General features: G+C 71.7%; 51 protein-coding genes, 2 tRNA genes and 1 riboswitch (2 of these 54 only partly in view). Of the genes, 30 read left to right on the top strand and 23 right to left on the bottom strand.

Annotation, left to right across the window (positions count from 1 at the left end):
* The 3 genes from ACH47X_RS13575 to ACH47X_RS13565 form a co-directional block, all read left to right on the top strand.
* Positions 1–232: the final stretch of a CAP domain-containing protein gene (locus tag ACH47X_RS13575; RefSeq protein ID WP_397405053.1), read on the top strand. 299 nt of this gene lie to the left of the window's left edge; the window shows 232 of its 531 coding nt (coding positions 300–531); the start codon falls outside the window, past its left edge; it ends in the stop codon at positions 230–232.
* A gap of 127 nt (positions 233–359) precedes the next feature.
* A complete protein-coding gene (locus ACH47X_RS13570) occupies positions 360–2,444 on the top strand; it encodes an acyltransferase family protein (RefSeq protein ID WP_397405051.1) in 2,085 nt (694 codons plus the stop codon).
* Between the two features lie 19 nt (positions 2,445–2,463).
* The gene (locus ACH47X_RS13565; protein ID WP_397405049.1) at positions 2,464–3,927 is read left to right on the top strand and encodes an NCS2 family permease; all 1,464 of its coding nucleotides are present in this window, start codon (positions 2,464–2,466) and stop codon (positions 3,925–3,927) included.
* A gap of 108 nt (positions 3,928–4,035) precedes the next feature.
* Here the strand turns inward: ACH47X_RS13565 and ACH47X_RS13560 are convergent, their stop codons facing one another.
* From ACH47X_RS13560 to serC, 5 genes are all read right to left on the bottom strand, one after another.
* Positions 4,036–5,064, bottom strand: a complete 1,029-nt coding sequence (locus ACH47X_RS13560) for a hypothetical protein (protein WP_397405047.1) — start codon at positions 5,062–5,064, stop codon at positions 4,036–4,038.
* Positions 5,065–5,318: 254 nt separating this feature from the next.
* Entirely contained in the window at positions 5,319–6,626 is a 1,308-nt protein-coding gene (locus ACH47X_RS13555) for an MFS transporter (RefSeq protein WP_397405045.1), read from the bottom strand.
* A complete protein-coding gene (locus ACH47X_RS13550) occupies positions 6,623–7,078 on the bottom strand; it encodes a MarR family winged helix-turn-helix transcriptional regulator (RefSeq protein WP_142040358.1) in 456 nt (151 codons plus the stop codon). The genes ACH47X_RS13555 and ACH47X_RS13550 overlap by 4 nt, the downstream gene beginning before the upstream one ends.
* A gap of 145 nt (positions 7,079–7,223) precedes the next feature.
* Complete coding sequence (locus ACH47X_RS13545) at positions 7,224–8,042, bottom strand: MHYT domain-containing protein (protein WP_397405043.1); 819 nt, start codon at positions 8,040–8,042, stop codon at positions 7,224–7,226.
* Positions 8,043–8,194: 152 nt separating this feature from the next.
* On the bottom strand, positions 8,195–9,304 hold the full coding sequence (gene serC, locus ACH47X_RS13540) for a phosphoserine transaminase (RefSeq protein WP_397405041.1): 1,110 nt from the start codon (positions 9,302–9,304) through the stop codon (positions 8,195–8,197).
* An 83-nt stretch (positions 9,305–9,387) separates the two neighbouring features.
* Here serC and ACH47X_RS13535 point away from each other — a divergent pair, with 83 nt between their 5' ends.
* From ACH47X_RS13535 to ACH47X_RS13525, 3 genes are all read left to right on the top strand, one after another.
* Complete coding sequence (locus ACH47X_RS13535) at positions 9,388–10,104, top strand: metal-dependent transcriptional regulator (protein WP_036964626.1); 717 nt, start codon at positions 9,388–9,390, stop codon at positions 10,102–10,104.
* A 165-nt stretch (positions 10,105–10,269) separates the two neighbouring features.
* A riboswitch (cyclic di-AMP (ydaO/yuaA leader) is annotated at positions 10,270–10,462 on the top strand.
* Positions 10,463–10,512: 50 nt separating this feature from the next.
* Entirely contained in the window at positions 10,513–11,265 is a 753-nt protein-coding gene (locus tag ACH47X_RS13530) for a C40 family peptidase (RefSeq protein ID WP_397405038.1), read from the top strand.
* Between the two features lie 162 nt (positions 11,266–11,427).
* Entirely contained in the window at positions 11,428–12,420 is a 993-nt protein-coding gene (locus tag ACH47X_RS13525) for a universal stress protein (protein WP_397405036.1), read from the top strand.
* Positions 12,421–12,494: 74 nt separating this feature from the next.
* Here the strand turns inward: ACH47X_RS13525 and ACH47X_RS13520 are convergent, their stop codons facing one another.
* The 4 genes from ACH47X_RS13520 to ACH47X_RS13505 form a co-directional block, all read right to left on the bottom strand.
* The gene (locus tag ACH47X_RS13520; protein WP_397405144.1) at positions 12,495–13,739 is read right to left on the bottom strand and encodes an aminotransferase class I/II-fold pyridoxal phosphate-dependent enzyme; all 1,245 of its coding nucleotides are present in this window, start codon (positions 13,737–13,739) and stop codon (positions 12,495–12,497) included.
* A gap of 49 nt (positions 13,740–13,788) precedes the next feature.
* Entirely contained in the window at positions 13,789–15,162 is a 1,374-nt protein-coding gene (gene rocD / locus ACH47X_RS13515) for an ornithine--oxo-acid transaminase (protein ID WP_397405035.1), read from the bottom strand.
* 76 nt (positions 15,163–15,238) lie between these two features.
* The gene (locus tag ACH47X_RS13510) at positions 15,239–16,018 is read right to left on the bottom strand and encodes an HMG-box domain-containing protein (protein ID WP_142040345.1); all 780 of its coding nucleotides are present in this window, start codon (positions 16,016–16,018) and stop codon (positions 15,239–15,241) included.
* A gap of 2 nt (positions 16,019–16,020) precedes the next feature.
* Positions 16,021–16,500 (bottom strand): OsmC family protein, encoded by a 480-nt coding sequence (locus tag ACH47X_RS13505; RefSeq protein WP_084800458.1) that lies wholly within the window; start codon positions 16,498–16,500, stop codon positions 16,021–16,023.
* A 149-nt stretch (positions 16,501–16,649) separates the two neighbouring features.
* On the opposite strand from ACH47X_RS13505, the gene ACH47X_RS13500 reads away from it, so the two are divergent.
* From ACH47X_RS13500 to ACH47X_RS13490, 3 genes are read left to right on the top strand one after another with little or no spacing between them, the layout of a single operon-like run.
* Positions 16,650–17,216 (top strand): hypothetical protein, encoded by a 567-nt coding sequence (locus tag ACH47X_RS13500; RefSeq protein ID WP_036964406.1) that lies wholly within the window; start codon positions 16,650–16,652, stop codon positions 17,214–17,216.
* 51 nt (positions 17,217–17,267) lie between these two features.
* On the top strand, positions 17,268–18,071 hold the full coding sequence (locus tag ACH47X_RS13495) for a thymidylate synthase (protein ID WP_397405032.1): 804 nt from the start codon (positions 17,268–17,270) through the stop codon (positions 18,069–18,071).
* The gene (locus ACH47X_RS13490; RefSeq protein WP_397405030.1) at positions 18,071–18,595 is read left to right on the top strand and encodes a dihydrofolate reductase; all 525 of its coding nucleotides are present in this window, start codon (positions 18,071–18,073) and stop codon (positions 18,593–18,595) included. The genes ACH47X_RS13495 and ACH47X_RS13490 overlap by 1 nt, the downstream gene beginning before the upstream one ends.
* A 103-nt stretch (positions 18,596–18,698) precedes the next feature.
* On the opposite strand, the gene xylB is transcribed toward ACH47X_RS13490, so the two are convergent.
* Positions 18,699–20,189 (bottom strand): xylulokinase, encoded by a 1,491-nt coding sequence (gene xylB / locus ACH47X_RS13485; RefSeq protein ID WP_397405028.1) that lies wholly within the window; start codon positions 20,187–20,189, stop codon positions 18,699–18,701.
* 134 nt (positions 20,190–20,323) lie between these two features.
* Positions 20,324–21,478: a xylose isomerase gene (gene xylA / locus ACH47X_RS13480; protein WP_397405026.1), complete on the bottom strand. Its 1,155-nt coding sequence runs from the start codon at positions 21,476–21,478 to the stop codon at positions 20,324–20,326.
* 90 nt (positions 21,479–21,568) lie between these two features.
* Here xylA and ACH47X_RS13475 point away from each other — a divergent pair, with 90 nt between their 5' ends.
* Positions 21,569–22,789 carry an ROK family transcriptional regulator gene (locus tag ACH47X_RS13475; protein ID WP_397405024.1) on the top strand — a complete coding sequence of 407 codons (1,221 nt, stop codon included), beginning with the start codon at positions 21,569–21,571 and terminating at the stop codon, positions 22,787–22,789.
* A 39-nt stretch (positions 22,790–22,828) separates the two neighbouring features.
* On the opposite strand, the gene ACH47X_RS13470 is transcribed toward ACH47X_RS13475, so the two are convergent.
* Positions 22,829–23,596: a GntR family transcriptional regulator gene (locus ACH47X_RS13470; RefSeq protein WP_397405022.1), complete on the bottom strand. Its 768-nt coding sequence runs from the start codon at positions 23,594–23,596 to the stop codon at positions 22,829–22,831.
* Between the two features lie 237 nt (positions 23,597–23,833).
* Here ACH47X_RS13470 and ACH47X_RS13465 point away from each other — a divergent pair, with 237 nt between their 5' ends.
* The 4 genes from ACH47X_RS13465 to ehuA are packed head-to-tail and all read left to right on the top strand — an operon-like array spanning position 23,834 to position 26,915.
* Entirely contained in the window at positions 23,834–24,763 is a 930-nt protein-coding gene (locus ACH47X_RS13465) for a transporter substrate-binding domain-containing protein (protein ID WP_397405020.1), read from the top strand.
* 7 nt (positions 24,764–24,770) lie between these two features.
* Positions 24,771–25,505 (top strand): ectoine/hydroxyectoine ABC transporter permease subunit EhuC, encoded by a 735-nt coding sequence (gene ehuC / locus ACH47X_RS13460; protein WP_036964409.1) that lies wholly within the window; start codon positions 24,771–24,773, stop codon positions 25,503–25,505.
* The gene (gene ehuD / locus ACH47X_RS13455; RefSeq protein ID WP_142040322.1) at positions 25,502–26,143 is read left to right on the top strand and encodes an ectoine/hydroxyectoine ABC transporter permease subunit EhuD; all 642 of its coding nucleotides are present in this window, start codon (positions 25,502–25,504) and stop codon (positions 26,141–26,143) included. Before ehuC ends, ehuD begins: the two co-directional genes overlap by 4 nt.
* Positions 26,136–26,915, top strand: a complete 780-nt coding sequence (ehuA, locus tag ACH47X_RS13450; RefSeq protein WP_051433018.1) for an ectoine/hydroxyectoine ABC transporter ATP-binding protein EhuA — start codon at positions 26,136–26,138, stop codon at positions 26,913–26,915. The genes ehuD and ehuA overlap by 8 nt, the downstream gene beginning before the upstream one ends.
* A gap of 66 nt (positions 26,916–26,981) precedes the next feature.
* Here the strand turns inward: ehuA and ACH47X_RS13445 are convergent, their stop codons facing one another.
* Complete coding sequence (locus ACH47X_RS13445; protein ID WP_397405016.1) at positions 26,982–27,743, bottom strand: SDR family oxidoreductase; 762 nt, start codon at positions 27,741–27,743, stop codon at positions 26,982–26,984.
* A gap of 90 nt (positions 27,744–27,833) precedes the next feature.
* The gene (locus tag ACH47X_RS13440) at positions 27,834–28,283 is read right to left on the bottom strand and encodes a MarR family winged helix-turn-helix transcriptional regulator (protein ID WP_397405014.1); all 450 of its coding nucleotides are present in this window, start codon (positions 28,281–28,283) and stop codon (positions 27,834–27,836) included.
* Between the two features lie 158 nt (positions 28,284–28,441).
* Here ACH47X_RS13440 and ACH47X_RS13435 point away from each other — a divergent pair, with 158 nt between their 5' ends.
* Complete coding sequence (locus ACH47X_RS13435; RefSeq protein WP_397405012.1) at positions 28,442–29,290, top strand: aldo/keto reductase; 849 nt, start codon at positions 28,442–28,444, stop codon at positions 29,288–29,290.
* 60 nt (positions 29,291–29,350) lie between these two features.
* Positions 29,351–30,598: an MFS transporter gene (locus ACH47X_RS13430; RefSeq protein ID WP_397405010.1), complete on the top strand. Its 1,248-nt coding sequence runs from the start codon at positions 29,351–29,353 to the stop codon at positions 30,596–30,598.
* Between the two features lies 1 nt (position 30,599).
* Here ACH47X_RS13430 and ACH47X_RS13425 read toward each other — a convergent pair.
* A tRNA-Arg gene (locus tag ACH47X_RS13425) sits at positions 30,600–30,672 on the bottom strand.
* 239 nt (positions 30,673–30,911) lie between these two features.
* Between ACH47X_RS13425 and ACH47X_RS13420 the strand changes: the two genes are divergently transcribed.
* The 5 genes from ACH47X_RS13420 to ACH47X_RS13400 are packed head-to-tail and all read left to right on the top strand — an operon-like array spanning position 30,912 to position 36,563.
* Positions 30,912–32,681 (top strand): ABC transporter substrate-binding protein, encoded by a 1,770-nt coding sequence (locus ACH47X_RS13420; protein WP_397405008.1) that lies wholly within the window; start codon positions 30,912–30,914, stop codon positions 32,679–32,681.
* Positions 32,682–32,684: 3 nt separating this feature from the next.
* Complete coding sequence (locus ACH47X_RS13415) at positions 32,685–33,680, top strand: ABC transporter permease (protein ID WP_397405006.1); 996 nt, start codon at positions 32,685–32,687, stop codon at positions 33,678–33,680.
* Positions 33,677–34,621: an ABC transporter permease gene (locus ACH47X_RS13410; RefSeq protein WP_397405004.1), complete on the top strand. Its 945-nt coding sequence runs from the start codon at positions 33,677–33,679 to the stop codon at positions 34,619–34,621. Before ACH47X_RS13415 ends, ACH47X_RS13410 begins: the two co-directional genes overlap by 4 nt.
* Positions 34,621–35,571, top strand: coding sequence for an ABC transporter ATP-binding protein (locus tag ACH47X_RS13405; protein ID WP_397405002.1), 951 nt, complete (start codon positions 34,621–34,623; stop codon positions 35,569–35,571). The genes ACH47X_RS13410 and ACH47X_RS13405 overlap by 1 nt, the downstream gene beginning before the upstream one ends.
* Entirely contained in the window at positions 35,571–36,563 is a 993-nt protein-coding gene (locus ACH47X_RS13400; protein ID WP_142040296.1) for an ABC transporter ATP-binding protein, read from the top strand. Before ACH47X_RS13405 ends, ACH47X_RS13400 begins: the two co-directional genes overlap by 1 nt.
* A 44-nt stretch (positions 36,564–36,607) precedes the next feature.
* Here ACH47X_RS13400 and ACH47X_RS13395 read toward each other — a convergent pair whose 3' ends face one another.
* Positions 36,608–37,597, bottom strand: coding sequence for a L,D-transpeptidase (locus ACH47X_RS13395; RefSeq protein ID WP_397405000.1), 990 nt, complete (start codon positions 37,595–37,597; stop codon positions 36,608–36,610).
* Positions 37,598–37,701: 104 nt separating this feature from the next.
* On the opposite strand from ACH47X_RS13395, the gene ACH47X_RS13390 reads away from it, so the two are divergent.
* Positions 37,702–39,102 carry a winged helix-turn-helix domain-containing protein gene (locus ACH47X_RS13390; protein ID WP_397404998.1) on the top strand — a complete coding sequence of 467 codons (1,401 nt, stop codon included), beginning with the start codon at positions 37,702–37,704 and terminating at the stop codon, positions 39,100–39,102.
* A gap of 359 nt (positions 39,103–39,461) precedes the next feature.
* Here ACH47X_RS13390 and ACH47X_RS13385 read toward each other — a convergent pair whose 3' ends face one another.
* The gene (locus ACH47X_RS13385) at positions 39,462–40,703 is read right to left on the bottom strand and encodes an MFS transporter (protein WP_397404996.1); all 1,242 of its coding nucleotides are present in this window, start codon (positions 40,701–40,703) and stop codon (positions 39,462–39,464) included.
* A gap of 528 nt (positions 40,704–41,231) precedes the next feature.
* Between ACH47X_RS13385 and ACH47X_RS13380 the strand changes: the two genes are divergently transcribed.
* Both ACH47X_RS13380 and ACH47X_RS13375 read left to right on the top strand, forming a co-directional pair.
* Positions 41,232–45,302 (top strand): hypothetical protein, encoded by a 4,071-nt coding sequence (locus ACH47X_RS13380; RefSeq protein ID WP_397404994.1) that lies wholly within the window; start codon positions 41,232–41,234, stop codon positions 45,300–45,302.
* A gap of 234 nt (positions 45,303–45,536) precedes the next feature.
* Entirely contained in the window at positions 45,537–45,782 is a 246-nt protein-coding gene (locus ACH47X_RS13375) for a hypothetical protein (protein ID WP_397404992.1), read from the top strand.
* Positions 45,783–46,078: 296 nt separating this feature from the next.
* Here the strand turns inward: ACH47X_RS13375 and mscL are convergent, their stop codons facing one another.
* The 3 genes from mscL to ACH47X_RS13360 all read right to left on the bottom strand — a co-directional run bounded on the left by mscL (position 46,079) and on the right by ACH47X_RS13360 (position 48,105).
* Positions 46,079–46,519, bottom strand: a complete 441-nt coding sequence (mscL, locus tag ACH47X_RS13370; RefSeq protein ID WP_142040271.1) for a large conductance mechanosensitive channel protein MscL — start codon at positions 46,517–46,519, stop codon at positions 46,079–46,081.
* Positions 46,520–46,639: 120 nt separating this feature from the next.
* On the bottom strand, positions 46,640–47,497 hold the full coding sequence (locus ACH47X_RS13365; protein ID WP_397404989.1) for an SAF domain-containing protein: 858 nt from the start codon (positions 47,495–47,497) through the stop codon (positions 46,640–46,642).
* Positions 47,498–47,760: 263 nt separating this feature from the next.
* A complete protein-coding gene (locus ACH47X_RS13360; protein ID WP_397404987.1) occupies positions 47,761–48,105 on the bottom strand; it encodes an FmdB family zinc ribbon protein in 345 nt (114 codons plus the stop codon).
* Between the two features lie 320 nt (positions 48,106–48,425).
* Between ACH47X_RS13360 and ACH47X_RS13355 the strand changes: the two genes are divergently transcribed.
* Complete coding sequence (locus ACH47X_RS13355) at positions 48,426–50,963, top strand: penicillin acylase family protein (protein ID WP_397405143.1); 2,538 nt, start codon at positions 48,426–48,428, stop codon at positions 50,961–50,963.
* A gap of 160 nt (positions 50,964–51,123) precedes the next feature.
* Here ACH47X_RS13355 and ACH47X_RS13350 read toward each other — a convergent pair whose 3' ends face one another.
* Positions 51,124–51,768 carry a 5-formyltetrahydrofolate cyclo-ligase gene (locus ACH47X_RS13350; RefSeq protein WP_397404985.1) on the bottom strand — a complete coding sequence of 215 codons (645 nt, stop codon included), beginning with the start codon at positions 51,766–51,768 and terminating at the stop codon, positions 51,124–51,126.
* 227 nt (positions 51,769–51,995) lie between these two features.
* Between ACH47X_RS13350 and ACH47X_RS13345 the strand changes: the two genes are divergently transcribed.
* From ACH47X_RS13345 to ACH47X_RS13330, 4 genes are all read left to right on the top strand, one after another.
* Complete coding sequence (locus ACH47X_RS13345; protein ID WP_026366007.1) at positions 51,996–52,607, top strand: GNAT family N-acetyltransferase; 612 nt, start codon at positions 51,996–51,998, stop codon at positions 52,605–52,607.
* Positions 52,608–52,667: 60 nt separating this feature from the next.
* Positions 52,668–53,798, top strand: a complete 1,131-nt coding sequence (locus ACH47X_RS13340) for a hypothetical protein (protein WP_397404983.1) — start codon at positions 52,668–52,670, stop codon at positions 53,796–53,798.
* Positions 53,799–53,912: 114 nt separating this feature from the next.
* Positions 53,913–53,985 (top strand) — tRNA-Ala (locus ACH47X_RS13335).
* 132 nt (positions 53,986–54,117) lie between these two features.
* Positions 54,118–54,744: a GNAT family N-acetyltransferase gene (locus ACH47X_RS13330; protein ID WP_397404981.1), complete on the top strand. Its 627-nt coding sequence runs from the start codon at positions 54,118–54,120 to the stop codon at positions 54,742–54,744.
* Positions 54,745–54,762: 18 nt separating this feature from the next.
* Here the strand turns inward: ACH47X_RS13330 and ACH47X_RS13325 are convergent, their stop codons facing one another.
* Positions 54,763–55,140 (bottom strand): ArsR/SmtB family transcription factor, encoded by a 378-nt coding sequence (locus ACH47X_RS13325; protein ID WP_397404979.1) that lies wholly within the window; start codon positions 55,138–55,140, stop codon positions 54,763–54,765.
* Between the two features lie 84 nt (positions 55,141–55,224).
* Here ACH47X_RS13325 and ACH47X_RS13320 point away from each other — a divergent pair, with 84 nt between their 5' ends.
* Positions 55,225–56,745 (top strand): FAD-dependent oxidoreductase, encoded by a 1,521-nt coding sequence (locus ACH47X_RS13320; RefSeq protein WP_397404977.1) that lies wholly within the window; start codon positions 55,225–55,227, stop codon positions 56,743–56,745.
* 51 nt (positions 56,746–56,796) lie between these two features.
* Here ACH47X_RS13320 and ACH47X_RS13315 read toward each other — a convergent pair whose 3' ends face one another.
* Positions 56,797–57,330, bottom strand: the final stretch of a protein-coding gene (locus ACH47X_RS13315) for an FAD-dependent oxidoreductase (protein ID WP_449582153.1). It continues 1,167 nt past the right edge of the window; only the last 534 of its 1,701 coding nucleotides appear in the window; its start codon lies beyond the right edge, outside the window; it ends in the stop codon at positions 56,797–56,799.

Raw genomic sequence — 57,330 nt, 5'->3', positions numbered from 1 at the left:
CCACGCGCCGCTGCCGCCCGTGCGGAAGCAGTGCCCCGGCGGGCTCGTGGCCGAGAACCTGAGCCGCGGCGTGGACCCGCCGCAGATCGTGGTGCAGGCTTGGATCGACTCCCCGACGCACCTCGAGAACCTCGCCAGCGGGGAGCTGCGACGCGGCGCGATCGGCTGCGTCGCCGACGGCGGCACCGCGACCCGGCCGAGGCTGGTCTGCTCCCACCTGTTCCTCGACTGACGAGTCGTCCCCAGGACGGCGGACACTCCCCAGAGCCTCCTCCATACCGGAGCAACCTGGCCCCGTCGCGGCCGTTATGGTGTGACGCGCGAAAGAGCACCCGCCCGGAACGACTGCAGGAGAAAAATTGGCGCAGGCGACGACCACCGCCGTCGACCGACATTCCGACCCGTCCCGGGAGACCGGCGGAGCGGACCAGGCCCCCGCCGCCTCCGGTACCGGTCACACGTTCCGCACCGACATCAACGGGCTGCGCGCGGTCGCCGTGCTCGCCGTCGTCGTCTACCACGCGGGGATCGCGATCCCCGGCGGGTTCACCGGCGTCGACGTCTTCTACGTGATCTCCGGGTACCTCATCAGCTCGCTGCTGCTGCGGGAGGTGGACCGCACCGGGCGAGTCGACCTCGTCGAGTTCTGGACCCGCCGCATGCGACGGCTCGTGCCCGCGCTCGCCCTGGTCGTGACGGTCACGCTGGGTGCCTGCATGCTGATCCTGTCGCCGCTGGTCTGGGGGCGCCTCGCCTGGCACGCCGCGTCGGCCATGCTGTTCGTCTCCAACCTGCTCTTTCCCTACCAGGGGCAGAACTACTTCGCCGACACCGTCACGCCGAGCCCGTACCTGCACACCTGGTCGCTCGGCATCGAGGAGCAGTTCTACATCTTCTGGCCGCTGCTGATCCTGCTCGCCGTCGCCGTGGCCCGGCGCACCCGGATCCCGTCCCGCCGCGCGCTGCAGCTCCTGTTCGCCGGCACCTTCGTGGTGTCGCTGGCGACGTCGGTCTGGCTCACGGCAGCCGTCCCCGACTGGGCCTTCTACATCCTGCCGACCCGCGCGTGGGAGTTCGCCGGCGCGGCGCTCGTCGCGACCCTGCCGTGGAGCCGGCTCGCCGAGCGCTCCCGCCTGCGGCCGGCCCTGCTGCGGGCACTGCTCGGCACGGCCGGGTTCGTGCTGCTCGTGCTGTCGTTCGCCCTGGTGCACGAGACCGACCCGTTCCCCGGGACCGTGGCCCTGCTGCCCGTGGGCGGCGCGCTGCTGGTCCTCGCGGCGGGCAGCGTCGCGGCCCCCGGCACCTGGGTGGACCGTGTGCTCGACCTGCCGGTGCTGCAGCGCCTCGGCGACGTCTCCTACTCCTGGTACCTCTGGCACTGGCCGTTCGTCGTGCTCACCACGGCCGCCGTGCAGGACGACGCGATCTGGATCAAGGTGCTCGCCTCGGTCGCCGCTCTCGGCGCGGCGTTCGCCACCTACCGCTGGGTCGAGAACCCGATCCGGTTCAGCGGCGCCATGCGGTCGTGGCGCCGCACCGCCGCGGTGACCCTCGTCATCACGCTCGCCGTGGGCGGCGTCGTCGCGGGCACGCGGGTCGCGACCAGCGCCGTCCTCGAGCGGGAGCCCTACGCGACCGCCGTCGCGACTCGCGCCCAGCCTGCGTCCTACGGGTGCGACGGGCACACCGAGACGGCGACGGGCACCGAGGTCTGCCTGCTCGGCGACGTCACCTCGACCACCACGGTGCTGTTGCTCGGCGACTCGCACGCGATGCACTGGATCCCCGCGTTCGACGCCGCCGCGGCCGATGCCGGCCTGCGCCTCGCCGTCCGCTGGCGGCACGGCTGCCCCGCCGCCGAGGTCAAGGTCGAGCAGCCCGCCGACCGCGGCCCGTGCGCGGGCTTCCAGGCAGAGTCCCTGCGTATCGTCGACGACCTGCGACCCGACGTCGTGGTGATCAGCCAGGCGCACATCTACGGCGACCGCATGCTGCACGCCGACGGCAGCCTCATGTCCGAGGACGAGGCGGGCAGCACCTGGGAGCAGGCCAACGAAGCGCTGTTCGCCCACCTCACCGACGTGTCCTCCGCCGTGGTGGCCGTCAAGGACAACCCCCGCCTCGACGTCGACCCGCTCGAGTGCCTCACCCGTCCCTGGCCCGGCCTCGGCGACTGCAGCATGCCGCGGGCGGACGCCGAGCGCTCCAACGGCGACCTGCCCGCCATCAGCGCCGGCGTCTGGGAGAGGTACGGCGTGACGGAGTGGGACGGTCTCTGGTCGGAGACCTGCGACGCGCAGACCTGTCACGTCGGCGATGTCAGTCACCCCGTCTACCGTGACTTCCACCACCTCAACGCCGAATACGTGCTCACCCAGGTGCGCTCCGTTGAGAAGATGCTCCAGACTGCGGTGCGCGGCATGCAGCCGGACAGCAACAGGTAACGAAGGGGAACATCCGACCATGGTTCACGACCAGGCCCAGAGGCTGGGCGCCGTCGACCGGTTCTTCAAGATCAGCGAACGCGGGTCCACGGTGTGGACGGAGGTGCGCGGCGGCCTGGTCACCTTCTTCACGATGAGCTACATCGTCGTGCTCAACCCGCTCATCCTCGGGAGCGTGCCCGACGGCACCGGGCAGTTCCTCGGCGGTGGGGACGGCCGCGGCGACATCGAGGCGATCGCCGCGGCGACCGCCCTCGTGGCCGGCGTGATGTCGATCCTCATGGGCGTCGTCGCGAACTTCCCGCTGGCGCTCGCGGCGGGGCTCGGCCTGAACGCCGTCGTCGCGTTCTCCGTGGCGGCGCTGCCCGGCATGACCTGGGCCGACGCCATGGGCATCGTCGTGCTGGAGGGCATCGTCATCCTGATCCTGGTGGTCACCGGGTTCCGGGAGGCAGTCTTCAAGGCGGTGCCCCGCGAGCTCAAGATCGCGATCAGTGTGGGCATCGGTCTGTTCATCACGTTCATCGGCGTGTACGACGCCGGCTTCGTGCGCATCCCTGCGTCCCTCGCCACGCCGACGGAGCTCGGCCTGGGCGGCTCGCTCGGCGCCTGGCCGCTGTTCGTGTTCGCGTTCGGTGTGCTGCTGGCCGCCGTCCTGATGGTGCGCAGGGTGCGCGGCGCCATCCTCATCGCCATCGTGGCCTCGACCGTGGTCGCGGTCGTCATCGAGGCCGTCGGGAAGATCGGCGGGCGCACCGCCGACAACCCGGGCGGCTGGTCGCTCAACGTCCCCGCGCTCCCCGACTCCGTCGTGGCGCTGCCGGACTTCTCGCTCATCGGCCAGTTCTCGCTCTTCGGCTCGTTCGAGAAGATCGGCCCGATCGCCGTCATCCTGCTGGTGTTCACGCTTCTCATCGCCGACTTCTTCGACACGATGGGCACCATGGTGGCCATCGGCGGCGAGGCCGGGCTGCTCGACGAGAAGGGCAACCCGCCCCGGACCAAGCAGATCCTGATCGTCGACTCGCTGGCCGCTATCGGCGGTGGCGCCGGTTCGGTCTCGTCCAACACGGCGTACGTCGAGTCGGCGTCCGGTGTGGGTGACGGCGCCCGCACGGGCCTCGCGGCTATCACGACCGGCGTCGCGTTCCTGCTCGCCACGTTCCTCGCGCCGCTCGTCCAGATGGTGCCGCACGAGGCCGCCACCCCCGCGCTCGTGATCGTCGGCTTCCTCATGGTGGTCCAGGTGACCGGCATCGACTGGAAGAACCTCGAGGTCGCCATCCCGGCGTTCCTCACCATGGTGCTCATGCCGTTCGCGTACTCGATCACCGTCGGCATCGGCGCGGGCGTCATCTCGTACGTGCTGCTCAAGGTCGCGGTCGGCAAGGTCCGCAAGGTGCACCCGCTGCTGTGGGTCGCGGCGGTGCTGTTCCTCGTCTACTTCCTGATGGGCCCGATCCGCGCCGCGGTAGGCATCTGACGCGGCGCGGGCTGCGGGCTCCGCCCGGCCCCGAAGGTGCGCTTCTACCCAGTCGTCGGGACCAGATCCGCTCGTGGATCTGGTCCTGACGACTGACTTGAGGCGCACCTATTTCTGCGCCGCGACCGGGGCCGGGTCGTCCAGATAGATCCGGGTCGCGCCGGTCGCCTCGCGGGGCGGGGTCCAGCCGTGCTTCCGCAGGACCTTCGCGATCCGGCTGCCGACGCCGCCCGGGCGGTCGTTGTCCGACGGTTTGAACCGCAGCACGATCACCCGCCCCGACGCAGTGAGCAGGTTCTGGCGCGGGGCGTCCCGGACGAGCGCCCGCTGGGTGCTGTGCGGTCCGAGCCCGTCGATCTCGACGACCAGCCAGCGCCCGTCGGGCAGCCGCCAGGCGAAGTCCACCCGCGCGACGACCTTGCCGCCCCGCACGACGCGCACCTGCAGGTCGTCGGGCGGCACCCCGTTGTCGTGGCACGACAGCCGGGCGAATGACTCCGCGGGCGACTCGGACCGCCCGTCGACGAGCAGGAACAGGGCGTGCAGCTGGGCCGCCCCGTGCCGCCGTCGGACCAGGTCGTGGAGCGCGGCGCGGCGGGCCGGGTCGAACCCGAACCGGCGGGCCAGGTCGTCGAGGACGGCGAGGGCGTTCTGCCGGGGCAGCCGGGGGAGCGCCTGTGCGGCGGCATGGTCGACCCGCGCGATCGCGCGGTCCTCGAGCAGATCCGTGGGGAACTCCGCGTACGCCACGACGGCGGCACCGTGCTTGGTCCGGCGCGGCGACCGGTCCTTGCGCGCCACCTCCAGTGGGAAGTCCCGCGGCAGCCCCGCGACGCCGTGCAGCACGAGCGCACAGCACCCGGTGGCGACGGCGTCGGAACCGTGCAGGAGCAACGCGAACCAGGTGCGCCACCTGGCGGCGTGCTCGAACCAGTTGTCCCGGACTCTGCTGGCGAGCGGCACGGGATCGGTGTCGTACACGCCGCGCGCCGGGCTGGTCCAGCGGACCTGACGGACGAGACGGCGTCGGGCCTCCCGCCCGATACCGAGCTGCTCGCACTGCGCGGTGGACAGGAGTCCGGCCTGCCGGCGGGAGACCAGCTCGGCGGCGCTCGGGATCACGTAGGTCTTGGGCACGAACCCACTTCACCAGCGCAGCCCGGACCGGGGCGGCGTCGATCGCCTCGCCTGTGTACAACTGCTGAAAACGGCCCCTTGTGGTCGCGCTCCCCGTCTGCGGCCCAGGGTCCGTCGCAAGCACAAGAAAAGTGCGCCTCTACCCAGTCGTCGGGTCCCGGAATCTGCATGATTCCGGGCCTGAGGACTGGCTAGAAGCGCACTTCGCGGTCCACTGCTCCCGGCCGGCCGGCCGGCCCGGGGCCGGCGCCCGGCTAGGCCGCCAGGGCCTGCTTCTCCGGGGTCGGGTCTGCCACGGGCGGGTACTCCACGTGGAGGTACGGGCGCGGGATGCGGTGCTCGCGAGAGAGCCGCGCGCGGACTCGCACGTGCCACGTCCGGTAGGCCCAGACCGTGGCGATCGCCGCGACCAGCAGCGTGGCCACTGCCCCGATCAGCACCGCGTACCGCGGGCCGAAGGTCTCGCCGATCCAGCCGACGACGGGGGAGCCCAGCGGCGTGGTGCCGAGCAGCACCATCATGTAGATCGACATGACCCGACCACGCATCTCGGGGGCGACCGAGAGCTGGATCGCCGCGTTGGCCGAGGTCAGCATGGTCAGCGACGCGAAGCCGACCGGGATGCACATGATCAGGTAGCCGAGGTAGGTCGGCATGACGGCCTGGATGCCCATGGCGATCGCGAACGCGAACGCCGCACCGAGCACGAGCCGCACCCGCGGCCGCTCGCGGCGGGCCGCCAGGAGCGCACCGGCGAGCGAGCCGATCGCGAGCACGGACCCGAGGATGCCGTACTCGCCCGCGCCCCGCCCGAACTCGACGCGCGCCATCATGGCCGACGTGAGCTGGAAGTTCAGGCCGAACGTGGAGACCACGCCCATCACGACCATGATCACCACGATGTCGCTGCGCCCGCGGATGTAGGACAGGCCCTCACGGATCTGCCCCTTGGCGCGCGAGGCGGTGGGCTGCACGCGCAGGTCACGCATGCGGGTGAGCGCCAGGATCACGGCACCGAAGGCGATGCCGTTGATGATGAACACCCAGCCCGTGCCGACGGCCGCGATGAGCAGGCCTGCCACACCGGGGCCGATGAGGCGTGCGGCGTTGAAGTTCGTCGAGTTGAGCCCGACGGCGTTCGCGAGCCGCTTGGTCGGCACGAGCTCGGCGACGAACGTCTGGCGGACAGGCCCGTCGATCGCGCTCACGACACCCAGCAGGGTGGCGAACACGTACACGTGCCACAGCTCGGCAGCGCCGGACAGCACCAGCGCACCGAGCCCGAGGCCCAGTACGCCCATGCCGCCCTGCGTCATCATCAGGAGCTTGCGGCGGTCGACGCGGTCGGCCAGCAGGCCGGCCCACGCGGACAGGAAGATGTGCGGGATGAACTGCAGTGCGGTCACGATGCCGACCGCGACGCCGGAGTTGTTGGTCAGGAGGGTCAGGACGACCCAGTCCTGCGCCACGCGCTGCATCCAGGTGCCGATGTTGGCGACGAGAGCGCTGGCGAACCAGAGACGATAGTTACGATATTTAAGGCTGGCGAAGGTTGCGCTCATCGAGCGGCGATCCGCAGGAGGAGCTCGCTGGCTCCTGCAAGGATCTCTCTCTCCTCTACGGTCAGGGTGGACAGCTGTTTGGTCAGCCAGGCGTCGCGACGCCGTCGGGTCTCGGCGACCTCACGCTCGCCGGCCGCGGTGAGGCGGACGACGACCTGGCGCTTGTCGGTCGCGTGCTCCACCTTCTCGACGAGGCCGAGCTCGGCCAGGGTGTTCACCGCTCGGGTCATCGACGGGGGGCGCACGCGCTCGTGCTCGGCGAGGGAGCCGGGGGACATCTCGCCGTGTCGGTGCAGCACCGTCAGGATCCCGAACTGCCCCTCTGGGAGGTCGGCCTCACCGCGCTCGGCGCGCAGGCGGCGGGACACTCGGGTGAGGGCGACTCGGAGGTCGCCCCCGACGGTCGCCGGGCTACGGCTGGACCTGCGGGAGCTCGACGGCACCCGCCCCATTCTAGGTCATTAGCCTTGCTAACGGTACGTGGGTGTGGTCACACCGAGCGGCGTCGGACGGCGGGAGAAACCCCGGGTGAGTACGGCAAAGCGCCCGCCCCCGGGGAAGGGGGACGGGCGCTTGGCCGTACGGTGCCGCGGGGAGTCAGCGCGCGCGGTGCGACTGTGCGAACTGGCCGACGCTCGGCTGGAGCTCCTGCTGCACGTTCTCGAACCGCTGGCCCTGCTCGCTGTGCGCCTTGAGCCGGTTCTCGAACTCGGCCTGCGTGCGCAGCTCGTCCTCCGTGGGCCAGAGGCCGATGCCGAGGATGAGCAGGAACGTCACGACGCTCACCGCCATGACGAGCGGCACCAGCAGCTGCATGGTCGAGGCTCCCGTGGGAACGGTGTCGACCGGGTTGACCACGGACACGCCGGCCATGCCCGTGTAGTGCATGCCCGTCACCGCGACACCCATGACCAGCGTGGCCACGATGGTGGCGAGCGTGCCGCGGATGTGGACGGTGCACCACAGTGCGGCGGTCGCTGCGACGATCGCGATGACGATCGAGGCGATGACGTAGACCGGGTTGTAGACGACCTCGGCGGACATCTCCATCGCCTCCATGCCCATGTAGTGCATGGCGGCGACGCCCGCACCGGCCAGCGCGCCGCCGACAAGCATCGCGGGCAGCTTGCGCTTGCCGAGCTCGGTGATGAACAGGCCCGCCCCGACGACGATGATCGCGATGGCAGCGCTGAGGAGGGTCTCAGGGATGTTGTAGCGGATGGTCACGCCCGAGGCGGAGAAGCCGAGCATGGCGACGAAGTGCATCACCCAGATCCCGGTACCGCCCAGTGCGATGGCGCCGAAGACGAGCCACGCCGCGCGCGCGCCGCCCGCAGCCGCTCGGGCTCGGGAGGTGCATGCGAGGCCCGTCGCTGCGCCGGTGCACGAGATCGCGAACGCCAGGATGGGCGTCACGATTCCGAAGGTGAAGTGGTCGATCAATGGCATCTTGTTGAACAGCCCCTCAAAATGGTTCCCTCTGTTGCGGAAACGTTACAGAGCCCCCGTGCACCGGACAATAGGCAGAACTCCCCGTCGAAGGGGTATTGCGGACGTGATCAGCCTGGTCAGATGCGCTCGACGAGGTAGTCCACGCACTCGGTGAGCGCGGCTACGTCGTCGGGCTCGACGGCAGGAAACATGCCGACGCGGAGCTGGTTCCGCCCGAGCTTGCGGTAGGCGAACACGTCCTGGACGCCATTGGCGCGTAGCTCGGAGAGTACCCGTCCGGCGTCGATCTCGTCGGCCAGGTCTATGGTGCCGACCACCGTGGACCGCTCCTCCGGGCGGGCCACGAACGGCGTCGCCCACGGGCGCTTCTCGGCCCAGCCGTAGAGGATCTCGGCCGACGTCGCGCACCGCTCGGCCGACCACTTCAGGCCGCCCTGCGCGAGGAGCCACTCCACCTGGTCGGCCAGGAGCAGGAGCGTCGCCACGGCGGGCGTGTTCAGCGTCTGGTCCAGGCGCGAGTTCGTGATCGCCGTCGTGAGCGACAGGAACTCCGGCACCCAGCGGCCCGAGGCCTCGATCCGGGCGGCCCGCTCGACGGCGGCAGGGGACAGCACGGCGAGCCACAGGCCGCCGTCGGCCGCGAACGCCTTCTGCGGGGAGAAGTAGTAGGCATCGGTCTGGCGCAGGTCCACCGGCAGCGCGCCGGCCCCCGACGTCGCGTCCGTGAGCACGATCGCGCCGTCCGGTCCGGACGGGCGCAGCACCGGGGCCATCGCGCCCGTCGAGGTCTCGTTGTGCGGCGTGGCGTAGGTGTCGACGTCGTCGGCCGGCTCGAGGTAGGCCACGGCGCCCGGCTCCGCGGTGATCACCTGGGAGGGGTCGAGGAACGGGGCGCGCGACGTGGCCGTGGCGAACTTGCCGCCGAACTCGCCGAACGACGCGTGCTGCGCCTTGCGCTCCACGAGGCACAGGGTGGCCACGTCCCAGAAGGCGGTCGCGCCGCCGTTGCCGAGCGTCACCTCGTAGCCGTCGGGCGCACCGAGCAGCTCCGTGACACCCTCACGGATGCGGCGAACCAGGTCCTTCACGGGTGCTTTCCGGTGCGACGTACCGAGCACGTGGGCGTTCGCCACGAGATGATCTACCTGTCCCGGGCGCACCTTGGAAGGGCCTGAGCCGAAACGGCCGTCGGTGGGCAGCAGGTGTGTCGGGATTGTCAGTGGCACAGAACTAGACTAGAACCTGGGCCGACGCCCGGGGCGCCGAGCCCACGGGCGACTGGGCGGCTGCGCGCATGACGGGAGCTGACGTGACGGATCTGATCGACACCACCGAGATGTACCTCAAGACGATCTACGAGCTCGACGAGGAGGGCATCACCCCCCTGCGCGCGCGCATCGCGGAGCGTCTGGGGCACTCCGGACCGACGGTGTCGCAGACGGTCGCGCGCATGGAGCGCGACGGGCTCGTGATCGTGACCGGTGATCGCCACCTGGAGCTCACGGAGCTCGGGCACGACAAGGCGATGCGCGTGATGCGCAAGCACCGCCTGGCGGAGCGCCTGCTGACCGACGTGATCAAGCTCGACTGGGAGCACGTGCACGTCGAGGCGTGCCGCTGGGAGCACGTGATGAGCGACCTGGTGGAGAAGCGGCTCGTGGGCCTGCTCGACCACCCGCACCACGACCCCTACGGCAACCCGATCCCAGGCCTGTCGGAGCTGGGCGAGGCCTACACGGACGTGCCGTTCCTGGCCGGTGTGATCTCGCTGCCCTCGGCGTTCGAGGCCGCGGCCAAGAAGGGCGTGAAGGGCGAGCCGCTCGCGGCGTCGCTGACCCGCATCGCGGAGCCCCTGCAGACGGACGTCGAGCTGCTGGCCCGCCTGTCCGACGCCGGCCTCGTGCCCGGCTCGCGGATCACGGCGGAGCTCAGCGACGGTACGTACACGGTGACGGTCGACGGCGCCGGGACGGCGCTCGAGCTGGGCGAGGACCTGGCCCGGCACCTCTTCGTCGCCACCGCCTGATCCGGTTGCCCCGGTAGGTGGCGACGGGGGTGCGAAATGGCCCCTTTTGCCGGAAAGGTGTCACCCTCTGTCCGACACGCCATGACATTCGTTGCCGGAACGTGACATCGGGGGTGACGTCGGGTACGTTCGGACCGCTCCCGCGGAGTTTATTCCGAGGGAGTCTCCGGACGGACGCCGAACTCTGTCACCGGCCGGGGCCCCAAGACGACCGCATGACAGAGGCGGGGGACCCACCATCGGGCGCCAGGGTGCGTCCTAGGGGTGAAGCCGGGCAATCCTTCGGGAGCGCACGGCCGGGTGATTTCTCCCACCCGAACCCGACAGCTGACCTCGAAGGCGTACAAGGAGAGGTACTACGTGACTGCACGTACCACCCGCGCACGCCATCGTGCTGCGCGTCGCCCTGTGACTCCGCTCACCGAGCTCGCCCAGAACGCCGCCGTCGGTCGCCGTACCGCGGTCGCCGCCGCAGGTGGCGCGCTCCTGGTCTCGACGTTCGGTGGCGCGATGGCTGCGCAGGCCGCTCCGCTGGAGACCGGCCCCGCCAAGATGAACTCCGTGGACCTCAACGCGCTGACGTCGCAGGCCCGTGAGTCCCTGTCCAACGCTCCCGTCGTGACCGTCGCGCCCGACGCCGAGCTCAGCGTCGAGAAGTCCGCCGTCTCGGTGGTCTCCGCTGCCGACAACGAGGACTATCAGGCCGAGCTGGCCGCCAAGGAGGCGGAGGAGGCCGCTGAGGCCGCCGCCGCCGAGGCTGCCGAGGCCGCTGCCGCAGCCGCCACTACGGTCTCGACCGCATCGTCCGTCGACGTCCCGGCGTCGGCGATCGGCAACTCCGTGATCTCCATCGCCAGCCGGTACATCGGCGTTCCGTACGTCTCCGGTGGCAGCAGCCCGAGCGGTTTCGACTGCTCGGGCTTTACTTCTTACGTCTACGGCCAGCTCGGTATCTCGCTGCCGCACTCGTCCTCGGCGCAGTCCGGCTACGGCACGCAGGTGCCGGCGTCGGAGGCACAGCCGGGCGACCTGATGTGGACCCCCGGGCACGTCTCGATCTACGCCGGTGGCAACACCATGATCGACGCGTCCAAGCCGGGCACCGTGGTCGACTTCCGCACCATCTGGCAGTCGAACCCGACGTTCATCCGCCTGGGCTGATCGCGGCCACGTAACACCTCGCTGAGCGCCTGTCCGGTCACGACCGGGCGGGCGCTCTGCTTTGCCATCTTTCTGCAGACTTTTTGCCTCCGGTTACCCGATACCGGTGCTCCGCCGGTAGCGTTGGAGGGCAAAGGTGCACTGCCGTAGAAAGGACTGGCGATGACACGATCCGAGGTCGTACTGGTCGGGGTGGACGGATCGGCCGCGAGTCTGCACGCGCTGGACTGGGCTACCGCCTACGCACACCGCGTGGGCTGGGCGCTGCACATCGTGTGCAGCTACTCGTTGCCGTCGTTCACGGCCGCGTCGCTCGACGGTGGGTACGCCGCCCTCGACGACACCACCATCCAGGAGGGCGCCAAGGCGGTCCTGGTCGAGGCGGAGAACCGCGTGGCCGACGCCGGGGTGCGCGCCACGACGGAGGTCGCCACCGGTGACGCCGCCGGCGTGCTCGTGGAGCTGTCCGCCGACTACGGGCTTGCCGTCGTGGGCACCCGCGGCCGAGGAGGTTTCACGGAGCGTCTGCTGGGTACGGTGTCGTCCGCGCTGCCGGCGCACGCGAAGTGCCCGGTGGTCGTGGTCCCGCTGCGGGCAGAGACCAACCGGGGCGTCTCCTGGACCCCGCCGGACCTCAGCTCGGGTGAGCCCGGCACCGCCGCCGGCTCGGCGGACGACGCCGAGAGCGACGTGGCCCCCGGGGCAGCGGAGATCCGGGAGGTGCGCCGCATCGTCGTCGGCGTGGACGGGTCGCCGCAGGCCGAGCGGGCGCTGCAGCATGCGATCGTCCAGGCCAACGCGTGGGGCGCGGAGCTGACCGCCGTCACCGGCGTGCCCGTGGGCAACGCGGGGATGCTGGCGTGGCTGCCGTCGTCGATCGACCGGGAGCAGGTCCTGGCCGACATCGGGGCCGGCATGGACGTGCTCGTCGACCGGTACGAGGCCGAGAACCCGGGCCTGCGCATCCGGCGCATCGTGCTGGACGGCACGGGCGCGGAGCTGCTGACGGAGTTCTCCACGGCGTCGGACCTCGTCGTCGTCGGTTCGCGCGGCCGCGGCGGGTTCCGCGGGCTGCTGCTGGGCTCGACGAGCCAGGCGGTGCTGCACCACGCGGCCTGCCCGGTGCTCGTGGTCAACAAGCACTGCCCGGACTGACCGGGACCCTGAACGTGTCAGACCCTCAGGTCACCGCAGTGACCTGAGGGTCTGACCCGTCAGAGATGGTGCGATCAGGCCTGCGCGGCCTCGGCCGCGGCGAGCAGCACGCAGGTCGCGACGCCGTCCATCGCGGTACGGACTTCTTCCAGCGGGGGCATCGACGGTGCCAGACGCACGTTCTGGTCCTGCGGGTCCTTGCCGTACGGGTGGGTGGCACCGGCGGGGGTCAGGGCGATCCCCGCCTCCTTGGCGAGCTGCACCACCCGGGCGGCCGTGCCCGGTGCGACGTCGAGCGACACGAAGTAGCCGCCCTTGGGCTCGGTCCACGACGCGATGCCGTAGCCACCCAGGCGCTCGGTCAGGATCTCGACCACGGCCTCGAACTTCGGCGCCAGGATCGCGCGGTGCTTGCGCATGTGGTCGCGCACGCCGTCGGCCGAGCCGAAGAACATCGCGTGCCGCAGGTGGTTGAGCTTGTCCGGGCCGATGGAGGCGACCGACAGGTGCTTCTTGAACCACGCGATGTTCGCCGCCGAGCTGCCCAGGAACGACACGCCCGCGCCCGCGAACGTGATCTTGGACGTCGAGGCGAACAGCAGCACCCGGTCCGGGTGGCCGGACTCGGCGGCCAGCGCGATCGCGTTCGGGCTGGTCACCTCGTCGTCGGTCAGGTGGTGCACCGCGTACGCGTTGTCCCACAGGATGCGGAAGTCCGGGGCGGCGGCAGGCATGGAGACCAGTGCGCGGGCGACGTCGGCGCTGATGACCGCGCCGTCCGGGTTGGAGTACGTGGGCACGACCCACATGCCCTTGATCGTGGGGTCGGTCGCGACGAGTGCGGCCACGGCCTCGGCGTCCGGGCCGTCCGCCGTCATCGGCACCGGGATCATCTCGATGCCGAAGGCCTCGCAGATCGTGAAGTGCCGGTCGTAGCCCGGCACCGGGCAGATCCAGCGCACCTTCTCCTCGCGCGCCCAGGGCTTGGGTGAGTCGGGGAAGCCGAACAGCTCGGCGAACGCGACGACGTCGTGCATGGTCGTGAGCGACGCGTTGCCGCCCGCGAGGAGCTGCTCCACGGGCACGTCGAGCAGCTCGGCGAAGATGCGGCGGATCGTGATGCCGCCGTCCAGCCCGCCGTAGTTGCGCACGTCCGTGCCGGTCTCGTCGGTGTGCACGCCCACGCCGGGCAGGGCCAGCATCGGCTCGGCGAGATCGAGCTGCTCGGCGGACGGCTTGCCGCGCGTGAGATCCAGCTTCAGGCCCTTGGCCTGAAGCTCGGCGTAGGCCTGCTGGAGCTGCGCGAGGTCCGGGAGCATGACGGTGTTGTGGGACGACGTCGTAGTGGTCACCCCCGGGAGAATACGCTCAGCCGGCGGCCGGTGACAGCCGTGACCGGCGGCGCTTGCGGGGCGGGGTGACTTCTGCGTCTGGGATGTCTGACGTGTCCGTGGATGGGGCAGTTGTGCTGTCGCCGTCCGACCCGTCGTCGGCCGGCTCCTCGCCGGCACCGCCGCCCGGACCGCCGTCCCGCAGCGCCACCAGGGACTCCTCCAGGATGTCGAGCGCCATCTCCAGCTCGGGCTGCACGATCGACAGCGGCGGCGACAGGCGGATGGTCGAGGCGTGCGTGTCCTTGGCGAGCACACCCCGCTCCAGCAGCGCCTCGCACAGCTCACGGCCGGTGCCGAGCTTCGGGTCCACGTCGACGCCGGCCCAGAGCCCGACGCAGCGCGCGCCGGTCAGCAGACCCTGGTCCACGAGCGCGTCGAGCCGCTCCTGGAGCACCTTGCCCGACGCCGCGGCGCGGGCCTGGTACTGCCCCGTCGAGAGCAGGTCGAGTGCGGCGATGCCGACCGCGCATGCCAGCGGGTTGCCGCCGAACGTGGAACCGTGAGTACCCGGCGTGAGGACGCCGAGGATCTCCGGCTTGCCGACGACGGCCGAGACCGCAACGATCCCGCCGCCGAGCGCCTTGCCCAGACAGACCAGGTCCGGCTGCACGCCCCAGAGCTCGCAGGCCAGGGTGGTGCCGGTGCGGCCGAGACCCGACTGGATCTCGTCGGCGACCAGGGCGATGTTCTTCTCGGCGGTGAGGGCGCGCAGGCCGGGCCAGAAGTCGTCCGGCGGGATCACCACGCCGGCCTCGCCCTGCACCGGCTCCATGAGCACGGCCACGGTGGTGTCGTCGACGGCGTCGGCCACCGCCTGCAGGTCACCGAACGGCACCCGTACGAAACCAGGGCCGAACGGGCCGAACCCGTCGCGCGCGACCGGGTCGTCCGACAGCCCGACCAGGGTGGTGGTGCGGCCGTGGAAGTTGCCCCCGGCGATCACGATCTTCGCCTGGTCCTCGGGCACGCCGCGCACGTCGTAGCCCCACTTGCGGACCGCCTTGATCGCGGTCTCCACGGCCTCGGCGCCGGTGTTCATCGGCACCACGAGGCTGTCCTCGCCGCCGGTCGTCAGTGGGCCCACCACCTCGACGAGCCGCTGGGCGAACTCCTCGAGCCGGTCGTGGTCGAACGCGCGGGACGTGAGGGTGACCTGGCGCAGCTGCGTCATCGCAGCCGCGACCAGCCCCTGGTGCAGGTGCCCGAAGTTCAGGGCCGAGTACCCCGACAGGAAGTCGAGGAACTCGTTGCCGTCCGTGTCCCATACGTGTGTACCGTGCGCCCGCGCGATCGTGACCGGCAGGGGATGGTACGTCGGGGCGAGTGCGCCGTGCGTCGTGTCCGCCATGACCCGCAGCCTAGGTCGGGTCCCGGAATCCTGCCTCGCCGCCCGCTAATATCGGCGGCTCGGCGCCGGGAACGACCTACCTCTGCTCGATGACGCGCGGGAAGCGGTCCGGCGGGGGGCCGAACGCGGCGCGGGACTGCGCGATGACGGTGTGGCCGAGCGCACGGGCGCCGACCAGGCCGACCACGGCGCCGATGCCGAACGGCAGGATGCGGCCGAGCAGCAGACTGCCCTGCTTGGCGATCTGCTTCTTGATGAACTGGTGGGTCAGCGCCTTGTTCACGCGCTGGAGCGTGCCGCGCGGCATGCTCGTGAGCAGCACCTTGCCCCACGCGACGCCAGATCCCCCGATGGCGTCCTCGACATCCTTGGCGCCCTTGTCACCGAGCACGGTGGCGAGCAGGAGCGCCCGCCGGCGCGGGACGTCCTGCACGTCGATCCCGTGCACGTCCGCGACGGCGAGGGAGAACGCCGCGGACGACGCGAAGAACGTCGCCACGTCGCTCGTCGACAGCGCGACGCTCGCCGCGGTGCCGACCGCGGGGATCGCGGCGGCCGCGCCCACGGCACTGCCCGTGGTCTGGATGACCCGCATGTACTCCTTCTCCAGGAGCTTGATGATCTCGGCCGGCGAGGCGTCGGGGTTCCGGGCGCGCACCTTGTCCACATGCTTGTGGATGGTCGCCGACGGGATGGTCACCGCTCGGTCCACCAGGTGGTCCAGCGGGCCGTCCGGCTTGTAGTTGAGCCAGTCCGCCTTGGTGACGTGCAGCGAGCCGTCCGGCTTGACGAGCGCGTCGCCCGGGGTGGCCTTGCCGTTGGACTCGGCTGCGGTCAGCTTCTTGTCGTCGGTCATGGTCAGCCCTCCGGCTGGTTGAACTGCGCGTCCGGGATCCGGGCGCCCGCCTTGAGCGTGCGCCCGACGGTGCAGGCCTTGTCGATCGACCGCTGGGCGATCGTCAGGAGCTTGGCGCGGTCCTCGTCGTCGAGGGCGGACAGGTCGATCTCGAACTTCTCGGTGAGCACCGGGTACCGGTCCTCTGCCATGTCCTTGGGGTCCTCGACGCGGATGGTCGTCTGGTAGTCGTCGCCCAGGCGACGCGCGAAGGCGCGGTCGCTGCTCATCCCGGCGCAGGCGGCGAGCGCGACCTTCAGCAGCTCGCCGGGCGTGAACACCGCACCGGCGCTGGCCGGTCCGATCTCGACGCGCGCGCCGCGGGCCGAGAAGCCCGTGTACGTGCGCGTGCCGTTGCGCTCCACCCACAGCGGGTCCGTGGGTGAGGGGGTCACGGCGTCCTCGGTCGGCGTGGCTCCCGGGGTGGTGGTCTGCTCCGTCATGAGGGTGATCCTTCCACTGCTCACCGACACGGTCACGTAGCTGGGTGCCTCGGGTCCCCGGTCGGTCGGCCTAGTGCTCAACGCGAACGGCCCCCGCGACGTTCCCGTTCGGCGGGCGGACGGGCCCGTACGCTGCGACGATCTCACCCATGGCGCAGAACGTGAGCGGCGAGCAGGGGGCGGCCGGGGCGACGTCGGGCGGCGGGAGAACCGCGTGGCGGCCGGACTGGAAGGACATCGGCGTGCGCCTGCTCGGCGTGGCCGGCGTGATCCTCGCCGTCTGGCTGGGCTACCTGTTCCTCGACGCCTTCCTGCCGCGCTGGTGGGCCCAGGTGATCGGCAACGCGGTGGACGGTTCGTTCACCGCGGGCGCCTGGTGGGGGCTCCTGGTGGGCGCGGTGTTCACGCTGGTCCCGGTGCTGTTCCTGGCGCAGGCGGTGCTGACCAGACGGTCCTGGCAGGTGCGCAGCGGGCTTCTCGCGGCGGCGGTCGTGTTCGCGGTGCCGAACCTGCTGACGCTCGGGATCGTGCTGGGTACCTCGGCGGCGGCGCACGCCGGCGAGCGGATCCTCGACGTCGACGGCCCGGCGTTCCGCGGCGGGTCGGCGTGGGGCGCGGTGACGGGCGGCGTCGTGGCGCTCGTGATCGTGACGATGGGGGTGCTCTACCGCCGCCGCGGGGCCCACCTCAAGGAGCTCCGGGCCAAGCAGGGCTGACGGCGGCACGTCTCCGGGGCTCGCCCGGGGAGCGGACGTAGGCTTGCCTCCATGACCGAGATCGACACCCCGTACGAGGACCTGCTCCGCGACGTGCTCGCCACCGGTACCCGCAAGGGCGACCGCACCGGCACGGGGACGCGCAGCGTGTTCGGGCGGCAGATCCGGTACGACCTGGCCCAGGGGTTCCCCCTGATCACGACCAAGCGCGTGCACCTCAAGTCGGTCGTCTACGAGCTGCTCTGGTTCCTGCGTGGCGACTCCAACGTGCGCTGGCTGCAGGAGCGCGGCGTCAAGATCTGGGACGACTGGGCCGACGAGTCGGGCGAGCTGGGCCCGGTCTACGGGGTCCAGTGGCGCTCCTGGCCCACGCCCGACGGTGGACACGTCGACCAGATCGCCAAGGTCGTCGAGCAGATCCGCACCAATCCCGACTCGCGGCGGCACATCGTCACGGCGTGGAACCCGGCCGAGGTGGACGACATGGCCCTGCCGCCGTGCCACGCCCTGTTCCAGTTCTACGTGGCGGACGGCAAGCTGAGCTGCCAGCTCTACCAGCGCTCCGCCGACCTGTTCCTGGGCGTCCCCTTCAACATCGCGTCCTACGCGCTGCTGACGCACATGGTCGCGGCGCAGACCGGCCTGGAGGTCGGCGAGTTCGTCTGGACCGGCGGTGACGTGCACATCTACGACAACCACGTAGAGCAGGTCGAGACGCAGCTCGCGCGCGACCCGTACCCCTACCCGTCGTTGCGGCTCGCCCCGCGCGACTCGATCTTCGACTACGAGTTCGAGGACATCGAGGTGCTGGGGTACGTCTCGCACCCCACCATCAAGGCCCCGATCGCCGTCTGATGATCGGGCTCATCTGGGGGCAGGCGCGCGACGCCGCAGGCCGGCCCGTGATCGGCGCCGGCGGTGACATCCCGTGGCACGTGCCCGAGGACTTCGCACACTTCAAGATCACCACGGCCGGACACCCCGTGGTGATGGGCCGGCTCACCTGGGAGTCGCTGCCCAGGCGCCCCCTGCCGGGGCGCACCAACATCGTCATCTCCTCGCGCGGCCCCTACGGGGTACCTGACGCCGACGGCGACGTCGTGCCGGCCGGGACGCTGGGCGAGGCGCTCACGGTCGCGGCCGATGCCCCGGGCGGCGACGAGATCTGGGTGATGGGCGGGTCGCAGATCTACAACGCCGCGATGCCCGTCGCCGACGTGCTCGAGGTGAGCGAGATCAACACCGAGGTCGAGGGCGACGTGTACGCCCCGGAGATCGGCCCGGAGTGGGCGGTCGCCTCCGCGACGGAGTGGACGACGTCGTCCTCGGGGCTGCGGTTCCGGCATCTGCGGTACACGCGGTCCGACCGGTCAGGATGAACGTACGAGTTCGGGGTGTGTTGCTCTGCGTAGACACGTTCTACGCAGAGCAACACACCCCGAACTCGTAGTGGTTCCCGGTGTGGCCGCGCCCGCCGACGGGTCAGACCAGGTCGCGGACCGCCGCGTACTGCTCGCGGACGACCGGCTTCGGGTCGGCTTCCAGGGTCGTCGCGATCGTCGTGGACCAGGCGGGAGCGGCGACGTCGTCCGCGCCGCCCTGGGCCGACGCCGCGGCGAGCGTCCATGCGGCCTGACGCGCGGCGCCGTCGGCCACGTACTCGCCCGGCTCGGGGATGCTGATCGGCAGGCCGAAGACCTGCGGGGCGATCTGCTGCACGGCCGGGGACTGCGCGGCCCCGCCGATCAGCATCACGCGCTCCACCGCGACACCCTGCGCGCGCAGCGCGTCCAGGCCGTCGGCGAGCCCGCAGAGCATGCCCTCGATGTAGGCGCGGGCCAGGTGGGCGCGGGTCGAGGTGGCCAGGCGGATGCCGTGCAGGGTGCCGGTGGCGTCGGGCCGGTTGGGAGTGCGCTCGCCCTCCAGGTACGGCACGAGCACCAGGCCGTCGGAGCCGGGCGGGGCCTGGAGCGCCAGCTCGGCGAGCTCGTCGAAGTCGACGCCGAGCACCTCGCGGGCGGCGTCCAGCACGCGCGCAGCGTTGAGCGTGACGGCGAGCATGAGGGCGTTGCCGGTCGCGTCGGCGAAGCCGTTGATCGCGCCGGTGCCGTCCGCGGTGCGCTTGGGCGCGACGGCGGACACCACGCCCGAGGTGCCGATCGAGATGGCGATGTCGCCCGGTGTCATGCCGAGCCCCAAGGACGCGCCGGCGTTGTCGCCCGCGCCCGGCCCGATCAGGGCCCCGCCCTCGACCGCGGAGCCCGCGACGCCCGGGTGCGCGACGGCGCCCGCCTCGGCCACTCCGACCACGCGCGGCAGCACTACGTCGGTCCGGCCCAGGGCGCGCTCCAGCAGGTCGGGCCGGTACTCGCCGACGGCGGCGTCGTAGTACCCGGTGCCCGAGGCGTCCGAGCGGTCGGTGAACAGCTTGTCGAGCTGCGGCCCCAGGGGGGCGGTCGGGTCGCCTGCGGGGCCGTAGCCCGCGATGCGCCACGACAGCCAGTCGTGGGGGAGCGCGACGGCGGCGACGCGCGCGGCGTTCTCCGGCTCGTTGTCGCGCAGCCAGCGCAGCTTGGTGATGGTGAGCGACGCGACCAGCACGGAGCCGACGGCGTCGGCCCAGGCCTGCGCGCCCGCTGTGCGGTCGCCGTCGCCGAGCTCGCTGATCAGGGCCTCGGCCGACGGCGCGGAACGGGTGTCGTTCCAGAGCAGCGCGGGGCGCACGACGTTGCCGTCGGCGTCGAGGGTGACCATGCCGTGCTGCTGGCCGCCCACGGAGATCGCGGCGACGTCGGACAGGCCGCCGGCGGCGGCCGCCGCCTCCTGGAAGGCGTCCCACCAGTGCTGCGGGTCCACCTCCGTGCCGTCCGGGTGCTTGGCGGAACCGGTGCGGACCAGCGCGCCGGTGTCGGCGTCGCGCACGACGATCTTGCAGGACTGCGTGGACGTGTCCACGCCGGCGACGAGGGGCATCGGTGCTCCAGAAGATGTGGGGATGGGACGCGGCTGGCCACGCTACCGCGCTCCGGCCTGCAACCGTTGAGTGCTGGCTATTCGTTGAATTTCCCGCGGCGGGGCAACAAATAGCCAGCACTCAACAGAGGGGGTCAGCCGATCAGGTGGTTCAGCGCCAGCTGGTGCAGGCGGACCAGGCCGTAGTCCTTCTCGGCGAGGGCGTCGACGTCGGGGTCGGCCTCGGCGAGGAAGGAGTCGAACGACTCGCCCTCGGCGAGCGTCGACTGGCCCAGCTCGAAGATCCCGGCCTGCTCGAACGCTGCCTGGACCTCGGGGTCCTCGCGGTACTGCTTCGCCTTGGCGGCGAGCAGGTCGTACGTCTTCATGTTGGCGGCGGCCGACTCCCACACGCCGTCGAGGTACTCGGTGCGCGAGGGCTTGTAGTCGAAGTGGCGCGGGCCCTCGTAGCGGGGGCCGCCGTTCGGGAAGCCGTTCTCCAGCAGGTCGACCGTGAAGAAGGCGGACAGCAGGTCGCCGTGGCCGAACACGAGGTCCTGGTCGTACTTGGGGCCGTGCTGACCGTTCAGGTCGATGTGGAACAGCTTGCCGACGTGCAGCGCCAGGGCGATGCCGTGGGTGTAGTTCAGGCCGGCCATCTGCTCGTGGCCCACCTCGGGGTTGAGACCCACGATGTCGGCGTTGTCGAGCGAGTCGATCAGCGCGATGGCGTGCCCGATGGTCGGCAGGAAGATGTCGCCGCGGGGCTCGTTGGGCTTGGGCTCCAGGGCGATCTTCAGCCCGTAGCCCTTCTCCTTGATGTACGAGGCGACGGTGTCGATGCCCTCGGCGTACCGCGCGTGCGCTGCGTTGAGGTCCTTCGAGTTGTCGTACTCGGTGCCCTCACGGCCACCCCACATGACGAACGTGGACGCGCCCATGTCGGCGGCGAGGTCCACGTTGCGCAGCACCTTGCGCAGGCCGAAGCGGCGCACGTCGCGGTTGTTGGAGGTGAACGCGCCGTCCTTGAAGACGGGGTGCGTGAACGTGTTGGTGGTGACCATCTCGCAGACCAGACCGGTGTCGGCGGAGGCCTTCTTGACGGAGTCGATGTGCTTCTGGCGCTCGGCGTCGTCCGAACCGAAGGGGTAGACGTCGTTGTCGTGGAACGTGAAGCCCCAGGCGCCGAGGTCGGCGAGCTTCCGGACCGACTCGGCCGGGTCGAGCTCGGGGCGGGTCGCGGTGCCGAACGGGTCGGCGGCGGGCCAGCCGACGGTCCACAGGCCGAACGAGTACTTGATGTCGCTCACGGGGTCTCCTCGTCGAGGGCGGCCCCGGCATGCGGCGCCGCATTAGTTGTACGACTGAACTATTACCCGGCCCTCGGCTACAGTCAAGGCGTGACCACCGCCGGGACCGCCCACGACACCTCTACGCGGACGGGCCCCGCCGCGGCCCGCCAGCACTCCTTGCGCGAGCACAACCTGGAGCTCGTCGCCCGCGCGGTGTTCGAGGTGCCTGAACCACTGTCCCGCGCGGGGGTGGCGGCCGCGACCGGTCTCGCCCGGGCCACGGTGTCCACGCTGGTGGACCAGCTCGTGGCCGCCCGGCTGGTGCGTGAGCTGCCCGCCGTGACCGGCGGCCGGGCCGGTCGTCCCGCCGTCCCGCTGGTCCCGGCGCCCCGGTCCCTGGTGGGCCTCGGCCTCGAGGTGAACGTGGACTACCTGGGCGCGCGTGTGCTCGATCTCACCGGCGACGTGGTGGCCGACCGCGTGGTCCCGGGCGCGTTCCACGACAGCGACCCCGCCGTGGTGCTCGGCCGCCTCGGCGAGCTCGCCCGCGAGGTCTGCGACGGCGTGGCCGGTTCGGGCATGACGGTCGCGGGCGCGCGGCTCGCCCTGCCCGGCCTGGTCGACCCGCGCACCGGCCTGCTGGAGGTGGCGCCCAACCTGGGCTGGTCCTCCCTCGAGCCGGTCGGCCTGCTGGGCCTCGGGGAGCTGCCCGTCCGTATCGCCAACGAGGCCAAGCTCGCGGCCCTCGCGGAGCTCGCCGGCGGGTCCGAGGTCGCCGCACCCGACTCGTTCGTGTTCGTCTCCGGCGACGTCGGCATCGGCGCGGCCATCGTCGTCGACCGCGCGCTCTTCCTGGGGGAGCGGGGCTGGAATGGCGAGATCGGGCACGTCGTCGTCGACCCCGCCGGGCCGCGCTGCTCGTGCGGCGCCTTCGGCTGCCTGGAGCAGTACGCGGGCAAGGCGGCCATCATGCGCGCGGCGGGGCTGCCGCCCGACGCCCCCCTCACCACGCTCGTCGAACGCCTCGCCGACGGCGGCACGGGTGTGCCGGACCGCGGCGTCCTGCCCGCCGGCCGGGCCCTGGGCTCGGCGCTCGCCGACTTCGTGAACCTGCTCGACGTCTCGACGATCGTGCTCGGCGGCGCCTACACCGACCTGCTGCCGTGGCTCCGCGCCGACATCGAGGCCGTGCTTGCCGACCGCGTGCTCGCGGCCCCGTTCGTGGACCTGCAGGTCAGGGCCGCGCAGGCCGGGCCGCAGGCGGCGCTGACGGGCGGCGCCCGCGAGGTGCTGCAGGCCGTGCTCGCGGACCCGGCGGCCTGGGTCTAGCCGGTCGTCCGGGGAGCCGGGTCCCGACGGGCTCGACCCCTACGGCTCGTCCGGCGCGTCGATCGGGCCGAGCGTTATCGCGGGCGCGTCCGCCGGCTCCTCGAGTGTCTCCACGGGTTCGTCCTCGCGGCCGAGCAACCGCGCGACGGCGCCGTCGAGCATCTCGGTGATGGTCCGGACGAGGCCCTCCTCGTCGCGGGCCTCGAGCCGCTCGACGATCGCGGCGTGCGCGTCGGCGGTGTCCTTGCGCACGACGTACTCGTCGCTCACGGAGAAGGTGGCCATCCGCACCTCGACGATGAGCGTGGTCATCCAGCGGGTGAGCCAGGGGTTGCCGGTCGCCGCGACGAGCGCCCAGTGCAGGTTCAGGTCGGCTCCGCCGACCCGGCGCGCGTCACCCGTGCGGTTCGCGTCGACGAGGTCGTCGTACGCCCGGCGCACGCTTGCCAGCGCGGCGTCGTCCCCGGAGCGGACGAGCAGGCGGGCCGCGGTGATCTCCACGGACTTGCGCGCCTCGTAGAGCGCCGGGAGCCGCTCGCGCGAGATCGTCGCCACGCGCATGCCGCGCCCCGGCGTCGCCACCAGGAGCCCCTCCTGGACCAGGCGCTGGGCGGCCTCCCGCAGCGGGCCGCGGCTCACGCCGAGCTGCGTCGCCACCTCCACCTCGCGGATCGGCGAGCCGACGGCGAGCACGCCCGCGTACACCGCGTTGCGCAGCTCGGTCTGGATCAGGTCGACGGTCGAGGGGCGCGTCACGCGCGAGAAGGACGGCGCAGTCGCCAGGGTGGCCCGTGGCGGGTGGTACATCGGTGCTCCTTCCGTGAGCGCAACGTCGATGACGACATCATCCCCGGTGCGCAGGCTTCTGTGCGGCCACGGCGGTGTCCGGGGCGGCTCCGGCCGGGTGAACTTGCAGATTGTAGACAATCATAATGTCGAACGCTAGATTGTCTGAACGTCGCCATCCCGCTACGGTGGCGTGTCGTCCGTGAACTCCAGCCCACCCAGGCTTTGCCAAATCCGCCGGGTGGCGTGAAGGGAACCATGTCTAGATCAAGCGTCCGCCCGCTCCGCCGAGCCGCCGTTGCCACAGGGTCAGTACTCACCCTGGTCGCGCTGGCCGCGTGCACGTCGACAGCACCGGAGGATGCCGGTGGTGCTCTGCAGCAGCTCCAGGACGACGGCGCCATCACCGTCGCGTTCAACGGCGAGGAGCCCTACTCCTACGAGGACGGCGGCGAGCTCACCGGAGCCACCATCAAGCTGAACGAGGCGATCTTCTCCGAGCTCGGCATCGACACCGTCGAGGGCGTGCAGACGGAGTGGAACTCGCTCATCCCCGGCCTGACCGCCGGCCGCTACGACGCCGTGAGCGCCGGGATGTCGATCCTCCCCGAGCGTTGCTCCGAGGCGATCTTCTCCGAGCCCGAGATCATGTACACGACCGCGTTCCTGACGCCGACGGGCAACCCGGACGACCTGACGGACATGCAGTCCGCCAAGGACGCCGGTGTGAAGCTCGCCGTGCTCAGCGGCGCCATCGAGGAGGGCTACACCGAGTCCCTCGGGATCGAGACCGTCAAGGTCGGCTCCCCGCAGGACGCGCTGGACGCCGTCACCTCGGGCCGGGCCGACGCGTCGGCACTGACCGCCATCTCGCTCAACGCGCTGGTGGCGCGTTCGGACGCCGACGTCGAGGTCACCGACTCCTTCGTGGCCGTGATCGACGGCGTGCCGCAGATCGGCGCCGGCGCCACGGTCTTCCCGAAGGGTGAGGAGGAGCTTCGCGACGCGTACAACGAGAAGCTCGCCGAGATCGTGTCCGACGAGGACCGCTGGATGGAGATCGCAGGCCCGTTCGGCTTCACCGCCGCCGAGCGTCCCGTCGAGGGCCTGACCGCCGAGAAGCTCTGTGAGGGCGACCTGGAGTCGCTGGCCAAGGACCTGGCCCCGGAGCTCGGCCTCGACAGCTGACCCGCACGTGTCCGACAACGTGCAAAAGCTCGTCGATCTGCTGCCGCAGCTCGGCGAAGGAATTCTCGTCACTCTCCAGCTCACGATCGCCGGTGCGGTACTCGCGCTGATCATCGCGTTCATCCTGGGCCTGGGCTCCCGAGCCCGGACCAGGTGGGCGCGGGTACCGTCCCGGGTGGTCGTGGAGTTCTTCCGCGGCACGTCGCTCGTGGTGCAGATCTTCTGGCTGTACTACGTGCTGCCGCTGCCGCCGTTCTACGTCGAGCTCGACCCGCTGGCCTGCGGCATCATCGCGCTCGGGCTCAACTACGGCGCCTATGCCGCCGAGGTGGTGCGCGGTTCGATCAACTCCGTGCCCACCGGGCAGTGGGAGGCGGCCACGGCGCTCGACCTGGGTGGTGTGCACCGCCTGCGCCGCGTGATCCTGCCGCAGGCCTGGCCGCTGATGATGCCCATGTTCACGAACCTGCTGATCCAGCTCGTCAAGGGCTCTGCCCTGGCGGCCTACATCACGCTGCACGACATCAACTTCTTCATCGGGGAGCTGCGCAAGGGCACGACCGACACGGTGTTCGCCTACACGGTCGGCCTGCTGCTCTACTTCGTGTTCGCCTACGCGCTCACCCTGCTGATGAACGCGCTCGAGGCGCGGGCCAAGCACAAGGTCGGCCAGGGGCCGTCACTGCGCGAGGTCCTGCGCCTGACCCCCGCCAGGACCGCCGGGACGGAGGTGCGCTCATGAACGACTTCTGGAGCTGGGACCACGCCGCCGCGGTGTTCCCCGACCTGATCAAGGGGCTGGGCATCACGGTCCTGGCGACCGTGGTGGGCATGATCATCGCCGCGGTCCTCGGGCTCGTCGTCGCCATCGTGCGGCGGTCCCGCGTGCGGGCCGTCACCATGCCGGTCGGCTTCCTGGTCGAGTTCATCCGGTCCACGCCGCTGCTGGTGCAGCTCGTGTTCGCGAACCTGATGTTCACGCAGTTCCCGTCGCTCGCCGTCGGCTGCGTGGTGCTCGGCATCCATTACGCGACGTACATGTCCGAGGTCTACCGGGCCGGCATCGACGCGGTGCCGGGCGGGCAGTGGGAGGCCGCCGTGGCGCTCGACCTGCCGCGGAGCCGGACCTGGCGCGCGGTGATCCTGCCGCAGGCGATCCGGAACACGCTGCCCGGTCTCGGGAACTATGCGATCTCGATGTTCAAGGAGACGCCGTTCCTGGCCTTCATCTACGTGGTCGAGATGTATGCCGCCGCGCAGGCGTACGGCGGTGCGAACTTCCGCTACATCGAGGCGATCACCCTCGCCGGCCTGCTCTTCCTCCTGGTGAGCTACCCGACCTCGCTGCTCGTCCGCCGAATGGAGAACCGCCTTGCCTGACAACGACACCACCCCTGCCATCGAGTTCCAGGGCGTCGGCAAGCGCTTCGGCGACAACGTCGTGCTCGACGGCCTGAACTTCACGGTCGCCAAGGGGGACCGCGTCACGCTGATCGGGCCGTCCGGCTCCGGCAAGACGACCATCCTCCGCCTGCTCATGACGCTCGAGGAGGCGAACGACGGCCTGATCCTCGTGGACGGGCAGCCCTACACGCACGAGATCCGGGGCGGCAAGCGCGTCGCGATCTCGGAGAAGCGGCGCAGCCTCGTGCGGCGTCGTGTCGGGATGGTGTTCCAGCAGTTCAACCTGTTCCCGAACATGTCGGTGCTGGAGAACATCATCGAGGCCCCGATCCACGTGCTCGGGATCCCCAAGGCGCAGGCGGTCGCCCGGGCCGAGGACCTGCTGGAGAAGGTGGGCCTGGCCGACAAGCGCGACGCCCGCTGCACCCAGCTGTCCGGCGGGCAGCAGCAGCGCGTCGCCATCGCGCGGGCGCTGGCCATGGAGCCGGAGATCCTGCTCCTGGACGAGGTGACCTCCGCGCTCGACCCCGAGCTGGTGGCCGACGTGCTCGGCGTGCTCCGCAACATCGCCGAGACCACCGACATCACCATGCTGATCGTCACGCACGAGATGCAGTTCGCCCGGGAGGTCTCCAACCGGGTGCTGATGTTCGACGGCGGCAAGATCATCGAGGAGGCGCACCCGGAGGCGATCTTCACGTCGCCGGAGCACGAGCGGACCCAGGAGTTCCTCCGCGCGGTCCTCTGACCGGCCCCGACCCCGGGCGCGCCCGTCCTTCTCGGACGGGCGCGCCGTGGCGTGCGGGCGGTCGGGTCACCAGGGGAGCGGGCCGGCCCGGTCGACGAACGTCCCGCTCGGGCCGTCCGGTCCCAGCAGGGCCATGCGTGCCACGACCGGTGCCGCCTCCTCGGGCGACGTCGGTGCCGCAGCCCGGTTGTCCGGACCGCCCAGGTCGGTCTGGACCCAGCCCGGGCAGACCGAGTTCACGAGGATCGGCGTGTCCGCGAGCGACTTGGACAGGGCCACGGTCAGCGCGTTGAGCGCGGCCTTCGAGCCCTGGTAGGCGGGCAGGACCAGGCCGAAGTACGGCGACTCCGGGTCGAGCTGCTCGGCCAGCGAGCCCATGGCGGTCGAGACGTTCACGATGCGGCCGGCCGGCGACCGGCGCAGCAGGGGCAGCATCGCCTGGGTCACCGCCGCCACCCCGAACAGGTTGGTCTCGAACGTCGAGCGGAAAGCGGCCAGGTCCAGCGGGCGCTCCAGGTCAGGTGTGGTGGCCTCCGGCAGGATGCCCGCATTGTTGACCAGGATGTCCAGGCGGCCGTGCTCGCGCTCGATGTGTGCGGCGGCGACCGCCACCTGGGCGTGGTCGGTCACGTCGAGCGTCACCGGCCGCGCGGCGAGCCCCGCCTCGCGCAGGGCCGTCGCCGCGTCCGCCGCCCGGGCGCTGTCACGCCCACCCACCAGCACGGTGGCGCCGGCCTCTGCCAGCTGTCGGGCCACGGCGAGGCCGAGTCCTCTGTTCGCTCCGGTGACCAGGGCGATCGGGGCGTTGTCGTCGTACGTGTTCGTCATGGCTCCAGCCTTGTCGGCTGGACTCCGTGATGCTGGCGGGATCCCGCCGTCGCACTCGGCGTGTGGGCGTGCTCGACCGAGCTGGCCGGCTCAGACCGCCGCGCCCACACCGCCCAGCGTGCCCACGAGCGAGGCCAGCTCCGGCACCTGCTCCGCCTCCTGCAGTGCCTCGTGCAGCGCGCGGTCGTGCGTGGGGCGCGCTGCGCGCAGCAGCTTCTCCCCGGCCGCGGTGAGCTCGGTGTAGATGCCACGGCGGTCGTCCTGGCACAGCACGCGCGTGAGCAGCGCGCGGTCCTCCAGCCGGTTGACCAGGCGCGTCGTGGCGCTCGGCGAGAGTGCGGTCGCGCGGCCGAGCTGCTGCATGCGCATGTGCCAGCCGTCCTGCCGGGACAGCGCGTCCAGCACCGTGTACTCCACGACGGACAGGCCGTGCTCGGCCTGCAGCGCGCGCTCGAGCGCGGTGTCGATCATGCCGTGCAGCGCGGCGAGCGTTCGCCAGCCCTGGGCACGGATCTCGACGGCGTCGTCGGCGATTCCCATGGGCCCTCCTTCGCGGGCGTGATTCCGGTCTCCAACTATAGCGCTTGTGCAACTAGTGCGCGCGTGCAACTATCTAGGAAGCGCGTGCAACTAAACGCGTCCGCCTGGTGTCCGCGCACGCGCAGCAGGCACCGTTCGGAGAACAGCAAGGAGTCCTCATGTCTTCCCCCGTCCCGACCCCCGCCGTCGCCCTCCCCAACGCCGCCCGGCCGGGCGCGGCCATGCCGCAGATCGGGTTCGGCGTCTTCCAGGTGCCCGACGCCGAGACCACCCGCGCCGTCGGCCACGCGCTCGACGCGGGCTACCGGAGCATCGACACCGCCGCGATCTACGGCAACGAGGCGGGCGTGGGCCGCGCGCTGGCGGAGTCCGGCCTGGCGCGCGACGACCTGTTCGTCACCAGCAAGCTGTGGACCGACTCCATGGCACGCGACGCCGTGCGCCCGGCCCTCGAGCGCAGCCTGGAGCTGCTGGGCCTCGACGCCCTCGACCTGTACCTGATCCACTGGCCCGCACCGGGCCGTGGGCAGGCCGTCACCGCCTGGGAGGGGCTCATCGAGGCCCGCGAGGCCGGCCTGGTCCGGGAGATCGGCGTCTCGAACTTCCAGCCCGCCCACCTCGACGCGATCGTCGCCGCGACCGGCGTGCGCCCCGTCGTCAACCAGGTGGAGCTGCACCCCGCCCTGCAGCAGCGTGAGCTGCGCGCCCACCACGAGGGCCTGGGCATCGTCACCGAGGCGTGGAGCCCGCTCGCCCAGGGCGCGGTGCTCGACGAGCCGGCCGTGACCGGTGCCGCCCGGGCGCACGGCGTCTCCGCCGCGCAGGTGGTGCTGCGCTGGCACCTGCAGCACGGGAACGTCGTGATCCCCAAGTCGGTCACGCCCGCGCGCATCGCCTCGAACCTCGACGTGCTCGGGTTCGAGCTCACCACGCAGGAGGTCGCCGCGATCGACGCCCTCGACCGGGACGGCCGCACCGGCCCGCACCCGGACCGCTTCGACGGCTGACGAGCCCCGCCGGCACCGCCCAGAACACGAGCACCACCCAGCACCTCAAGGAGCACTGTCATGCCTGTCGCCCTGTGGGCCCTCGCCATCGGGGGCTTCGGGATCGGCCTCACCGAGTTCGTCATCATGGGCCTGCTGCCCGAGGTGGCCACGGACTTCGGCGTCACCGAGACCGTCGCCGGATACCTCATCTCCGGCTACGCACTGTCCGTCGCGGTCGGCGCGGTCGGTCTCACCGCCGCCCTGACCCGGGTGGACCGCAAGAAGGCCCTGCTCGGCCTGATGATCCTGTTCATCGCGGGCAACCTGGTGTCCGCCGTGGCGCCGACGTACGAGCTGATGATGCTCGGCCGGATCGTGGCGGCCCTGTGCCACGGCGCGTTCTTCGGCATCGGCGCGGTCGTCGCGGCCGACCTGGTCGCCCGCGACCGGCGCGCCGCCGCCATCTCGATCATGTTCGCGGGCCTGACCGTCGCCAACGTGCTGGGCGTGCCGTTCGGCACGCTGCTCGGCCAGGCGGCCGGCTGGCGCTCCACCTTCTGGGCCATCACCGGCATCGGCGTGCTCGCCTTCGTCGGCATCGCCCTGCTGGTCCCGGCCCGGGTGGGCGTGCCCGACGACGTCGCGGGGCCGAGCGGGCAGGCCGGTCCGGGCCTGCGCGGCGAGCTCGCGGCGTTCCGCGCACCGCAGGTCTGGCTGTCCATCGCCGTGACCGTGCTGGGCTACGGCGGCATGTTCGGCGCCTTCACCTACATCGCGTTCACGCTCACCGAGGTCAGCGGGTTCGCGAGCTCGACCGTGCCCTGGCTGCTGATCCTGTTCGGGGCGGGCCTGTTCGTGGGCAACCTGGTGGGCGGCAAGGCCGCGGACAAGAACCTCGGCGCCACCCTGCTGACGCTGCTGGTGCTGCTCACCGTGGTCCTGGCGGTCTTCGCGCTGACCGCGACCAGCCAGGTCGCGACGATGATCAGCCTGGTGCTGATGGGCGCGGTCGGCTTCGCGACCGTGCCGGGCCTGCAGATGCGGGTCATGCGGCACGCGTCGGCGGCGCCCACGCTCGCCTCCGGCGCGAACATCGCGGCGTTCAACATCGGCAACGCGTTCGGTGCCTGGGTGGGCGGGCTGACGCTCGCAGCCGGTCTCGGGTACACGTCGCCGCTGTGGGCCGGCGCCCTCGTGACCCTGGCCGGGCTCGTCGTCATGGTGGTGGCCGCGCTCGTGCGGGGCGGGGAGCGGGCCGAGGCGCGCACCGCCCGCCGGGAGCCCGAGCGTCCGGCGGTGCCCGCCGGACAGCTCGTCGACCGGTAGGTGCGCCTGGGCAGACTCGAACTGCCGACACCCGCTTTAGGAGAGCGGTGCTCTATCCACTGAGCTACAGGCGCCCGCGCCTCTCCCGGAGGGAGAACCGCGCGCGGCCGCCGGGCTGGGCCCGGCCGGCGCACACAGCCTAACGTCCGCCCGGCCCGGCGCGCTAAGCGCCCGGGTCGGGCGTAGGTGTCAATTGCGCAACATAGGTGACAAACCTTGACCAATCCCTCGCCGAGGCACAACGATGCTCACCAACCCGGCGCGACGAGGCGCCTGGTCCGCACGACGGCCGTGCGGGCGGAGAGGATCGACGATGTTCCTTCGACAGACCAGGTCCCGGGGCGTGCTCGTCCTGGCGGCGGCCTCGGTGGCCGGCGTGCTGCTCGCCGGTTGTTCCGGCGGCGGTGGGAGCGCACCCACGACGTCCAACCCCTACGCCTCGGCGGAGGGCATGGACTCGGCCAACGAGCTCGTGGCCGAGTACCCGCGCGAGGAGACGCTCTTCACGAGCGGCACCCAGTGGGGCCCGCCCACGTCGTGGAACCCGATCCCCAGCTCGGGGCACGCCACGGGCGCGCGCGGCCTGGTCTACGAGCCGCTGTTCCAGTTCGACCCCATCACCCTCGAGCTGACGCCCTGGCTCGCCGAGGGCGGCGAGTGGACCGACGACAAGACCTACGAGCTCACCCTCCGCGAGGGCCTGACCTGGCAGGACGGCGAGTCGCTCGACGCCGACGACGTCGTCTTCACGACCGAGCTCGGCAAGGTCGACGCCGTGCCGTACAGCAACCTGTGGACCTGGCTCGACAAGGTCGAGGCGACCGACGCGACGACCGTCGAGTTCTCTTTCTCCGACCCCCGCTACCAGGAGTGGGACAACTGGCTCTACAGCACGATGGTCGTGCCGGAGCACATCATGGGTGACTGGTCGGACGAGGAGCTCCTGTCCAACCCGAACGAGGACCCGATCGGTTCCGGTGCCTTCAAGTTCTCCGCCGTCGGCCAGGACCGCATGGTCTGGGAGCGCAACGACGACTGGTGGGCGCGCGCCGAGCTCGGCTACGAGATGCCGATGAAGTACATCGTCGACGTCGTGAACACCTCCAACGAGGTGGCGCTCGGCATGATGCTGTCCGGCGGCCTCGACCTGAGCAACAACTTCCTGCCCGGCGTCAACCAGCTCGCCGACTCCGGCCAGGTGAGCACGTACTACGACGGCGCGCCGTACATGCTGGCGGCGGCGTCGGCGAACCTGATCCCGAACCAGACACGCCCCCCGATGGACGACGTCGACTTCCGGCAGGCGCTCGCGCGGTCCATCGACGTCGACAAGATCGTGACGAACGCGTACGGCGGCCTCGTGGCCAAGGCGCACCCGTCGGGTCTGGTCCCGGCGTTCGAGGAGTACTACGACGAGGACGTCGTGGCCGAGCACGGCTTCACGTTCGACGCCGAGGAGGCCAGGTCGATCCTGGCCGACGCGGGCTACGAGGACACCGACGGCGACGGGTTCGTCGAGTCGCCCGACGGCGAGGCGATCGACCTGAAGCTGATCGTCCCCGCGGGCTGGACCGACTGGATGGAGGCCGCCCGCGTCATCGCCGAGGACGCCTCCGCCGTCGGCATCAAGGTCACCGCCGACTTCCCCGACGCCGGCGCCGTCGACGACGCCCGGGCCACCGGCGACTTCGACCTGGTGATCAACGGCAACGCGGGCGTGAGCAACACGCCGTGGACCTACTACAACTACGCGTTCTACCAGCCGATCCAGGAGCAGATGCTGGCGGGCAACTTCGGCCGGTACGAGGACGAGGAGGCCTGGAAGCTGGTCGAGGACCTGTCGCGCACCGAGAGCGGTACCCCGGAGTTCTCCGAGACCCTGTCGAAGGTACAGGAGAAGTTCATGACCGACCTGCCGGCGATCCCGCTCTGGTACAACGGCGCGTGGGCCCAGTACAACGAGTCGCAGTGGACCAACTGGCCCAAGGAGGGCCGCGAGGACGCGTACTTCCCGGTGATGTGGAACGGGTACGTGCAGATGGGCGGCATCAACACGCTGCTCGCCCTCGAGCCGGCCTCCTGACGCATGCGCGGCTATCTCGCGCGTAAGACCGTGATCTACGGCCTGACGTTCGTCGTGGCGGTCACGCTGAACTGGCTGATCCCCCGGCTCATGCCGGGGGATCCGGTCCAGCGGATGGTGGCGCGCGCCGCCGTCCAGCACCCCGAGACGATCGCGGCCATGACCGCGTACTACGAGCAGACGTTCGGGCTCGACCTGCCGCTGTGGCAGCAGTACCTGAACTACTGGGCCGCGCTGTTCCGCGGCGACCTGGGCACGAGCGTGTGGCTGTTCCCCGCGCCCGTGGCCCAGGTCGTGCTCGACGCCGTGCCGTACACGCTGGGCATCATGATCCCCGCGATCCTGCTGAGCTTCGTGGTCGGCAACAGCGTGGGGGCCATGGCGGCGCGCAGCCGCTGGCTCGACAACGTGGCCCTGCCCGTCGGGTACCTCATCACGGCCATGCCGTACATGTGGCTCGCGATCCTCCTCGCGTGGGGCCTCGGCGTCGCGCTCGGGTGGTTCCCCGTGGCCGGCGGCTACGACTTCGGCATGGTGCCGCAGTGGTCGTGGGCCTTCGCGGGCGACCTGCTGCAGCACTGGGTGCTGCCGTTCCTCTCGCTGTTCCTGGTCTCGCTGGGCGGCTGGGCGATCGGCATGCGGAACCTGATCATCTACGAGCTCGAGTCCGACTACGCGAACTACCTGTCCGCGCTCGGCGCACCCAAGCGGCTCGTTCGGCAGTACGCGTTCCGCAACGCGATGCTGCCGCAGATCACGGGCCTGGCGCTGCAGCTCGGCACCATCCTGGGCGGCGCCCTCGTGACCGAGATCGTGTTCGCCTATCCGGGCCTGGGCAAGCTCGTGCTGTCCGCCATCCAGAACCAGGACTTCTTCCTGCTGCAGGGCACCCTGCTGTTCGTGGTGATCGGCGTGCTCCTGGCCAACTTCGTGATCGACATCGTCTACGTGCTGGTGGACCCCCGCACGCGGACCGGACTGACGGGGGGTACCTCATGACGGCGACACAGCCTGCGGCAGCACCCGGCACCGGGACCGAGGCGACCGAACCGCCCGGGGCGGCCCTGGCGCCGTCGGGCAGCCGGAAGCCCGGGGGAGACGCGCGCGAGACGCTGTACTTCGCGCTGCGCAACCCCAAGGTCGTGATCGGCTCGGTGGTGGTGCTCGGGTTCCTGCTGCTGGGGCTGCTCGGGCCACTCTTCCTGAAGAACGCGCCCATGGACTACGCGGGGCCGCCCATGGCGCCGCCGTCGGCGGACTTCCCGTTCGGCACGACGACGTTCGGCCAGGACGTCTTCGCGCAGTTCGTCGCTGGCCTGCGCTCCACGTTCCTCGTGGGCCTGCTGGGCGGTGGCGTGGCCGCCGTCATCGGCATGGCCATCGGGTTCGTCGCGGGCTACCGCGGCGGTCTGATCGACGAGCTGCTCAACATGCTCACCAACGTGGTGCTGGTCATCCCTGGCTTCGTGGTGCTCATCATCATCAACGCCTACCTGGGCGTGCGCAGCGTGCCGATGCAGGCGCTGTACATCGGCGTGTTCAGCTGGCCGTGGGTCGCGCGCGCGGTGCGTGCGCAGACCCTGTCGCTGCGCTCGCGGGACTTCATCGACCTGGCGCGGCTGTCCGGGGTGGGGGTGGGCACGATCCTGCGGCGCGAGGTCGCGCCCAACATGTACTCCTACCTCTTCATGACGTTCGTGCTGCTGTTCGGTGGGTCCATCCTGACGGCGGCGTCGCTCGACTTCATCGGGCTCGGGCCCACCAACGCGATGTCGCTCGGCCTGATGATGAACCAGGCCGTGCAGTGGAGCGCGCTCCATCTGGGGCTGTGGTGGTGGTTCATCCCACCGGGGCTGGGGATCACGCTCATCGTGGGCTCGCTGTACATCATGAACGTCGGTCTCGACGAGGTCTTCAACCCCAAGCTGCGGGAGATGTGATGTCCCTTTCCGTGACCGACCTGCGGGTCCACTACCGCACCCTGCGCGGCGACGTGAAGGCGCTGGACGGCGTCACCTTCGAGGTGGCGGACGGCGAGATCATGGGCATCGCCGGCGAGTCCGGCTGCGGCAAGACGACGCTCGGCAAGGCCCTCATCCGCCTCGACACCCGCATGAAGCACGCGGGCGGCACCGTCGCCCTCGACGGGGAGAAGCTCCCTATCGCCGACGACGGTGCCATGCGGCGCCACCGTTACCGCGAGGTGTCCCTCATCCCGCAGTACGCGATGTCCGCGATGAACCCGACCCGCAAGATCGGCCGGATGATCCGCGACCTGCTCGCCGCGCACAACGTGCGGTACGTGGATGTGCTGCCCGAGCTGGAACGCCGGCTGAAGCTCGTCGGCCTCGACACCGACGTGCTGAAGCGGTACCCGATCGAGCTGTCGGGCGGCATGAAGCAGCGCGTGGTGCTGGTGCTCTCGACCCTGCTGAACCCGTCGCTCCTGATCGGTGACGAGGTGACGTCCGCGCTGGACGTCTCCTCGCAGAAGGCGGTGGCCCGCGCGCTCGTCGAGTTCCGCGACCACGGGTTCGTGCGGTCGATGATCGTCATCACGCACGACATCTCCGTGCTCTTCCAGGTGGCCGACACCATCCTGGTCATGTACGCCGGGCACCTCGCCGAGAAGGCGCCCGCCCGGACGATCATCGACGAGCCCCTGCACCCGTACACCAAGATGCTCATCGGGGCGCTGCCCAAGGTGGGCGACCGGTACGAGGAGCAGCAGCTGGAAGGCATCGAGGGGCGGCCGCCGTCGCTGCTCGACCCGCCCGAGGGCTGCCGGTTCCGCGCCCGCTGCCCCCTGGCGCACGACCGGTGTGCCGAGGCGCCGCCCTTCCGCGAGGTGGCCGAGGGCCACCAGGTCGCGTGCTGGGCGGTGAGCTGATGCTGACGATCGAAGCGCTCGACAAGGTCTACAAGACCGGCACCTTCGGCACCTCCGACCTGCACGCCGTGCGGCAGGTCAGCCTCGACGTGCAGCGTGGCGAGGTGGTCTCGCTCATCGGGGAGTCCGGCAGCGGCAAGTCGACCATCGGCAAGATGGTGCTCCACCTGCTCGACTCCACGGGCGGCAGCATCACGTTCGACGGCCGTGACGTCACCCGGCTCGGGTTCCGGGCGCGGCGCGACTACTACCGCAAGGTCCAGGGCGTGTTCCAGGACCCGTTCAGCTCGTTCAACCCGATCTTCAAGGTGGACCGGACGTTCGAGACGCTGCGGCGGTCCTACTTCCCGAGGGTCTCCGGTGCTGCCTGGCGAGAGAAGCTGGAGGAGGCACTGGGCGCGGTCAGCCTCGAACCCGGCGACACCCTCGGCAAGTTCCCGCACCAGCTCTCCGGCGGGCAGCTGCAGCGCCTGCTCATCGCGCGCGCCCTGCTGCTCGACATCGAGCTGCTCGTCGCCGACGAGATCATCTCCATGCTCGACGCCTCCACCCGCATCGACGTGCTCAACCTGCTGGGCGAGCTCAAGGGGCGCGGCCTCGGCATCCTGTTCGTCACCCACGACCTCTCGCTCGGCAACTACGTGTCCGACCGCGTAGTCATCCTCTACAAGGGGCGCGTGGTGGAGCGCGGCGCGACCGCCGCCGTCTTCGACGACCCGCTGCACCCCTACACGCGCGACCTGCTGGCTTCGGTGCCGCATCTCGACCGCACGTGGGAGGAGGTCGAGGCCGAGGAGTCCGCGCGGTCCGCGCGTCTGGCCGGGCGGTGCCTCTACCACGAGGCGCTCGCGGCCCAGGGGCGTGCGCTCGGCGACGAGGTCGCCGCGGGGAACACCCCGGCCGACGACGTCGGCCTGGTCGAGCACGCCCCCGGGCACTTCGTGGGGTGCTTCCGCAAGGCGGCCGACGAGGAGTGCCCGGCGGGGGTGTGACCGGCGGGCGTGAACCGGGTGTGCCGGTGCTGGTCCTGGCCCGTTCAGGCCTTGATGAGCACGGGTACGCCCGGTTCGAGGTCCGTCAGGTGCTCGAAGTCGGCGCTCGTCAGGCGGACGCACCCGTTGCTCACGGCCTGGCCCTGCCCCTCGCCCACGTGCAGCGCCGTCGCGGCGTAGTCGGTCCCGTAGAAGCCGTCCAGCGACTCGCTCTGCATCGACAGGAACACCGACATCCCGGTGTTCACGGCCTCAGTGACCGTGAACACCTGGGTGAGGCCGAGCGGCGTCGGCGTCTCGGCCGCGCCGACGGCGGCGGGGAGCTCGTCCTGGGTACCGTCGGCGTGGGTGAGGGTCACGGTGCGGTCCGACAGGTCGACCACGACCGAGCGCTGCTCCCGCTCCTCGACGACATCGCTCGCGCGCAGCCAGCCGGAGACGCCGTTGACCTTGTCCGGGTCGTCCGACGGCAGCGCGCCACGGCCGTACGGGATCAGCACCTTGACCCAGTCGGTCTCGCGTTCGAGCACCAGCCAGCGGGCGTCGGCGTCGTAGTAGTCGGCCTCCAGGGCGAGCACCGGCGGCACGGTCGTGTCCGGCTCGGCCCAGACCGGGACCTTGCCCTTCCTCGGCTCGGCCACCGCGCCGGGCAGGTCCTCGAGCGAGTCGAGCGTGGTGTGCGGCAGCTGGGCAGGGAGCAGCCCGTCGATGTCCGGCGTGGGCAGGGCCGCCAGCGAGTAACCGGCGGCCTGCGGCGTGGCCTTGACCGGCGTCGGGCTGGCGGACGGCGACGGGGACGCCGACGGCGCGGCGTCGGCCGTCTCGGCCGGGCCCCGTAGCCCCAGCCAGACGGCCGTACCGACGATCGCGACGAGCGCGACGGCCGCCACCCAGATCCAGGTCCTGCGGCTCTGCGTCATCTGCTCGTTCTCCCCTGTGCGACGGCGCTGCCCGCGCCCCGGTCCCGACGTCGGGTCCATCGTGCCCTGCGCCGCTGCTGCGCGCAGCAGCCAGCGACGATACCGGGTTGTCACAGTTGTCCGATATCTTCGTGCCCGCCCCCGTGTCGATCCGAACTGTTGTTCGGTTCCGGCGCCAGGGCAGCGACCGACAGGCAACCGACGAAGGAGAGATCACCGTGGCCACCGCCGACCGGGCGTACCCCGTGACGAACGTCCCGACGCGCCGTTCCCGCAACCTGGTGCTCACCGGCGCGATCTCCGTCGCGCTGATCTCCACCGGGTCCGCCTACCTGGCGATGGTCCAGTTCGGCATCGACGTGCTCGCCATGAGCCAGGGCACCGCGTACGCGACCGCCGGCGTCTTCGAGCTGTCGCTGGTGACCGTGGCGCTCCTGGCCCGGGAGGCCGCGCGGGACAACCGGCCCGGCGGCACATTGCTCGCCCTCACCTGGCTGCTGTCGTCGGCGTCCGGCGTCTTCGCCGCCTGGCACGAGGCGTACATCGGCCACCCCGTGGGCGCCGTCCTCTTCCGGTTCATCGTGCCGCTGCTCGCCGCGCTCATGTGGCACCTCGCGCTGATCGGCGACCGGCACCTGGCCACGGGCACGTCCTGGTCCGCGCTGCGGCAGTCCGCGCGCATGCACGCCCTGTTCCTCACCACCGAGGACCTGTTCCGGGCCCAGAGCCTGAACGACGGGTCGCGCGCCGCCCGCCGCCGGCTCGCACGCGCCGAGGCCGGCCGCCGTCGGGCCCGCTCCGTGGCGCTGCGCACCGTACCGCCCACCGAGATGCGCGCCCAGGTCGCGGCCTGGTGCGAGGCGCTCGCCGCCGTCGGCGACGGCACCGCCGACGTCGCCCGGCTGCACGCCGCCGACCGGCAGCGCCTGACCGGCATCCTCGTGGACGAGCCGATGGACGGCCGGCCCCTTGACTCGCGGCTCGAGGTCGGCGCGCCCGACTACGAGCGGTGGGCGGCGGACGCCGTCGCCGCGGAGTTCGGGGAGCGGGGCGGCGTCGGGGAGCGGGCGTATGCCGACGGCCGTTCGTACGACGCCGCGGGCGGGCGGCCGCGCGGAGGCGGCGAGAGTGAGCCGTACGGCGTCGCCGAGGGCCGGCCCGCAGCGCGCACCGCGGCCCTCGATCCGCGCCGGGAATCCGTGAGTGAGCGCGCCCCGCAGCCCGACGCCGTGTTCGACCAGGCGGAGCCGAAGGCCGAGGTGGCGGGTGTGGAGGTGCCGGTCGCGGAGGGGCTGGCCGCGGAGGTGCCGGGCGTGGAGGCGTCGGGCGGGAAGGTGCCGGGCGGGAAGGTGCCGGGTGCGGAGGTGCCGGCTGCGAAGCCGGCCGAGGCCGCGGCGCAGGCGACGGCGAACGTCCGGGACGCGATCCCGCGCCGTCGTACGCCGCGCCGGAACACCCAGCTCGGCACGCGGGACGCGGAGCGGATGATCGACCTGCGGACCAAGGGGCGGACCTACCGGGAGATCGCGGAGGAGGTCGGCGTCAGCCGGTCCACGGTCGGCAAGCGTATGCGCGAGTTCACGGAGACGGGCTCGATCCCGATCGTCAAGGCGCGCTGACCTTCTACAGAGTCGTTCGGGCCGACCGGCGTCATCAGGTCGCCGGGCTCGGTGGGGCCGCTGGGCTCACCGCGCCTACTGGGTTGGACGGGGCCGCTGGGCTCGCCGGGCGACGCTTTCGGCAGTTCGCCCTGGACGTCACCTTCGAGGCCCGACTTTTCTTCGCTTTGCGTCACCGCAAAGCGAAGAAAAGTCGGGCCTCGAAAGTTAGGGGCGGCCCCGGCTCTGGGCGACCCCGTCGTCGTCCCGTGGAGGGGGCCGGCGACCCCGGACAGGGGCCCGGCGAACGAGGCCGACGGGTCAGCGCCCCAGCCCCGCCGACGGCGCCCCGCCGACGGCGGGCGGCCGACGGCGGGCGGTCAGTCCGTCGCCTTGGCGTGGGCGACGTTCGCCAGGGACCGCCACACCAGCAGCAGCGTGATCCCGGAACCCGCGAACGCGAACCACCACGGGGCCACCAGGCCCCAGTGCTCCGCGACGACGCCGCCGATGGCCTGCCCCACGACGAGGCCCCCGAACACGCAGATCATGTTGATCGACGCGACGCGGCCCTGGAACACCCTGGGCACCGCGCGCTGGCGCACCGTGGTGGACAGCGTGCCCCAGACGAACGCGTAGACCCCGAACTCGAACATGATGGCGATCGCCACCCAGCCGTTGGTGGTCAGCGCGAACGCGCCATGGGTGAGCACCTCCAGCGTGAGGCAGACCCGGATGAGCGTCGCGAGGTTCACGTGCCGCTCCAGCCAGCCGTAGATCAGGATGCCCACGATGCCGCCCAGGGCGCTCGCGGTGGTGAGCAGGCCGTAGCCCACCTCGCTCATGTGCAGGTGGTCCAGGGAGTACTTCACGAGCACGCCCCACGGGGCCGCCCAGGTGACGTTGAAGACGAGGATGACGACGCACAGCGTGCGCACGGGCGGGTGGTGCCACACCCAGCGCAGTCCCTCGGCGATGTCCTTGCGGACGTGGGAGTCGCCGTCGCGCGCCGTGGTGAACGACGCGCCGGACGGGGCCGTGATGCGTGAGACGAGCACGATCGCCAGCGCCGCGCACACCACCTGGATCGCGAAGGGCCAGGCCATGCCGACGGCGAAGAAGAACGCGCCGACCGGTGGTCCCACCAGCTGGTTCGCGGCGAGGAACCCGGCCTGCATGCGCTGGTTGCCCGCACCGAGGTCGGCGGGTGCCACGAGGGTGGGCAGGAGGGTCTGCTGGGTGGTGTCCGCGAAGACCTCCGCGGTGCCGTAGAGGAACATCGCGGCGAGCACCATGGTGATGCTCACCGTGCCTGTGCCGATGAAGACGCACAGGACCGCGATCACCAGTGCGCGGATCGCGTTGGCGACGATGACGACGAGGCGCCGGTCGAGGCGGTCTGCCAGCGCGCCGGCCCAGAGGCCGAACAGGAGCCAGGGCAGTCGCTGCAGCATCGCGGCGAGGGCGACGAGGAACGCGCTGTCGGTCTGCGAGGCGACCAGGAGGGGCCCTGCGGCCAGCGCGATGCCGTCGCCGATGTTGCTCGTCCACGACGACGAGACGAGCCAGCGGAACGACCGGCCGAGCCTGCGGGGGAAGACTGCCTCGACGAGTGCGCTCACAAGCGTTCGAGTCTAGGAGCCGCTGTCCAGGCTTTTTTCCGAGTCCGCGTACGGTGCTCCGGAAGGGCGAGATGTCGCCCTGATCGGGGCCCTTCGCGAGGCGAAAACTTGCACCTCGACAACGGCCTTGAGACGTGTTTGCCGCAACCTGGACACTCGTCCGAGTCGGTGTTGACGTCCGCCTGGAACAGGTGCACACTCTCACAAGACGGTGCGCATCGCCCGCCCCCTGCGCGGTGCGCACTGTCATTACCCCGGTGGACTTCGGTCCACCTGCTGAGCCCCTTCGGACCCCCTGCCGGAGGGGCTTTTGCATGCCCTGGGCCACCGCGCCGGGGTCCCGGGGCGCTGCTCCGATTGCCCCCGGCGACATCCCTCCAGGCTCGGTTTCACCCCCGTGGGGCCCGTTCGGGGCACATGTCACCCGGGTGACTTCCGGGTCGATCGCGCCCGGGCCCGTGCGGGGTGCGGTGTGTCGCGCGGCGTGGCGTCCGGACCTTGCGGACACCACGCGGTTAGTTTGCTGGGGTGAACGCTGCACGCCGCCAGACCGCAGCCGCTCCCGAGATCTCGGTCGACCTGTCCGAGGAACTCTCGGCCGCGCTGAAGGACGAGAACGTGGACCAAGCCGCCGAGCTTGCCGCGTCGGAGGCCCAGGGGTCCACGCCGGACACTGCCCGGGACCCCATGGCCGAGTCGGTCGCGCAGTGGCGCGCCGGGCTCGTCCGCCTCGCGGGAGGGTCCTCCCTGGCCGACGTCGGGCTGCTCGGGGAGGCAGTGATCGACCTGTCGGCCGCGCACCCCTCAGGGGTCGCCCAGCTCTTCGCGGGCCGGCCCACCCGCCTGTCCAGCCTGATCCGTGAGACCGGCGCGCTGCCGACCGCCCGCCGTCGGGCCCGGGCCGTGGCCGCGCGCTCCGCGGAGCACGCGCAGCGCTACGGGGTCTCGCCCACGTACCTCGCGATCGGGGTGGCGACCTGGACCGAGCGTCCCGCTCCGGGCGCGAGCGGCGACGCCAACGACATGGAGGCGATCACGCGCGTGCTGGGACCGGCGTTCTCGTCGGGGTCCTCGGCGTCCGCGGCCTCCGCGACCGAGCCCGGCGGCGACTCCGCCGACAGCCCCGCCGACGCGCCCGCGTTGACCGGGTCCGTGCCGATCGTGACGCTGGCGATGCCCGCGAACGGGGCGGCCCCGGCGGCCGACGAGGACGACCAGGAGCCGCGCGTGGTCCGCGCGCCCGTGCTGCTGCGGCCGGTCATGCTGACGCCCCGCAGCGACGGCGAGGGCGACTACGACATCACGCTGGACCCCACGGCCGAGATCAACCCCGTGGTGGCGCGCACGCTGCGTGCGCACGGCGCCCTGCTCGACCCGAACGCGCTGGCCAAGGCGACGTTCACGCTCGCCGGTTTCAACCCGACGGACGTGCTCGACCGGGTCGCGAGCCTCGGCTCCGCGGTGCTGGGGGAGTTCCGGCTGGACCGGCGGATGCTGGTGGGCACGTTCGTGCACCCGGGCCAGGTGCTCGTGGACGACCTCGACGAGCTCGGGTCGAGCCTGCGGGACCACGAGGTCGTCGCGGCGCTCGGCGGCGTCGACGCGTCGGTGACGAGGCTGGGGAAGACGGAGCTGCCCGAGCCGCGCGTGGGCGACGCCGACCCGGCGCACGAGCGCGGCGTCGGCGACCTGGACCCGCACCAGCGGCACGTGGTCGACGCCCTCGCGTCGGGCAGCCACCTGTTCGTGGACGCGCCGGTCGGGTCCGACGTCGCGGGCACGCTGTCCGCCGTCGTCGCCGAGGCGAACGCGAGCGGACGCTCGGTCCTGTACGTACCGGGTCACCGCCGGGCCGCGGACGCGCTGGCCGCGCGCCTCGACGCGCTGGGCCTGGGCGGCTTGCTGCTCGACATCGCGCCGGTGCCGACCTGGCGCACCTCGACCTCCCGGCGCCTGCTGGAGGCGATGGCGCCCGCGCAGGAGCACATCGACGCCGACGAGGTGGCACGCGTGCGGGACGCGCTGATCGGGTCACGCGCGCAGCTCGCCGGGTACATCGAGGCGCTGCACCGGGTGCGCGAGCCGTGGCGGGTCTCGGCGTACGACGCCCTGCAGGCGCTGGCGCGGCTCACGTCCGAGCGGCCGGCGCCGGCCACGCGCGTGCGGCTCGACCCGGAGTCGGTGCTGGCTCTCGGCACGGAGCGCCGGTCCGAGCTCGCGGCCGACCTGGAGCGGGCGGCCGAGCTGGGGGCGTTCACGCTCAAGTCCTCGTCGAGCCCGTGGTTCGGCGCGCACATCCTGACCGACGACGACGCCCGCTCCGCCCTTGCGCGCGTGACCCGCCTGGGCGAGCACACGCTGCCGGAGCTGCGCAAGCAGATCGAGTACGTCTCCAAGGTGACGGGCCTGGTCGAGGCCTCGACGGCGCGGCAGTGGGGCGAGCAGCTCCGGATGCTCGGCGGCATGCGGGGCACGCTCGACGTGTTCCAGCCGATGGTCTTCGAACGCACCGCGGCCGACATGGTGCAGGCCACCGCGTCGCGCAAGCAGCGTGCCGACCAGGGCGCCGAGATGGGCTGGCTGGAGCGGCGTCGGCTCAAGCGGCGAGCACGCGAGATGGTGCGCCCCGGCGTGCGGGTGCCGGACATGCACGCGGCCCTCGTCGAGGTGCAGCGGCAGCGCGAGGTGTGGCAGGCCCAGTGCCCGCGCGGCGGCTGGCCCACGCTCCCTGAAGGACTCGCGGGCGTGGAGGAGACCTACGAGGCGGTGCGCATCGACCTCGAGGCGCTCGAACCCGTGCTGCGCTCGTCGCAGGCGGGCGGCGGGCTGCTCGACCTCGACCTGTTCGCCCTGGTCCAGCGCCTCGCCGCGCTGTCCGAGACGCAGGACGCACTGGCCCCGCTCCCCGAGCGGACGGCGCTGCTGCGGCGCCTGCGCGCCTCGGGGCTCGACGAGCTGGTCGACGACCTGGGGGAGCGCCGCGTCGAGGCGGACCTCGTGGGCCCGGAGCTGGAGCTGTCGTGGTGGTCGTCGGTGTTCGAGCAGATCCTGGCCCTCGAGCCGGACCTCGCCGGGCAGGACGGCGCCGGGCTGGACGCGCTCGCGGGCCGGTTCCGCGAGCTCGACCGCCGGCACGTGGACTCGCTGTCCGCGCCCGTCCGGGCCGCGGTGCGCGCGCACCTCGGTGCGGCGATGCGCGACGAGCGGGAGGACGCCGAGGCGCTCTACGCGACGCTGGTCGGCGGCGGCCTGAGCTCGATGCGCGACCTGGTCAAGGAGCACGGCTCGACCGTGCGCCGGCTGCGCCCCACCTGGGTGTCGACGCCGACCATGGTGCCGCACCTGCTGCCCGCCGAGAAGAGCGCCGACCTGGTGATCCTCGACGCCGTGCAGCACGTGCCGGTCGAGGTGGTCGTGCCCGCCCTGGCGCGCGGCCGGCAGATCGTCGTGGTCGGCGACCCGCGGTCGGCGTCCGGCACCGCGGTGCGAGACCTCGCGCGGCTGCTGCCGCGCGTGACGCTCCAGCCCGAGCCCGCGCGGCGCGACCCGCGGCTCACGGGCCTGCTCGCCGAGCACGGGTACGAGGGCATCATGCGACCCGCGCCGCTGCCGCGGACCGAGGCGCTGGTGCACTTCTCGCTCGTGGACGGCACCGGTATGCCGGACCCGGTCTCCGGCACCGTCGAGTCGACGAGCGCCGAGGTGGAGCGGGTGGTCGACCTGGCGATCGAGCACGCGATGACCCGGCCCGAGGAGACCTTCGGCATCGTGACCGTCACGGCCGCGCACGCCGACCGGATCCGCGAGCGGCTGCTCGCCGAGGTGCGGGCCAACCCGGCGTTGGCGCCGTTCTTCGCGGGCTCGCGGCCCGAGCCCGTGGTGGTCGCCGACGTGACCGGCGTGGCGGGCCTGGCGCGGGACACGATCGTGCTCACCCTCGGCTTCGGGCGGACTCCGCACGGTCGCGTGCTGCACCGGTTCGGCGTGCTGGGCGACGGCGGCGGCGACGCGATGCTGCTGGGCTCGCTCGGCGCAGCGCGCAAGAGGCTGCACGTCGTGTCGTGCTTCCCGGCCTCCGACCTGGACCCCGAGCGGCTGCGCGGCCCCGGGCCGCAGATGCTGGCGCGGGTGCTGTCGTTCGCGGAGGAGCGCTCGGGGCTCGCGGACCAGGTCGAGATCGGCAACGGTGTGGACGTCGCACGGTCGGTCGACCGCCTGGTCGTGGACCTGGGGGAGCGGCTGTGGCGGTCCGGCCTCGTGGTCGAGACGGACTACGGCCTGCCCGGCGGCGACCGCATCCCGCTCGCGGTGGGACACCCTGACCTGCCGGGCGAGCTGCTGGTGGCTGTGCTGACCGACGACGCCGCGTACGTGGCCGAGCCCTCGATCCGGGTGCGGGACCGGCAGCTCGCCGAGCGCCTGGAGCGTCTCGGCTGGGTGGTGGCGCAGGTGTGGTCCGCGGCCGCGTTCCTGGACCCGGACGCCGAGGCCGAGCGCGTGCGCCGCGTGGTGCTGTCCGTGCGTGACGCCCGCGTCGGGCTGTCCGGGGGTGTGGCGCCGGCGGCGGAGCTGGTGGTGCCGCAGGTCCTGGACGACTGAGCGGGCCCGGCACGGAGCGGGTGTCTGCGGCGGGCCTGGTGCGCGTTGTTGGGCGGGTGCGTGCGGCCGGGCGGGCGGGTGCGTGCCGCGTTGGGCTGATCGCGGGCCGGGCGGGTGCGTGCGGGCGGGTGCGTGCGTGCTGCGTCGGACTGATCGCGGGCCGGGGCGGGTACGTGCGGCCGGGCCGGCGCCTGCCGCGTCCGGCTGATCGCGGGCCGGGGCGACAATGGTGCGGTGAGCGAGACCGAGAACCGACCGGCCGAGGCCGGCCTCGACCCTGCGCCCTCAGGCGCCACGCCCCGGCGGCGGGGGCCGCGGCGCGCCGTGCGGCGCGGGACCGAGCGTGAGGTGGTGCTCGGCGTCAGCGCGGACGAGCGCCCGGCGGGCTGGGGCGAGGGTGCCGACGGCGGCGGTGCCGAGGCCGGCCACGGCTCGAACGACGAGCAGCTCCGCCGCGACGTCCCGCCGCACTGGGGCTGACCGCCGCACTGGGGCTGACCGACGCACTGGGGCTGACCGCCGCAGCGCGGCTGACCGACGCGTCGGCGATGGCACCGATCGCGTGGTCGGCAGTACGGCGGATGGTCGGTAGAACGTCAGGTGGTCGGCAGCTCGAGCTACCGACCACCTGACGTTCTACCGACCATCGTTTCGCGCGAGCGCACCGGTCGGTGATGCTTCGCTCAGCCGGCCAGCCGGCCAGCCGGCCAGATCGATGCGCCGCGCCGGGGTGGTGCCGTGCACAAGGTCAAGGGGCGCCGCGTCGGCCGCCCGGCTCAGTTGTTCGAGGCGTTCGACTGCGAGCCGGCCTGGACGCGCAGCAGGTCGCGGATCTCGGTCAGCAGCACGGTCTGCTCGTCGAGGGCCTCCTCGACGACCTCCTCCTCGGCAGGCTTCCTGCGCAGTTCGCTCAGCTTCTTGACCGGCATGATCACGAAGAAGTAGATCGCCGCCGAGATCAGCAGGAACATGATCAGGCCCTGGATGAACAGGCCGATCTGGAACACGGTCTCCTCGCCCTTCCAGTTCGGGACGGAGAACGCGATCGACGTGAAGTCGGGAGCGCCCACGAGCCACCCGATGAGCGGCATGATGAAGCCGTCGACGAGGCCGCTGATGACCCCGGAGAAGGCGGCGCCGATGACGACGGCGACCGCGAGGTCGAGCACGTTGCCGCGCGTGATGAATTCTTTGAAGCCGTTGAACAGGTCGCGCATGGATCCCCCTGGGACTCTCAAGTTGGTGTGGGTCGGCATGGGCCGGAACCTCGACCGAGATTGTGGTGGAAAATCCCGTTCAGCGCATGTCGGACCCGGCATTCTGCCGTAGGGACCACGTCATTGATCGGCCGTTCTTTGAGCCGGGCCCGACGACGGCACCAGCACCGCCGTCACCGATCCCCACCCGGAGACCGCCGACAGGTCCGGGGCGTCCTCGGGCAGCACCGCGACCAGGGTGACGGATCCCTCGCCCTCCGGGACCGACCCGAGCAGCCCGCCGGACTCCTTGGGCGCGCGGCCGGCGGGGACAGGCAGCACCAGCGCGGCGCGGGCGAGGTACCGGGGCTCGGCGCTCGGTTCGCTGCCCGACGTCGTCCCGGCCAGCAGGTCGACCCGGTCCCCGGGACGAAGCAGCGCGGCGACGGCGCCGTCGGCGAGGCGGACCGGGACCACGACCGTGCCGTGCGGAGCGGCGGCGGAGACACCGTCGTCGGACACGAGCGTGGTGTGCAGCAGGGCGCCTGCGGGCAGCCCGACGACGGCGGCGCGGCCCAGCAGCGCGCGGGCAGTGTGCAGGGCGCCGGGCGGGGCCAGGTCGGCGGCGACGGCGCGCACCGAGATGTCTTCCCTGGTGAGCTGGGTTCCGGCCGCGACAGGCCGGGCCGTGACGGCGACGTCGACGGTCGGGGGCGGCGGCGGGCGCAGGAGGTGTATCGCCAGCGCGGCGGCGAGCCCGAGCAGTGCCGCGGCCAGGGCGAAGCGCCAGCGCCACAGGACGCGGCGCACGCGTCGGAGGCCCGGTGAACGGGGCCGGCCCGGCCGGGGCACCAGCCCGGCGAGCCGTGCCCGCGGCGTCCGGCCCGGTCGTGTCTGCCTGCCGTGCGGCTCCGCCCGCCCCCACGGCGTGCGCGAGCCCGTGCCGCGCGGTGCCTCGTGGCGCGCGGCCGGCGCGACGAGAGTGTCGAGAAGTCCCATGCCTCCGACGCTAGGCAGCAGATCCGGGGGCACGGGGCCGCCGTCGGGCAACCTGTGCACGAAAGCGGGAGAAAGCCGCCTGTGGTCGCGCTCGAACGCCTGTGGTCACGTGAGGCGTGCCGGTCCGTGCGCGGCACGACTTACTCGGGCCGGATGCGGCAGGTTGCCGTCAGCCCCGCGGCCGCCGCTGATGCCGGGCCGCCGGCGTGAGCGCGGCAACTGCCGAGCCCCGGAGGGTGAGCCCAGCACGCCGGCGGATCAGGTCAGGACGACGCAGCCTTCGACGAGCTGGAGCCGCTGGACGCCGACCCCGAGGAGCTCGTCGAGCTCGACGAGCTGGAGGAGCTCGACGAGGACGACCCGGAGTCGCTCGACGAGGAGGACGAGGACGACTCCGACGTCGCGGCCTTCACCGTGCTGCTCGTCGAGGTGCTGCGCGAGTCGGTGCGGTAGAAGCCCGACCCCTTGAACGTGACGCCCACCGAGCTGAACACCTTGCGCAGCTTGCCCTGGCACTCCGGGCAGACGGTCAGCGACTCGTCGGTGAACTCCTGGTGGATGTCGAACGCGTGGCCGCAGTCGGCACACCGGTACGCATAGGTGGGCACGTGCACTCCTCTGGGACGTCAGGACGGCCGGGGCGTCGCACGCTCACAGGGCCGGGGCCTGGCACTCGGGGTTTCCGAGTGCCAATAGTAACGGTCGAGCGGCGGGTGATAGTCCCAGGATCTCCCGAGGCTGTTCACGCCTGCGCGTTCACCCAAGCCCTGGGGCGGACGGTAGTCTCCACTGCGTGTCCGCGACCACTCCCGCCGAGCCAGTAGAGCCCGTCGAAAAAGTCCCCTCCGCCGGTGCACGGCCCGCCAAGCGCCGTCGGACTCGCACCACCCGCGTCCGCCAGTTCCTGGTCGGTACAGCCGTCGTCGTCGTGCTGGCGCTGGTCGCCGTGACGACGTTCGGATGGCTCACCGGACGCCGTCCGCTGCCGGAGTACTCCGGGTCGGTCCAGGTCGAGGGCCTGGGCTCGGACGTGCGGGTGAGCCGCGACGCCCAGGGTGTGCCGCAGATCTACGCCGACACCGCCGAGGACCTGTTCCGCGCGCAGGGTTACGTGCACGCGCAGGACCGCTTCTTCGAGATGGACTACCGCCGCCACGTGACGGCGGGCCGCCTGGCCGAGCTCGTCGGCAACAACGAGGACGCGATCAAGGCCGACATGGTCACGCGCACCTTCGGCTGGCGGCACGTCGCCGAGGAGGAGTTCAACATCCTCGACGACACGACCCGGCAGTACCTCCAGGCCTACGCGGACGGCGTCAACGCCTACCTCGCGGACCGCAGCCCCGGCGAGACCGCCGTGGAGTACACGGTGCTCGACGTCAGCGTCGAGGTGAACGACCCCGAGCCGTGGGGCCCGATCGACTCGCTGGCGTGGCTCAAGGCGATGGCCTGGGACCTGCGCGGCAACTACGACGACGAGCTCGACCGTGCCCTGGCCTACAGCACGCTGGGCGACGCGTCGCGCGTGGCCGAGCTGTTCCCGGCGTACTCCGGCACGGGCAACGCACCGATCCTCGACGCCGCCGAGGCGGGCGCGCAGTCGACGGCCGCGGCCGGCACCGAGACGGCGTCGGCCACCCAGGAGGTCTACCAGAGCCCGCACCTGGCCGACGCCCTCGAGTCGGCGCAGAAGGCGCTCGACGCCGTGCCCGTGCAGATCGCGCGTGGTGAGGGCACCGGCTCCAACTCGTGGGTGGTCTCGGGGCAGTACACGAAGTCGGGCAAGCCGCTGCTGGCCAACGACCCGCACCTCGCGCTCGCGGCCCCCGGCATCTGGGCGCAGGTCGGTCTGCACTGCAACCAGGTGGGCCCGGAGTGCCCGTACGACGTCGCCGGGTTCTCGTTCTCCGGGTTCCCCGGCGTGATCATCGGCCACAACGCCGACGTCTCCTGGGGCCTGACCAACATGGGCGCCGACGTCACCGACTTCTTCATCGAGCGGGTCCGTAACGACACGTACATGCGGGGCACGAACAAGTGGGTCCCGATGGAGTCGGAGACCGAGGTGATCCGGGTCGACGGCGGCAGCCCCATCGACCTCGAGGTCCGGCGGACCGTGCACGGCCCGATCATCTCCTCCGTCATGGACGAGACGCAGATGGACGCCGTGCGCGACGCGCCCACCGAGATCGGCCCCGAGCAACGCCCCCAGTACGAGATCTCGCTCCAGTGGACCGCGCTCCAGCCGGGGCACACCGCCGACGCGGTGTTCGAGATGAACCGCGCCAAGACGCCCGCCGACATGAAGGCGGCGGCCGCGAAGTTCGAGGTCCCGGCGCAGAACATCGTGTTCGCCACCACGGACGGGCACATCGGCTACCAGGCGCCGGGCAAGATCCCGGTGCGCGCCAACGTCCCGGGCGCGGTGGAGTCGGACGGCACCTGGCCGCGACCCGGCTGGGACGCCCGCTACGACTGGACCGGCTACGTGGACCCGGCGCAGATGCCCGGCGTGGTGGACCCGAAGGAAGGCTTCATCGTCGCTGCCAACCAGGCCGTTCTGCCCGGTAACGACGGGCCGTTCCTCAGTCGCGACTGGGACTACGGGTACCGGTCGGAGCGCATCCGGACCTTGATCAGCGACCGCATCGCGGAGGGCCGCAAGCTGACGGCCGCCGACATGTCCGAGTTCCAGATGGACCAGTGGAGCAGGTTCGCCGACGTCCTGGTGCCCGTGCTGGTCGAGGTGGACCTCCCCGCCGGCTACGACTCGGACGGCCAGGCGCTCCTGGCCGACTGGGACAGGTCCATGGACGCCGACTCCGCTGCCGCCGCCTACTTCGCGGCAGCGTGGCGCAACCTGCTGCGGATCACGTTCCACGACGAGCTGCCCGAGGCCATGTGGCCCGACGGCGGCAGCCGCTGGCTCGCCGTCATCCAGGGCATGCTCGGCGAACCGGACAACCCCTTCTGGGACGACCAGTCCACGGTGTCCGTCGTCGAGAGCCGGGACGAGGTGCTGACGCAGGCGCTGATCAGCGCCCGCCAGGATCTCACCGTCGAGATCGGCAAGGACACCAGCGACTGGGAGTGGGGCACGCTGCACCAGCTCCGGCTGGAGCACCTGGTGCTCGGCGGCCCCGGCATCCCGGCCCCGATCGCGGCGTACATGAACCCGGCGCCGGTCAAGGTCGGCGGTGGGTCGTCGATCGTGAACGCCACCTCCTTCGACGCCGCCAGCGGCAGCTTCGACGTGACGAGCGGCCCGTCGATGCGCATGGTCGTGGACCTCGCCGACCTGGACGCCTCCACCTGGGTGGTCGTGACCGGCGCGTCGGCGCACCCGGGATCGCCGCACTACGACGACCAGCTCGGCGCCTGGGCGGCGGGGGAGACGTTCCCCTGGCCGTTCACCACGGACGCCGTCGAGGGAGCAGCCGAGGACGAGCAGATCCTGACGCCTTAGGGCGTCGCCGGTCACGCCGCCCCGTCGGTCGAGTCGATCCGTCGTGCGAGCCACCCCGTCGGTCGAGCTCGTCGAGGCCCCACCAGGTCTCGCCGAGCTCGACCGGCGAACCGGCTCGACCGATGGGGCGTCCCGGCCGGCGGGGCGGTGGCGCTTCGGGTCAGCCCAGCCAGCGCCAGTCGGTGGTGGTGGCGACGGCGTGGACCAGGATGTCGTGCTCCTCGCGAGGAAGCGGGTGGTCCGTGGCGTCGTACACCTCCTCGGGGAAGACGACGGCGACGACCTTCGCGCCCGGCCGCAGGTGGGTCAGCGCGCGGTCGTACCAGCCGCCACCCTGGCCGAGCCGCACCCCGCGGGTGTCGACGGCGAGGGCGGGTGCCAGGACGACGTCGGCCAGCTTGACGGCGTCGGTGCCCAGCGCGGGGCCGCCGGGCTCGGGCGGCCGTCCGGGCGCCCGCTCCAGCAGATCGTCCGGGCCGGTGTAGTCCGCCCAGTCGCGGGCCAGGCCGGCCCCGAGCACGGGGAGCAGCGCGCGGACGCCACGGTCCGAGAGACGCTCCAGGAGGGGCAGCATGCCGGGTTCAGCGCTGCGGGCCGCGTACGCCGCGACGCATCCGGCGTCGCGCACCTCGGGGATGGACTCGATGACGTCGGCGAGCATCTCGGCGGCCTCCGCCCGGCGTCGGACGGACCGGAGACCACGCTGGGCGCGGATCGCGCGACGCAGCTCCTCCTTGGCGTCGCCCGTCTCCATCCCGGGTTGCACGGGGTAGGGCTGTGGCGTCGGAACAGAGATGCCGCTCATGACCGCTATTGTGCCAAGACTCCGAGACTGGATTGTTACGAACAGCGTACGAAGAAGGCGAGAACATGACCGAGCGGCTGCTCGACGGGTCACAGGCCACCGAGCGTGGTAGACCCTCCTCCAGCGGGGGAATCGTCATGGGACGTGGCAGGGGGCGAACGATGTTGCCGTCGAGTAAATCGGACGTGCCGGAAGGCACCACAGGTAAGTTTGTGAAGGGGTGGACGGTGGCCAAGCCATGGCCGGTGACGCTGCGTGAGGACACGCCGTCGGGGACTGTCGTGCTGCGCCCGCTCCGGCGCCGGGACGCGACCGACTGGTCGCGCCTGCGGGCCGAGAACGCGGCCTGGCTCGAGCGCTGGGAGGCGACGTCGCCCGGCGCGAACCGGTACATCGCCTCCACGTTCGGCGAGTACGTGCGGTCCCTCTCGGCGCAGGCTCGCGCGGGGACGTCGCTCCCGTTCGGCGTGGAGCTCGACGGCGCCCTCGTGGGCCAGCTGACGGTCGCGTCCATCACCTGGGGCTCCATGTGCTCCGCGAGCATCGGCTACTGGGTGAGCCAGAGCGTGGCCGGCCGCGGCGTCATCCCCACAGGGGTCGCGATGGCAACGGACTACGCCTTCTTCCTGGGCCTGCATCGCATCGAGATCAACATCCGGCCCGAGAACAAGCCCAGCCTGCGGGTCGTCGAGAAGCTCGGCCTGCGGGACGAGGGCGTGCGCGAGCGGTTCCTGCACATCCAGGGGCAGTGGCGCGACCACCGCACCTTCGCGGTGACCCGCGAGGAGGTCCCGGAGGGACTGCTGGCCCGCTGGCAGCGCACGCGTGAGGCGTTGTAACGGTGGGACACGCCGTACGCGCTGCGGCCGGGCGTGCCGATGCTCGCCTAACGTCGTGTCGTGGAATCGACCGCGGGACTCACAGCCGTAGCGCTGTTCGTCCTGTGGCTGGGCTACTGGATGCCGAGCATGGTGCGTCGCCGGGCGGAGCTCGCCGACGCGCGGGTGCCGGACCGGTTTTCAGGAGGGCTGCGCATCGTCGCGATGAGCGGCTCGGGTAGGAGAGGAGGGGCGATGGTCAACGACGGCAACCGGCGAGGTAGCGGCCAGGGCGTGCCGCGCGTCGCCCACCCGACCCAGCGGCAGGGCCTCCCGCTGCAGATCATGGTGCGGGGTCGCCCGCTGACGGCGGAGCGCATCCGCAGGGTGGAGCGCCGCGCGCGGCGGGCCGCGCGGGCGCGCCGTCGTTTCATCGTGTCGATCTTCCTGCTGGTGGCCAGCATGGTCGCGTGGGCGCTGGTCGGCTTCGATCAGCTGCACTGGGGCGCTGCCGTCACGACGTCGGCCATGCTGCTGTTCGTCCTGTTCCTGGGGCGCCGCGCGGCCCGAGCGGCCCGTCGGGCGGACGCCCGCTGGCACGCGACCGTGCGCGCCGCCCGGCAGCGCGCGACGCAGGCCCGTGCCCTCGCCAACGGCGGCCCGTACGCCCCGCGCAACCGCGCGCAGGTGGTCGGCCTGGCCGCCCGCGGTTCGGACACGCAGACGCAGGCGATCCCGCGCGTGGGCGGCAAGAACGTGCTCGACGAGATCCTCGACGGTCCGGAGAAGCCCAAGGTCATCGAGGTCGCGGCGGATGTAGTGGACGAGGTGTCTTCTGGCACCGCTGCCCCGGACGCGCCCACGGCGGGCGCCGAGCCGCCGAGCGGGCGCGCCTGGGACCCGGTGCCCGTCCCGCTGCCCACGTACGTGACCAAGCCCAAGGCGCCCCAGCGGCAGCCTGCGGCGTTGCCGGCGGGTTCGTCGGGCAAGGGGGCCGCGGGTGCTTCGGGGCGCCCTGGGGGCGCTGGTGCGTCCTCTGCGGTCGTTCCGGGGACGACGGCGGCCGGTGCTGCTGGTGCCGGGTCTGCCGCGAAGGCGGCCGACGCCGTGGCCGAGGACGAGCTGCTGCGGGGCGAGCCGCCGCGCATGAAGTCCGAGACGCTGGGCCAGCCGCTCGAGGAGATCCTGGCCCGACGTCGGGCGGCGGGGTGACCTGCCGGCTGATCCTGCTGGTCGGTGTCGCGCGAGTCACGCGTTCGTGACCCGCGCGACACCCGATCAAGTTGCGGAGTCGGGGCGGTGAAGTGCTAGTCTTCTGCAGTCCGAGGGGCTATGGCGCAGTTGGTAGCGCGTCTCGTTCGCAATGAGAAGGTCGGGGGTTCGAATCCCCCTAGCTCCACAGACGGAAACCCCGCTTGACCAGGGCAGATGCTCCGGTCAGGCGGGGTTTCTTCGTTGCCCAGGAGGCGTCTTCCGGATCCCGCCCCGGCCCGCCACCTCATTGCGGCAATCCCCGATACGCTCCGGGGCCGTGAGGATCACCAACTTCAAGCCGCGGCAGAGCAAGGAGGTCGCGGCGGTCGCAGCTGCCGCATTCGCTGACGACCCGATATGGAGCCATGTGGTTCTGGACCCTCAGCGCAGGCATCTCCCGCACACGATCCTGCTCCGTGCGCAGCTGCGCACGATTGCGCCGTCGGACGACGCACGGCTTGCCGAACATGAAGGCCGGATCGTCGGGTTGGCCTTCTGGAGCAATGTCTGGGACGGCGAGCACGATCTGCCCAATGCCCGCAGGTTCCGTGCCATGCGCAGGCTCGCGCGCAGTGCCGGCGACGACTGGCCGAGGCTCTCCAACATGTACATCTCGATCGGCCGGTCGATCCCGCGCGACGTGGAGTGGTTCCTCGCCACCCTCGTGGTGCACCCCGAGCACCAAGGTGCCGGCATCGGCAGCGCTCTCCTGCGCGACGGTCTCAAGCAGGCCGACCGCCGCGGGCATACGGTCACCCTGCAGACGAGCACACCCGAGAACGTCCGGTTCTACGAGCGACACGGGTTCGAGGTCATCGAAGCGCTCGACGAGCTCTATCGGGGAGCCCCGCCCTTGTGGACCATGCGCCGGCCCAGCACCGCAGTCGGCAACCGGATTCTCTGACCCGGTCCCGGTCACTCGTTAGCTCGTCGCCTCCGTGAGCAGCACGCCGAGCCGGTTCAGCGCACCCGGCACCACCGAGTAGTACGCCCACTTGCCCCGCTGGTCGCGGGTGAGCAGACCGGCGTCGACCATGAGCTTGAGGTGGTGGCTCACCGTGGGCTGAGAGAGCCCGACCGGCTCGGTCAGGTCGCAGACGCACGCCTCGCCACCGTCGTGCGCGGCGATGACCGACAGCAGGCGTACCCGCGTCGGGTCGCTCAGTGCCTTGAACACGCGCGCGATCTCCGCCGCGGACTCGAGGTCCGCCGCCTCACGCACCAGGGGAGCGCAGCACGCACCTGAGGCGTCGACCGGCTTGATGCGCGAAACGTCTGTCAGTGCGAGAGCGGTGGCCATGCACCCATCTTGCCACGCATCGAAGAATATGGATATGTTGCTCGTGTTCACGCATCGAGGATCTTCGATCTGAGGAGAGTTGCCATGTCAGAGACGCCACGCGAGGGACTCCCGGTCATCGTCATCGGCGCCGGGCCCGTGGGCCTCGCCGCCGCGGCGCACCTGGTGGAGCGAGGCCTGGAACCACTGGTGCTGGAAGCCGGCGAGGGCCCGGCGGCAGCCGTCGCGTCGTGGGGTCACGTGCGCCTGTTCTCCCCGTGGCAGTACGACATCGACGCCGCCGCCCGCCGCCTCCTGGCCGGCACAGGCTGGGTCGAGCCGAACCCGGACGCCCTGCCCACCGGCCGCGACCTGGTGGAGAACTACCTGACGCCGCTGGCCGGCGTCCTCGGGGACCGCCTCCGGTACGGGGCCCGCGTCACCGACGTCACCCGGGACGGTGCCGACCGGTCGCGGTCGCTCGGGCGTGAGCGTCGCCCGTACCTGGTGCGCTACGCCGCCGGCGAGCAGGTGCGCGAGGTCCGGGCGCGGGCGGTCATCGACGCCTCCGGCACGTTCGGCACCCCGAACCCGCTCGGACTGTCCGGGCTGCCGGTCATCGGCGAGGGTGCGGCGGCCGGGCACCTGACCGGCGCGCTCCCCGACGTGCTCGGCGGCGCCCGCGAGCGTTTCGCGGGCCGCACCGCCCTGGTGGTGGGTATGGGCCACTCCGCGGCGAACACTCTGCTCAGCCTGGTCGAGCTGGCGGGCGACGAACCTGGCACGCGGATCGTCTGGGCCATCCGCGGCGGTTCCCCGCGCCGCCTGTACGGCGGCGGTTCCGACGACCAGCTTCCGGCCCGTGGGCTGCTCGGCACCCGTCTGCGCGACGCCGTCGAGGCGGGGCAGGTCGAGCTGCTGACCCGGGTGGCCATCGACCGGTTGGAGCCGGCGACGCCGTCGGACGGCGTCCGGGTGCTCGGCACGGCGCGGCGAGAGGGCGCAGACGTCGACCTCGACCTGACCGTGGACACGATCGTCAACGCCACCGGCTTCCGGCCCGACCTGGACATGCTGCGCGAGGTCCGCCTGGACCTGGACCCGGTGGTCGAGGCGCCCCGGGCCATCGCCCCGCTGATCGACCCGAACCACCACTCCTGCGGCACCGTCCCCGCGCACGGCGAGATCGACCTGGCCCACCCGGACGCGGACTTCTACCTGGTCGGCATGAAGTCCTACGGCCGGGCGCCCACGTTCCTGCTCGCCACCGGCTACGAGCAGGTCCGGTCCGTGGTCGCGGCGCTGGCCGGTGACCGGGCCGCGGCCGACTCCGTCGAGCTGAACCTGCCCGCCACGGGCGTGTGCTCGTCCGACCTGGCGTTCGCCGCGGACGAGGACGGCGTGGTCTCCTCGGACGCTCTCGCGCTGGCGGGCGCGTCGGGCGGCGGGTGCTGCGCGACGCCGTCCGGCCCGCAGGCGGTGACCCTCGGTCTGGGTGCGCCCGCGGAGGCAGCAGGCGGTTGCGGCTCGACGTCCGAGGGGGCATCGGGCTGCGGCTCCACGCCCGAGCCGGTGAAGGTCGGGTTCGCGACCGGCGTCGAGCACGGCCGCTCCGGCGACGAGTGACAGCCAGCTGGTGAGAAGGGCGCGAGCCGGGAACCGGCTCGCGCCCTTCTGTCATGAGCGGCCCAGCCTCTGGGCGGCAGCCCAGGCCTGGTAGTTCTGGTTCCCGCCCGACAGGTTGTAGACCTGCGCGAACCCGAGGTTGCGCAGCAGGTTCTGCCCCGCGTTCCCGGTGACGCCCTTGTTGCAGTACGTCACGACCAGCACGTCCCGGTCCAGCTCGCCCGCCCTGGCCCGTAGCTCCTTGAGCGGCAGGTGGACCGAGCCGGCCACGACGCCCTTGGCGCGGTCCTTGGCCGAGCGCACGTCCACCACCTGGATCTTCTCGCCGTCCGCCCGACGCCGGTCCAGCTCGGCCGGAGTGATCAGCGGGGCCGTGCCACGGATCGCGTTGTCCAGCGCCATGCCGGTGTAGTGCACCGGGTCCTTCGTGGTGGCGTAGGTGGGGGAGTAGGCCAGGTCGAGGTGGAACAGGTCGGCGACGTCCGCCCCGTAGGTGATTGCCGTGGCCAGGACGTCGATGCGCTTGTCCGCGCCGGACGCGCCGATCGCCTGCGCCCCCAGCAGCCGGCCCGTGGCTCGGTCGGC

This window comes from Promicromonospora kroppenstedtii, from assembly GCF_044389675.1.
Classification (GTDB): domain Bacteria; phylum Actinomycetota; class Actinomycetes; order Actinomycetales; family Cellulomonadaceae; genus Promicromonospora; species Promicromonospora kroppenstedtii.
This window is presented reverse-complemented; position numbering and strand designations above follow the sequence as displayed.

Coding starts and splice junctions, on each gene's coding strand:
- ACH47X_RS13565 (WP_397405049.1), top strand. CDS start 2,464: ATGGTTCACGACCAGGCCCAGAGGCTGGGCGCCGTCGACCGGTTCTTC.
- ACH47X_RS13555 (WP_397405045.1), bottom strand. CDS start 6,626: ATGAGCGCAACCTTCGCCAGCCTTAAATATCGTAACTATCGTCTCTGG.
- ACH47X_RS13550 (WP_142040358.1), bottom strand. CDS start 7,078: ATGGGGCGGGTGCCGTCGAGCTCCCGCAGGTCCAGCCGTAGCCCGGCG.
- ACH47X_RS13525 (WP_397405036.1), top strand. CDS start 11,428: ATGACACGATCCGAGGTCGTACTGGTCGGGGTGGACGGATCGGCCGCG.
- ACH47X_RS13520 (WP_397405144.1), bottom strand. CDS start 13,739: ATGCTCCCGGACCTCGCGCAGCTCCAGCAGGCCTACGCCGAGCTTCAG.
- rocD (WP_397405035.1), bottom strand. CDS start 15,162: ATGGCGGACACGACGCACGGCGCACTCGCCCCGACGTACCATCCCCTG.
- ACH47X_RS13510 (WP_142040345.1), bottom strand. CDS start 16,018: ATGACCGACGACAAGAAGCTGACCGCAGCCGAGTCCAACGGCAAGGCC.
- ACH47X_RS13505 (WP_084800458.1), bottom strand. CDS start 16,500: ATGACGGAGCAGACCACCACCCCGGGAGCCACGCCGACCGAGGACGCC.
- ACH47X_RS13500 (WP_036964406.1), top strand. CDS start 16,650: ATGGCGCAGAACGTGAGCGGCGAGCAGGGGGCGGCCGGGGCGACGTCG.
- ACH47X_RS13495 (WP_397405032.1), top strand. CDS start 17,268: ATGACCGAGATCGACACCCCGTACGAGGACCTGCTCCGCGACGTGCTC.
- ACH47X_RS13490 (WP_397405030.1), top strand. CDS start 18,071: ATGATCGGGCTCATCTGGGGGCAGGCGCGCGACGCCGCAGGCCGGCCC.
- xylB (WP_397405028.1), bottom strand. CDS start 20,189: ATGCCCCTCGTCGCCGGCGTGGACACGTCCACGCAGTCCTGCAAGATC.
- ACH47X_RS13470 (WP_397405022.1), bottom strand. CDS start 23,596: ATGTACCACCCGCCACGGGCCACCCTGGCGACTGCGCCGTCCTTCTCG.
- ACH47X_RS13465 (WP_397405020.1), top strand. CDS start 23,834: ATGTCTAGATCAAGCGTCCGCCCGCTCCGCCGAGCCGCCGTTGCCACA.
- ehuD (WP_142040322.1), top strand. CDS start 25,502: ATGAACGACTTCTGGAGCTGGGACCACGCCGCCGCGGTGTTCCCCGAC.
- ACH47X_RS13445 (WP_397405016.1), bottom strand. CDS start 27,743: ATGACGAACACGTACGACGACAACGCCCCGATCGCCCTGGTCACCGGA.
- ACH47X_RS13440 (WP_397405014.1), bottom strand. CDS start 28,283: ATGGGAATCGCCGACGACGCCGTCGAGATCCGTGCCCAGGGCTGGCGA.
- ACH47X_RS13435 (WP_397405012.1), top strand. CDS start 28,442: ATGTCTTCCCCCGTCCCGACCCCCGCCGTCGCCCTCCCCAACGCCGCC.
- ACH47X_RS13430 (WP_397405010.1), top strand. CDS start 29,351: ATGCCTGTCGCCCTGTGGGCCCTCGCCATCGGGGGCTTCGGGATCGGC.
- ACH47X_RS13420 (WP_397405008.1), top strand. CDS start 30,912: ATGTTCCTTCGACAGACCAGGTCCCGGGGCGTGCTCGTCCTGGCGGCG.
- ACH47X_RS13415 (WP_397405006.1), top strand. CDS start 32,685: ATGCGCGGCTATCTCGCGCGTAAGACCGTGATCTACGGCCTGACGTTC.
- ACH47X_RS13410 (WP_397405004.1), top strand. CDS start 33,677: ATGACGGCGACACAGCCTGCGGCAGCACCCGGCACCGGGACCGAGGCG.
- ACH47X_RS13405 (WP_397405002.1), top strand. CDS start 34,621: ATGTCCCTTTCCGTGACCGACCTGCGGGTCCACTACCGCACCCTGCGC.
- ACH47X_RS13400 (WP_142040296.1), top strand. CDS start 35,571: ATGCTGACGATCGAAGCGCTCGACAAGGTCTACAAGACCGGCACCTTC.
- mscL (WP_142040271.1), bottom strand. CDS start 46,519: ATGCGCGACCTGTTCAACGGCTTCAAAGAATTCATCACGCGCGGCAAC.
- ACH47X_RS13365 (WP_397404989.1), bottom strand. CDS start 47,497: ATGGGACTTCTCGACACTCTCGTCGCGCCGGCCGCGCGCCACGAGGCA.
- ACH47X_RS13350 (WP_397404985.1), bottom strand. CDS start 51,768: ATGAGCGGCATCTCTGTTCCGACGCCACAGCCCTACCCCGTGCAACCC.
- ACH47X_RS13325 (WP_397404979.1), bottom strand. CDS start 55,140: ATGGCCACCGCTCTCGCACTGACAGACGTTTCGCGCATCAAGCCGGTC.
- ACH47X_RS13320 (WP_397404977.1), top strand. CDS start 55,225: ATGTCAGAGACGCCACGCGAGGGACTCCCGGTCATCGTCATCGGCGCC.